Source organism: Nonomuraea sp. ATR24 (assembly GCF_041950485.1).
GTDB classification, from domain to species: Bacteria; Actinomycetota; Actinomycetes; order Streptosporangiales; family Streptosporangiaceae; genus Nonomuraea; species Nonomuraea ceibae.
In genome coordinates, this window is sequence record NZ_JBGNUU010000001.1 from 448,555 (window position 1) to 504,515 (window position 55,961).

54 protein-coding genes and 1 tRNA gene (2 of these 55 only partly in view) are annotated in these 55,961 nt (G+C 72.5%); 18 read left to right on the forward strand and 37 right to left on the reverse strand.

What is annotated here, in order from left to right:
* Positions 1-825, reverse strand: the 5' portion of a protein-coding gene (locus tag ACBI99_RS02155) for an extracellular solute-binding protein (RefSeq protein WP_357592823.1). It extends 417 nt beyond the left edge of the window; only the first 825 of its 1,242 coding nucleotides appear in the window; it begins with the start codon at positions 823-825; its stop codon lies beyond the left edge, outside the window.
* 119 nt (positions 826-944) lie between these two features.
* Here ACBI99_RS02155 and ACBI99_RS02160 point away from each other — a divergent pair, with 119 nt between their 5' ends.
* Positions 945-1,706, forward strand: coding sequence for an IclR family transcriptional regulator (locus tag ACBI99_RS02160; protein WP_357592821.1), 762 nt, complete (start codon positions 945-947; stop codon positions 1,704-1,706).
* A complete protein-coding gene (locus ACBI99_RS02165) occupies positions 1,703-2,656 on the forward strand; it encodes a sugar kinase (protein ID WP_219510544.1) in 954 nt (317 codons plus the stop codon). The genes ACBI99_RS02160 and ACBI99_RS02165 overlap by 4 nt, the downstream gene beginning before the upstream one ends.
* Before the next feature lie 3 nt (positions 2,657-2,659).
* Here the strand turns inward: ACBI99_RS02165 and ACBI99_RS02170 are convergent, their stop codons facing one another.
* The 5 genes from ACBI99_RS02170 to ACBI99_RS02190 are packed head-to-tail and all read right to left on the reverse strand — an operon-like array spanning position 2,660 to position 9,066.
* Entirely contained in the window at positions 2,660-3,568 is a 909-nt protein-coding gene (locus ACBI99_RS02170) for a dihydrodipicolinate synthase family protein (protein ID WP_219510545.1), read from the reverse strand.
* The gene (locus ACBI99_RS02175; RefSeq protein ID WP_357592819.1) at positions 3,565-4,554 is read right to left on the reverse strand and encodes an ABC transporter ATP-binding protein; all 990 of its coding nucleotides are present in this window, start codon (positions 4,552-4,554) and stop codon (positions 3,565-3,567) included. Before ACBI99_RS02175 ends, ACBI99_RS02170 begins: the two co-directional genes overlap by 4 nt.
* Positions 4,547-6,496 carry a dipeptide/oligopeptide/nickel ABC transporter permease/ATP-binding protein gene (locus ACBI99_RS02180; protein WP_375071559.1) on the reverse strand — a complete coding sequence of 650 codons (1,950 nt, stop codon included), beginning with the start codon at positions 6,494-6,496 and terminating at the stop codon, positions 4,547-4,549. The genes ACBI99_RS02175 and ACBI99_RS02180 overlap by 8 nt, the downstream gene beginning before the upstream one ends.
* The gene (locus ACBI99_RS02185; RefSeq protein WP_364176335.1) at positions 6,493-7,452 is read right to left on the reverse strand and encodes an ABC transporter permease; all 960 of its coding nucleotides are present in this window, start codon (positions 7,450-7,452) and stop codon (positions 6,493-6,495) included. The genes ACBI99_RS02180 and ACBI99_RS02185 overlap by 4 nt, the downstream gene beginning before the upstream one ends.
* A gap of 6 nt (positions 7,453-7,458) precedes the next feature.
* Entirely contained in the window at positions 7,459-9,066 is a 1,608-nt protein-coding gene (locus tag ACBI99_RS02190; protein WP_357592817.1) for an ABC transporter substrate-binding protein, read from the reverse strand.
* Positions 9,067-9,216: 150 nt separating this feature from the next.
* Between ACBI99_RS02190 and ACBI99_RS02195 the strand changes: the two genes are divergently transcribed.
* On the forward strand, positions 9,217-9,927 hold the full coding sequence (locus ACBI99_RS02195) for a FadR/GntR family transcriptional regulator (RefSeq protein ID WP_219510550.1): 711 nt from the start codon (positions 9,217-9,219) through the stop codon (positions 9,925-9,927).
* Between the two features lie 38 nt (positions 9,928-9,965).
* Here the strand turns inward: ACBI99_RS02195 and ACBI99_RS02200 are convergent, their stop codons facing one another.
* The 8 genes from ACBI99_RS02200 to ACBI99_RS02235 are packed head-to-tail and all read right to left on the reverse strand — an operon-like array spanning position 9,966 to position 18,436.
* Positions 9,966-10,979, reverse strand: a complete 1,014-nt coding sequence (locus ACBI99_RS02200) for a DUF2804 domain-containing protein (protein WP_246646195.1) — start codon at positions 10,977-10,979, stop codon at positions 9,966-9,968.
* A gap of 11 nt (positions 10,980-10,990) precedes the next feature.
* Complete coding sequence (locus ACBI99_RS02205; protein WP_375071560.1) at positions 10,991-12,394, reverse strand: NAD-dependent succinate-semialdehyde dehydrogenase; 1,404 nt, start codon at positions 12,392-12,394, stop codon at positions 10,991-10,993.
* The gene (locus ACBI99_RS02210; protein ID WP_219510553.1) at positions 12,387-13,052 is read right to left on the reverse strand and encodes a GntR family transcriptional regulator; all 666 of its coding nucleotides are present in this window, start codon (positions 13,050-13,052) and stop codon (positions 12,387-12,389) included. Before ACBI99_RS02210 ends, ACBI99_RS02205 begins: the two co-directional genes overlap by 8 nt.
* A gap of 13 nt (positions 13,053-13,065) precedes the next feature.
* Positions 13,066-14,226: a mandelate racemase/muconate lactonizing enzyme family protein gene (locus tag ACBI99_RS02215; protein ID WP_375071561.1), complete on the reverse strand. Its 1,161-nt coding sequence runs from the start codon at positions 14,224-14,226 to the stop codon at positions 13,066-13,068.
* Positions 14,227-14,233: 7 nt separating this feature from the next.
* Positions 14,234-15,052, reverse strand: coding sequence for a carbohydrate ABC transporter permease (locus ACBI99_RS02220; protein ID WP_219510556.1), 819 nt, complete (start codon positions 15,050-15,052; stop codon positions 14,234-14,236).
* Positions 15,046-15,921, reverse strand: coding sequence for a sugar ABC transporter permease (locus ACBI99_RS02225; protein WP_308126029.1), 876 nt, complete (start codon positions 15,919-15,921; stop codon positions 15,046-15,048). The genes ACBI99_RS02220 and ACBI99_RS02225 overlap by 7 nt, the downstream gene beginning before the upstream one ends.
* A gap of 5 nt (positions 15,922-15,926) precedes the next feature.
* A complete protein-coding gene (locus ACBI99_RS02230) occupies positions 15,927-17,285 on the reverse strand; it encodes a sugar ABC transporter substrate-binding protein (protein ID WP_357592811.1) in 1,359 nt (452 codons plus the stop codon).
* A 26-nt stretch (positions 17,286-17,311) separates the two neighbouring features.
* Positions 17,312-18,436: a zinc-binding dehydrogenase gene (locus ACBI99_RS02235; protein WP_375071562.1), complete on the reverse strand. Its 1,125-nt coding sequence runs from the start codon at positions 18,434-18,436 to the stop codon at positions 17,312-17,314.
* A 112-nt stretch (positions 18,437-18,548) separates the two neighbouring features.
* On the opposite strand from ACBI99_RS02235, the gene ACBI99_RS02240 reads away from it, so the two are divergent.
* Positions 18,549-19,397 carry a DUF4429 domain-containing protein gene (locus ACBI99_RS02240; protein ID WP_375071563.1) on the forward strand — a complete coding sequence of 283 codons (849 nt, stop codon included), beginning with the start codon at positions 18,549-18,551 and terminating at the stop codon, positions 19,395-19,397.
* On the opposite strand, the gene ACBI99_RS02245 is transcribed toward ACBI99_RS02240, so the two are convergent.
* Complete coding sequence (locus ACBI99_RS02245) at positions 19,366-21,018, reverse strand: catalase (RefSeq protein ID WP_219510561.1); 1,653 nt, start codon at positions 21,016-21,018, stop codon at positions 19,366-19,368. The two genes, ACBI99_RS02240 and ACBI99_RS02245, sit on opposite strands and share 32 nt — an antisense overlap.
* 86 nt (positions 21,019-21,104) lie before the next feature.
* Complete coding sequence (locus ACBI99_RS02250) at positions 21,105-22,415, reverse strand: FG-GAP repeat domain-containing protein (protein ID WP_375071564.1); 1,311 nt, start codon at positions 22,413-22,415, stop codon at positions 21,105-21,107.
* A gap of 104 nt (positions 22,416-22,519) precedes the next feature.
* Between ACBI99_RS02250 and ACBI99_RS02255 the strand changes: the two genes are divergently transcribed.
* Together ACBI99_RS02255 and ACBI99_RS02260 are read left to right on the forward strand one after the other, a co-directional pair.
* Complete coding sequence (locus ACBI99_RS02255) at positions 22,520-22,864, forward strand: hypothetical protein (RefSeq protein ID WP_375071565.1); 345 nt, start codon at positions 22,520-22,522, stop codon at positions 22,862-22,864.
* A 198-nt stretch (positions 22,865-23,062) separates the two neighbouring features.
* Positions 23,063-24,286, forward strand: coding sequence for a cytochrome P450 (locus ACBI99_RS02260; protein ID WP_375071566.1), 1,224 nt, complete (start codon positions 23,063-23,065; stop codon positions 24,284-24,286).
* 15 nt (positions 24,287-24,301) lie between these two features.
* Here the strand turns inward: ACBI99_RS02260 and ACBI99_RS02265 are convergent, their stop codons facing one another.
* The 6 genes from ACBI99_RS02265 to ACBI99_RS02290 all read right to left on the reverse strand — a co-directional run bounded on the left by ACBI99_RS02265 (position 24,302) and on the right by ACBI99_RS02290 (position 31,330).
* Positions 24,302-25,000 (reverse strand): ABC transporter ATP-binding protein, encoded by a 699-nt coding sequence (locus tag ACBI99_RS02265; protein WP_375071567.1) that lies wholly within the window; start codon positions 24,998-25,000, stop codon positions 24,302-24,304.
* Positions 25,000-25,752, reverse strand: coding sequence for an ABC transporter ATP-binding protein (locus tag ACBI99_RS02270; protein ID WP_375071568.1), 753 nt, complete (start codon positions 25,750-25,752; stop codon positions 25,000-25,002). The genes ACBI99_RS02265 and ACBI99_RS02270 overlap by 1 nt, the downstream gene beginning before the upstream one ends.
* Positions 25,749-27,296, reverse strand: coding sequence for a branched-chain amino acid ABC transporter permease (locus ACBI99_RS02275; RefSeq protein WP_357592797.1), 1,548 nt, complete (start codon positions 27,294-27,296; stop codon positions 25,749-25,751). Before ACBI99_RS02275 ends, ACBI99_RS02270 begins: the two co-directional genes overlap by 4 nt.
* Complete coding sequence (locus ACBI99_RS02280; protein ID WP_375071569.1) at positions 27,293-28,204, reverse strand: branched-chain amino acid ABC transporter permease; 912 nt, start codon at positions 28,202-28,204, stop codon at positions 27,293-27,295. Before ACBI99_RS02280 ends, ACBI99_RS02275 begins: the two co-directional genes overlap by 4 nt.
* A gap of 3 nt (positions 28,205-28,207) precedes the next feature.
* Complete coding sequence (locus ACBI99_RS02285; protein WP_375071570.1) at positions 28,208-29,449, reverse strand: branched-chain amino acid ABC transporter substrate-binding protein; 1,242 nt, start codon at positions 29,447-29,449, stop codon at positions 28,208-28,210.
* A 126-nt stretch (positions 29,450-29,575) separates the two neighbouring features.
* Complete coding sequence (locus tag ACBI99_RS02290; RefSeq protein ID WP_375071571.1) at positions 29,576-31,330, reverse strand: protein kinase; 1,755 nt, start codon at positions 31,328-31,330, stop codon at positions 29,576-29,578.
* 217 nt (positions 31,331-31,547) lie between these two features.
* On the opposite strand from ACBI99_RS02290, the gene ACBI99_RS02295 reads away from it, so the two are divergent.
* The 3 genes from ACBI99_RS02295 (at position 31,548) to ACBI99_RS02305 (ending at position 36,466) form a co-directional block, all read left to right on the forward strand.
* Positions 31,548-32,825 carry a sensor domain-containing protein gene (locus tag ACBI99_RS02295; protein WP_375071572.1) on the forward strand — a complete coding sequence of 426 codons (1,278 nt, stop codon included), beginning with the start codon at positions 31,548-31,550 and terminating at the stop codon, positions 32,823-32,825.
* A gap of 124 nt (positions 32,826-32,949) precedes the next feature.
* Positions 32,950-34,971 (forward strand): AAA family ATPase, encoded by a 2,022-nt coding sequence (locus ACBI99_RS02300; protein WP_375071573.1) that lies wholly within the window; start codon positions 32,950-32,952, stop codon positions 34,969-34,971.
* A 115-nt stretch (positions 34,972-35,086) separates the two neighbouring features.
* A complete protein-coding gene (locus ACBI99_RS02305) occupies positions 35,087-36,466 on the forward strand; it encodes a sensor histidine kinase (protein WP_375071574.1) in 1,380 nt (459 codons plus the stop codon).
* Here ACBI99_RS02305 and ACBI99_RS02310 read toward each other — a convergent pair.
* The 6 genes from ACBI99_RS02310 to ACBI99_RS02335 all read right to left on the reverse strand — a co-directional run bounded on the left by ACBI99_RS02310 (position 36,423) and on the right by ACBI99_RS02335 (position 42,782).
* Positions 36,423-39,551, reverse strand: coding sequence for a S8 family serine peptidase (locus tag ACBI99_RS02310; protein WP_375071575.1), 3,129 nt, complete (start codon positions 39,549-39,551; stop codon positions 36,423-36,425). The genes ACBI99_RS02305 and ACBI99_RS02310 overlap by 44 nt on opposite strands.
* A complete protein-coding gene (locus ACBI99_RS02315) occupies positions 39,548-40,423 on the reverse strand; it encodes a hypothetical protein (RefSeq protein WP_375071576.1) in 876 nt (291 codons plus the stop codon). Before ACBI99_RS02315 ends, ACBI99_RS02310 begins: the two co-directional genes overlap by 4 nt.
* A complete protein-coding gene (locus tag ACBI99_RS02320) occupies positions 40,420-40,986 on the reverse strand; it encodes an RNA polymerase sigma factor (RefSeq protein ID WP_308125824.1) in 567 nt (188 codons plus the stop codon). Before ACBI99_RS02320 ends, ACBI99_RS02315 begins: the two co-directional genes overlap by 4 nt.
* 97 nt (positions 40,987-41,083) lie before the next feature.
* Positions 41,084-41,157 (reverse strand) — tRNA-Lys (locus ACBI99_RS02325).
* Between the two features lie 50 nt (positions 41,158-41,207).
* Positions 41,208-42,131 (reverse strand): nucleoside hydrolase, encoded by a 924-nt coding sequence (locus tag ACBI99_RS02330; RefSeq protein ID WP_219506907.1) that lies wholly within the window; start codon positions 42,129-42,131, stop codon positions 41,208-41,210.
* 258 nt (positions 42,132-42,389) lie between these two features.
* On the reverse strand, positions 42,390-42,782 hold the full coding sequence (locus ACBI99_RS02335; protein ID WP_219506913.1) for an OsmC family protein: 393 nt from the start codon (positions 42,780-42,782) through the stop codon (positions 42,390-42,392).
* Between the two features lie 52 nt (positions 42,783-42,834).
* On the opposite strand from ACBI99_RS02335, the gene ACBI99_RS02340 reads away from it, so the two are divergent.
* Entirely contained in the window at positions 42,835-43,314 is a 480-nt protein-coding gene (locus ACBI99_RS02340; protein WP_219506915.1) for a hypothetical protein, read from the forward strand.
* 56 nt (positions 43,315-43,370) lie between these two features.
* On the forward strand, positions 43,371-44,147 hold the full coding sequence (locus ACBI99_RS02345) for an FAD:protein FMN transferase (protein WP_375071577.1): 777 nt from the start codon (positions 43,371-43,373) through the stop codon (positions 44,145-44,147).
* Here the strand turns inward: ACBI99_RS02345 and ACBI99_RS02350 are convergent.
* On the reverse strand, positions 44,144-44,419 hold the full coding sequence (locus ACBI99_RS02350; RefSeq protein WP_219506919.1) for a hypothetical protein: 276 nt from the start codon (positions 44,417-44,419) through the stop codon (positions 44,144-44,146). The genes ACBI99_RS02345 and ACBI99_RS02350 overlap by 4 nt on opposite strands.
* A gap of 70 nt (positions 44,420-44,489) precedes the next feature.
* Between ACBI99_RS02350 and ACBI99_RS02355 the strand changes: the two genes are divergently transcribed.
* A complete protein-coding gene (locus ACBI99_RS02355; RefSeq protein WP_219506921.1) occupies positions 44,490-44,870 on the forward strand; it encodes a phage holin family protein in 381 nt (126 codons plus the stop codon).
* On the opposite strand, the gene ACBI99_RS02360 is transcribed toward ACBI99_RS02355, so the two are convergent.
* From ACBI99_RS02360 to ACBI99_RS02375, 4 genes are read right to left on the reverse strand one after another with little or no spacing between them, the layout of a single operon-like run.
* The gene (locus ACBI99_RS02360; RefSeq protein WP_375071578.1) at positions 44,867-45,169 is read right to left on the reverse strand and encodes a hypothetical protein; all 303 of its coding nucleotides are present in this window, start codon (positions 45,167-45,169) and stop codon (positions 44,867-44,869) included. The genes ACBI99_RS02355 and ACBI99_RS02360 overlap by 4 nt on opposite strands.
* Positions 45,162-45,704 (reverse strand): RNA polymerase sigma factor, encoded by a 543-nt coding sequence (locus tag ACBI99_RS02365; RefSeq protein ID WP_219506924.1) that lies wholly within the window; start codon positions 45,702-45,704, stop codon positions 45,162-45,164. The genes ACBI99_RS02360 and ACBI99_RS02365 overlap by 8 nt, the downstream gene beginning before the upstream one ends.
* On the reverse strand, positions 45,697-45,819 hold the full coding sequence (locus ACBI99_RS02370) for a hypothetical protein (protein WP_281427050.1): 123 nt from the start codon (positions 45,817-45,819) through the stop codon (positions 45,697-45,699). The genes ACBI99_RS02365 and ACBI99_RS02370 overlap by 8 nt, the downstream gene beginning before the upstream one ends.
* Positions 45,820-45,845: 26 nt before the next feature.
* Positions 45,846-46,832: a LacI family DNA-binding transcriptional regulator gene (locus ACBI99_RS02375; RefSeq protein WP_219506926.1), complete on the reverse strand. Its 987-nt coding sequence runs from the start codon at positions 46,830-46,832 to the stop codon at positions 45,846-45,848.
* Positions 46,833-46,915: 83 nt separating this feature from the next.
* Between ACBI99_RS02375 and ACBI99_RS02380 the strand changes: the two genes are divergently transcribed.
* Together ACBI99_RS02380 and ACBI99_RS02385 are read left to right on the forward strand one after the other, a co-directional pair.
* On the forward strand, positions 46,916-47,776 hold the full coding sequence (locus tag ACBI99_RS02380) for an amidohydrolase (protein WP_375071579.1): 861 nt from the start codon (positions 46,916-46,918) through the stop codon (positions 47,774-47,776).
* A complete protein-coding gene (locus tag ACBI99_RS02385) occupies positions 47,773-48,291 on the forward strand; it encodes a cysteine dioxygenase family protein (protein ID WP_308125826.1) in 519 nt (172 codons plus the stop codon). The genes ACBI99_RS02380 and ACBI99_RS02385 overlap by 4 nt, the downstream gene beginning before the upstream one ends.
* Here ACBI99_RS02385 and ACBI99_RS02390 read toward each other — a convergent pair.
* The 3 genes from ACBI99_RS02390 to ACBI99_RS02400 are packed head-to-tail and all read right to left on the reverse strand — an operon-like array spanning position 48,275 to position 50,119.
* Positions 48,275-48,937: a hypothetical protein gene (locus ACBI99_RS02390; protein WP_375071580.1), complete on the reverse strand. Its 663-nt coding sequence runs from the start codon at positions 48,935-48,937 to the stop codon at positions 48,275-48,277. The genes ACBI99_RS02385 and ACBI99_RS02390 overlap by 17 nt on opposite strands.
* Positions 48,938-48,952: 15 nt before the next feature.
* Positions 48,953-49,504: a hypothetical protein gene (locus ACBI99_RS02395; RefSeq protein WP_375071581.1), complete on the reverse strand. Its 552-nt coding sequence runs from the start codon at positions 49,502-49,504 to the stop codon at positions 48,953-48,955.
* A gap of 3 nt (positions 49,505-49,507) precedes the next feature.
* Positions 49,508-50,119 (reverse strand): MFS transporter, encoded by a 612-nt coding sequence (locus ACBI99_RS02400; protein ID WP_375071582.1) that lies wholly within the window; start codon positions 50,117-50,119, stop codon positions 49,508-49,510.
* A gap of 68 nt (positions 50,120-50,187) precedes the next feature.
* On the opposite strand from ACBI99_RS02400, the gene ACBI99_RS02405 reads away from it, so the two are divergent.
* A complete protein-coding gene (locus ACBI99_RS02405) occupies positions 50,188-51,168 on the forward strand; it encodes a LacI family DNA-binding transcriptional regulator (RefSeq protein ID WP_375071583.1) in 981 nt (326 codons plus the stop codon).
* A 110-nt stretch (positions 51,169-51,278) separates the two neighbouring features.
* Here the strand turns inward: ACBI99_RS02405 and ACBI99_RS02410 are convergent, their stop codons facing one another.
* Entirely contained in the window at positions 51,279-52,661 is a 1,383-nt protein-coding gene (locus tag ACBI99_RS02410) for an MFS transporter (RefSeq protein ID WP_375071584.1), read from the reverse strand.
* A gap of 116 nt (positions 52,662-52,777) precedes the next feature.
* Between ACBI99_RS02410 and ACBI99_RS02415 the strand changes: the two genes are divergently transcribed.
* The 3 genes from ACBI99_RS02415 to ACBI99_RS02425 form a co-directional block, all read left to right on the forward strand.
* Entirely contained in the window at positions 52,778-53,755 is a 978-nt protein-coding gene (locus ACBI99_RS02415) for a helix-turn-helix domain-containing protein (RefSeq protein ID WP_219506936.1), read from the forward strand.
* Between the two features lie 80 nt (positions 53,756-53,835).
* Complete coding sequence (locus ACBI99_RS02420; protein WP_219506943.1) at positions 53,836-54,786, forward strand: sugar-binding transcriptional regulator; 951 nt, start codon at positions 53,836-53,838, stop codon at positions 54,784-54,786.
* Positions 54,787-54,982: 196 nt separating this feature from the next.
* Positions 54,983-55,961, forward strand: the 5' portion of a protein-coding gene (locus ACBI99_RS02425; RefSeq protein ID WP_219506945.1) for a sugar ABC transporter substrate-binding protein. The gene runs 104 nt beyond the window's last position; 979 of the gene's 1,083 nt are visible here — the first part of the coding sequence; the start codon lies at positions 54,983-54,985; the stop codon falls past the right edge of the window.

Consider the following 55,961-nt stretch of genomic DNA (forward strand, 5'->3'; position numbering starts at 1 on the left):
GCCGGCGGCGGCGCCCGCGTCGACGGCCGAGCGGTTGAAGTTGCCGAGGATGCCCATCGCGGCCTTGCCGCTGGCGAACAGCTCGACGGTCTTGCCGCCGGTGAGCGAGGCGCACGCCTGCGGCGGGCAGACGTCGTCGGACAGCAGGTCGGTGTACGCCTTGACGCCCTTGCGCGCTTCGGGGCCGTCGAGGCTGGTGATGTCGCCGCCCGCGGCCCACACGAACGGGAGGGCGCCGAAGGTGTACTCACCGCCGACCGCGATGCCGTACAGGTCGGGCTTCTTCTTGCGGATGGTGCGGGCGGCGGCCGTGAGCTCCTCGATGGAGGTGGGCGGCTGGAGGCCGAGCTCGCTGAAGACGTCGGTGCGGTAGTAGAGGGAGCGGATGCCGATGAACCACGGCAGCCCGTACTGCTTGCCGTCGACCGACGCCGACTGGAGCAGCTCGGCGGTCATGTCCTGGCCCTGCAGGTCGGCGGTCAGGTCGGTGAAGCCGCCGGCGGCCGCGTACTCGGCCAGGTCGGTGTTGCCGTACTCGGCCACGTCGGGCGCGCTGGCGGGGTCGTTGAAGGCGCCCTTGAACTTCTCGTGCCGGGCCGGCGTGGTGGGGATGTAGGTGATCTCGACCTGGACGCCGTCATGGGCGGCGGTGAACTCCTTGACCGCCTCCTGGACGACCTTGTCCTTGGGGGCGCGGTTCGGCTCGTCGAACAGCCACACGCGCAGGGTTCCGGTCTTCTCGTCGCCGCCGCCGGTCGCCGGCGCCGTGGACGGCGCGCAGGCCGTCAGCACCACGAGGGCGGCAGCACAGTAAAGAAACCTCACTATTACCTCCTCGCCGTGACAGTAGGAAGGCGGCGGGTAGCTGGGAAGTGACTGTCGGAGTTGTTCTGCATTGCACAACGCTGTGTTGCAAAACCGAAACCTGTCGTAGGCTGGCGCGTGTGCCCGAACGCAACCAGTCCGCCTCGCTCAGACGCGCCCTGGTGGTGCTGGAGCACGTGCGTGACCACAGCGGGCTCACGCTGACCCAGCTCGCCGAGGCCGTCGGCCTGCCCAAGAGCACCGTGCTGCGGCTGGCCGCGCCGCTCGTCGACGCCCGCCTGCTGGAGCGCGACAGGAAGACCGGCGCCTACCGGCTCGGCCACGGCTCACTCCGGCTCGGCCAGTCCTACCTGTCGTCGCTCGACCTGCGCGCCGTCGCCGCCGAGGAGTCCCACCGGCTCATGAGCGAGGTGCGCGAGACCGTCCACCTGGTCGTCTACGACCCGCCGCACGTCGTCTACATCGACAAGGTGGAGAACCAGGCCAACGTCCGCATGGCCTCCCGCATCGGCAGCCGCGGCCCGCTCCACTCCACCGCCGTCGGCAAGGCGATCCTGGCCTGGCAGCCCGAGGAGACCGTCGAGGAGGTCGTCGCCGCCGGCCTGCCCGGGGCCACCCCGCACACGATCACCGACCCGGCCCGGCTGCGCGCCGAGCTGGCGAACGTGCGCAGGCGCGGTTACTCCGTCGACGATCGGGAGAACGAACCAGAGGTGCGCTGCGTCGGCGCGCCGATCTTCAACCACCACGACGCCGTCACCGCCGCCATCTCCGTCTCCGGCCTCACCTCGCGGATCACCGCCGCGCGGGTGCGCGAGCTGGGGCCGCTGGTGGCGGGGGCGGCGGCGCGCATCTCGAGAAAGCTGGGCTCCACGCGATGACCGGACTGGTGACCTTCGGCGAGACCATGGCGCTGTTCGCGGCCCGCCGCACGGGGCCGCTGCGCTTCGCCCGGGACTTCGACCTGGGACTGGGCGGGGCCGAGTCCAACGTGGCGATCGGCGTGGCGCGGCTGGGCCATCCCGCCTGCTGGATCGGGCGCGTCGGCGCCGACGAGTTCGGCGACCTGATCCGCTCGACGCTGGCCGGCGAGGGCGTCGACGTGCGCGCCGTCCCCGATCCCGGCGCGCCGACCGGCCTCATGATCAAGGGCAGGCGCACCGCCGACCACATCGACGTCAGCTACTACCGGACCGGGAGCGCCGGGTCCCGCCTCTCCCCCGACGACCTCGACCCGTCGCTCGTCCGGGCCGCCCGGGTGCTGCACGTCTCCGCGATCACCCCCGCCCTGTCCGCGACCGCCCGCGAGGCCGTACGCCATGCCGTCAAGCTGGCGCGGGACGCCGGGGTGACGGTGTCGCTGGACGTCAACTACCGCCGCGCGCTGTGGACCCCGCAGGAGGCAGGCGCCTGGCTGCGCGAGACCGTCGGCGACGTGGACGTGCTGTTCGCCACCGAGGCCGAGGGCCGCCTCGTCACCGGCCCCGACACGGCGGGCGGCCCCGAGGAGCTCGCCTGGGCGCTGGCCGCGCTCGGCCCCGCGCACGTGCTCGTCAAGCTCGGCGCGCGCGGGGCGCTGGAGCTGTCCGGCGGCGTGCTGCGCCGGGCCGAGCCGTACCGGGTCACCGAGGTCGACCCGGTCGGCGCCGGCGACGGGTTCGCCGCCGGATGGCTGGCGGGACTGCTCGACGACGCCCCGCCGGATCGGCGGCTCGACATGGCGTGCGCCGCCGGCGCGTTCGCCGTCACCTCGCAGGGCGACTGGGAGAGCCTGCCCCGCCGCGACGACCTGCGCCTGCTGACCGGGCAGGGCGACGGCGTCAGCAGATAGCCCCTACAGCAGACCGGCCGCCGCCAGGTGCTTGCCGATCCGGCCGGTCTCGTCCTCGTTCAGCGGCACCTGCGGGACCGCCGTGGCCGGGTGGTCGATGATGCCGCGCAGGTGCAGGGCCGCCTTGAACGCGCCCAGCCCCGCCGAGCTGCCGCCCATCCGCGAGCCGCCCACCTGGACGATCTCGAACAGCCTGACCAGGCGCTCCTGCTCCCGCCTGGCCGCCTCCCAGTCGCCCTGCCCGGCCGCGCGGACCAGGTTCACGTAGCCGTGCGGGTCCACGTTGCCCAGGCCCGGCACCACGCCGTCGGCGCCCATCCACAGCGCGCTGTCCACGGTCAGCTCCGACCCGGTGAGCACGCTGAACGGCGGCCGCCTGCCGAGGATCAGCCGCCGCAGCCCGCCGTCGTCGCCGCTGGAGTCCTTCACCCCGGCCAGCGACCCGTCGGCGGCCAGCTCCAGCAGCAGCTCGGCGCTCAGCTTGGTGTGCACCGACACGGGCAGGTCGTAGGCGTACACCGGCAGCCCGCCGCGTGCCGCGAGCGTGCGGAAGTGCGTGGCGATCTCCACCGGATGGGTGCGCGTGTAGAACGGCGCCGTCGCCACCAGCCCGGACGCCCCGGCCGCCGCCGCGACGGCGGCGTGCTCCAGCACCCGGGGCGTGGTCATGTCGATCACCCCGGCCAGCACCGGCACCTGGCCGCCCACGTGCCCGATCACCGTGTCGAGCACCACCCGGCGCTGCGCGTCGGTCAGGTAGGCCACCTCGGAGGACGACCCCAGCACGAACAGCGCGTCCACGCCGCCCTCCAGCAGATGGTCCACCAGCCGCGTCAGCGACCGGGCGTCCACCTCACCCCCAGGGGTCAACGGTGTGCAAACCGGGGGAATCACTCCGGTGAGGGGGGTCATACACGCTCCTGAATCAGTTCGAGGTCGGTGGCGCCGGCCGCCACCGGGTGGTGGCAGTGGTAGAGGTGGTCGGCGTCGGTGACGGCGGGCGGCCAGGCGGCCGCGCACGCGTCGTCGGCCCGCCAGCAGCGGGTCCGGAACGGGCAGCCGCTCGGCGGCCTGGTCGCCGACGGCACCGCGCCGACCAGCGGGATCGGGTTGATCGGTGAGATCAGGCCCGGCGTGGCCGAGAACAGGGCCCGGGTGTACGGGTGCCGCGCGCCGAGCGGGAGCGCCTCGGCGGGCGTCTGCTCGACGATGCGGCCCAGGTACATGGTGACGACGCGGTCGCTCATCCGGCGGACCGTCTGGATGTCGTGCGAGACGAACACCAGGGCCAGCCCCAGCCGCTCCTTCAGGTCGAGCAGCAGGTTGAGGATCTGCGCCCGCACCGACACGTCGAGCGCGCTGGTCGGCTCGTCGGCGACGATCAGCTCCGGCTCCAGGGCGAGCGCGCGGGCGACGGCCACCCGCTGCCGCTGCCCGCCGGAGAGCTGGCTGGGCAGCGCGTCGGCGGCGCCGGAGGGCAGCCCGACGAGCTGCAGCAGCTCGCGCACGCGGGCGTCACGCTGGGCCGGGGTGCCGCGCCGGTGCACGTTGAGCGGGTCGCGCAGCACCTGGCGGACCGGCAGCCGCCGGTTCAGCGCGGTGGACGGGTCCTGGAAGACCATGCCGACGCCGGTGCCGATGAGCGAGCGGCGTTCGGACTCCTTCAGCCCCCACAGGTCGCGGCCCCGGAACGACACCGTCCCGGAGGTCGGCCGTTGCAGCCCGACCAGGACCTTGGCCAGCGTGGACTTGCCGCAGCCGGACTCGCCCACGACGCCGACGGTCTCGCCCGCGCCGACCACGAGGTCCGCGCCGGTGAGGGCGTGGACCCGGTCGCGCGAGAACAGGCCGCCCGAGCGCGCCTTGTGCACGACGTGCACGTCCTTCAGCTCAAGCATGCTGCTCGCTCCCCTGCTGGCTTCCGGTGAGGACCACGGCCGGGTGATGGCAGGCCACCGTGTGCCTGCGGTCGTCGCCCGTCAGCACGGGCGCGTCCGTACGGCACACCTCGGAGGCCATCGGGCACCGGTCGGCGAACCGGCAGCCCGCCGGGAAGTCGGCGGGCGAGGGCACCACGCCGCGGATCTGCGTGAGCCGTTCGGCCCCCGACTCCAGCGACAGCACCGAGCCGAGGAGTCCGCGGGCGTAGTGGTGGGCCGGCGCTCCGACGAGTTCGGCGGTGACGCCGGTCTCCACGATCTGGCCGCCGTACATGACGACCACCCGGTCGGTGACGTCGGCGACCAGCGCCAGGTCGTGGGAGACGAGGATGAGCGCGAACCCGAGCTCCTCGCGCAGCTTCAGCAGCAGCTCGATGACCTGCGCCTGGACGGTCACGTCGAGCGCGGTGGTGGGCTCGTCGGCGACGATCAGCTTGGGCTCGCGTGACAGCGCCATCGCGATCAGCACCCGCTGCCGCTGCCCGCCGGACAGCTCGTGCGGGTAGGACGTCAGCGTGCGGCGCGCGTCCAGGCCGACGAGTTCCAGCAGCTCGGCGGGGGTGCGCCGGCCGCCGCGCCGGCAGACCTGCTTGAGCTGGGCCTTGATGGTCATGGCCGGGTTCAGCGAGGAGAGCGCGTCCTGGTAGATCATCGCCATGTCGTGGCCGAGCAGCTTCCTGCGTGCCTTGCGCGGCATCGTCAGCAGGTGCTGCCCGTCGAAGACGATCTCGCCGCCGACGCGGGCGTTCGCCGGTTGCAGGCCCATGACAGTCAGCGCCGTCAGCGACTTGCCGCAGCCCGACTCGCCGACCAGGCCCAGGACCTCGCCGGGCCGTACGTCGAAGGAGATGCCGTCGACGATGTCCACCCCGGCGTCGAAGCCGATGCGCAGGTCGGTGACCGACAGGATCGGCGGGCCGGCCGGCAGCGGGCGGGCCCGTTCGGCGAGCCGGCGCGCGGCCTCGGCCAGGCCGGGCAGTTCGACGATCTCGCCGGAGCCGGGCCGGGCCTGCTCGAAGGCGTCGTCGTCCTTGCGGACGGCGCTCTTGCGGGCGGCCGGGGCGGCCCAGGCGTCGGAGATGCCTTCGGACAGGATGTTCAGCGCCAGCACGGTGATCAGGATGAGCAGGCCGGGGAAGACCGTGGCCCACCAGCCGCCGAGCAGCACCAGGTTCTTGCCGTCGGCGATGACGCTGCCCCACGACGGGTCGGGCGGGCGCACGCCGGCGCCGATGAACGACAGCGACGCCTCGAACACGATCGCGTCGGCCACCATCACCGTGCAGAAGACCAGCACCGGGGCGGCGCAGTTGATCGCGACGTGCTTGATGATGATGTGCGGGGTGCGCGCGCCGATGATGCGTTCGGCGGCGACGTAGTCCTCGCCGTACTGGGCCAGCACGTTGGCGCGCACGACCCGGGCCACGGACGGCATGTAGAGGAACGCCATGGCCATGACCAGCACCGGGATGCTGCCGCCGAACACCGCCACCAGCACCGCGGCCAGCGCGATGCCGGGGAAGGCCATGATGACGTCGAGCAGCCGCATGATGGTCTCGTCGACGGCCCGGCGGGAGGTGGCCGCGACCGCGCCGATCACGGCTCCGGCGACCAGCGCCAGGCCGGTCGCGCCCAGGCCGATGATCAGCGACCAGCGGGCCCCGTACAGCAGTCTGGACAGGATGTCGCGGTTGGCGCTGTCGAGCCCCATCCAGTGCTCGGCCGACGGGCCGCCGCCGGTGGTGGCCTGGAAGTACGGCGAGTACGGGGCGAGGAGCGGCGCGAACAGCGCCGCCAGCACGACGACGACCACGATGCCGACGGCCAGCCACGACAGCGGCGGCAGTCTCCTGAATCCCACGCCCGGCCTCGACAGGCGTTCCGCCAGTCCTCGTCTCATGCGGCACTCCTGAGCCGGGGGTTGACCAGCAGGTAGAGGACGTCGACCACCAGGTTGACGACCATGAAGCCGACCGCGATCGTCAGCACCACGCCCTGCACCACGGCGGGGTCGCCGTCACGCACCGCGTTGATCATGAGCTGGCCCATGCCGGGCAGCCCGTAGATCGTCTCGATGACGACGGTGCCGCCGATCAGGTAGCCGATGCGCAGGCCGAGCACGGTCAGCGGGTTGATGAGCGCGTTGCGCAGCACGTTGCGGCCGACGACGACGATCGGCGGCAGGCCGCTGCCGATCGCGGTGCGGACGTAGTCGCGGTCCAGCTCCTCCACCATCGAGGTGCGGATGATGCGGATGAGCTGGGCGGCGATCGGCAGCGACAGTGACAGGGCGGGCAGCGTCATCGAGCGCAGCCAGCCGCCGAAGGAGTCGGCCGGGTTGATGTAGCCGCCTGTCGGGAACAGGCCCTCGCCCACCGCCAGCCACTGGATCATGAGCAGCGCCAGCCAGAACGACGGGGCCGCCACGCCGACCAGCGACACCATGCGGATCACCTGGTCCGGCCAGCGGTCGCGGAACAGCGCCCCGGCGACGCCGAACACCAGCGACAGCACGATCCCGACCGCCAGGCCCAGGAACGTGAGCTGGAGCGTCAGCGGCAGCGCCGTGGCGATCGACTCGATCACCGGCTTCTTGGTGAGCACGCTGGTGCCCATGTCCCCTTGCAGCAGGTCGCCGACGAATCGGACGTATCGCAGCGGCAGCGGGTCCAGCAGGCCGTTCTCCAGCTGGAACTGGCGGATCTGCTCGGCGGTCGGGTTCGCGCCCTGGAAGTAGGCGTACTCCGGCTTGCTGTTGGAGAAGCGCATCACGATGAACACGAACGCGACGACGCCGAGCACCAGCGGGATCAGGATCAGCACCCGCCGCGCGAGCATTCTGGCGATCAGGATCATGGCGGCTCAGGTGCGCTTGGCCTGGAGCAGGTTGATGCCGGGGTATGCCTGCGCCCGGACGCCGGAGACCTTCTTGGGGTCCCAGGCGGTCATCAGCTCGGTGTGGACGACGGGGTAGAGGACGGCCTGCTCGGCGATGACGTCCAGATATTTCTGGACCTTGGCGGCCTTGGCTGCCTTGTCCGGCTCCTTGGTGGCCTCGTCCATCATCGCGAACAGGGCCTTGGCGTCCTTGCTGCCGTCGAAGTGGGCGTACTTCATCCAGAGCCCGCCCTCGACGAAGTTGTAACGCAGGATCAGGTCGGCGTCCATGCCGAACTGGTTGGGGTTCGAGGCCGCCGCGACCACCTGGTAGTCCTGGAACTGGTCCATCTTGGTGAACAGCGCCGCCGTGTCCTGCGGCTCCAGCGTCGTCTTGACGCCGATCGCCTCCCACGAGGCGGCGATGGTCGGCAGGCAGTCGGCGATCCAGCTCACGTTGACGGCCATGAGGTTGACCGTCAGGTTGCTGACCCCGGCCTCCTTCAGCAGCGCCTTGGCCTTGTCCGGGTCGTAGTCGTAGACGACCGCGGCCCGCTTGTGGTCGGGGTGGCCCTCGTTGAGGAAGGAGCTGGAGGCGGTGCCGTGGCCCTTGAGCGCCACGTCGATCATCTTCTTCTTGTCGATCGCGTAGTGCAGCGCCTGCCGTACGCGCACGTCGTCGAACGGCTTGGTGCCCGTGTTGAACATCAGGAACATGTGGTTCATGCCCGCGCCGCCCTCGACCGTCAGCCCCTGCTGCTTGAGCTGGTCGACGTTGGCGTACGGGATGTTGTCGGCGATCTGCGCCTCCGCCGAGCCGCCAGAGATCTTCGCGACCCGGGCGGCCGCGTCGACGATCGTCAGCCAGTTCATCTGCTTGACCGTCGCGGGCCGGGGCCCGTTGTAGCCGTCGAACGCCTCGAACGAGGTGTTGGACTTGGGGTTGTGCGCGGTCATCTTGTACGGACCCGAGCCGACGGCCTTGCCGCTCTTGGCCTGGTCCCACGCTCCCGGCTGGGAGAAGACGTGCTTCGGCATGATCTTGGCGATGGTGAGCCGGGGCGCCGCGTCCGGGAAGGCGAACTTGAAGACGAGCTCCACCGTGCGGTCGTCGACCTTCTTGACCTCCTCCAGCCAGGAGCGGAAGAAGTTGCCGACGAGCACGTTGGCCTCGGGGTCGAGCACCCGCTCGAACGTGAAGACCACGTCGTCGGCGGTGACCGGCTGCCCGTCGTGCCACTTGGCGCCCTCGCGCAGCGTGAACTTCCACGTGGTGGCGTTCAGGTCGTCGGGCAGGGCCGTGGCCAGCGCCGGGTACGGCTCGCGGGTGATGGGGTCGGTGTCGAGCAGGCCCTCGTAGATGTGGGTGATGCCGGCCATGGCGAAGGCCGAGGCGGTCTGCGTCGGGTCCCAGCTCTGGTCGTTGCCGTAGCCGATGACGGCGGTGATCAGGTCTTTGTTGGATCCCGCGCCGACCGAGCCGGTCGAAGCCGGGCCTCCGCTGCAGGCGGCCAGAGTGGACGCGATGATCGCGGCCGCCCCTGTCGCTCCGCTGTAACGCAAGAAGTCGCGGCGGCTGAACTCAGGGCTCACGGATGCCTCCCGGGGGGTAGCCCAACGTAGAACGTGGGACATCCCATGTCCTATCTTTTGCGTAAGGTGGACGCTAGATGCGAGGCCTGGTTGCGGTCAACAGGAGGTTTCCGGAATGTTACGCACCAGTCCGCAGAGAAGGGATCTTTCATGACCACTGCCCCGCGCTCACGGCTCAGCCGTGCCGTCGAGGCCCAGGAGGGCGTCAAGGAGCTCATCCTCAAGCGCGGGCTCAAGGCGGGCGACCCCCTGCCCACCGAATCCGAGCTGATGGAAGAACTGCGCATCAGCCGCAACTCGGTCAGGGAAGCGCTGAAGGCCCTGCAAGCCGTCGGCATCGTCGACATCCGCCACGGCTTCGGCATGTTCGTCGGCCGCATGTCGCTCGCCGGGTTAGTCGACGAGCTGACCTTCCACAGCCGCATCACGCTCCAGAACGGCCGCAACGCCCTGGCCAACCTCATCGAGATCCGCGAGATCCTCGAAGTCGGCCTGGTCCAGCGGCTCATCGACCTGGGCGACGCCGCCGACCTCACCGCCGTCGCCGACGTCATGGCCCGCATGGAGGCCGAGGCGCTGGTGGACGACATCTCCCCCGAGACCGACCGGCTCTTCCACGACCTGCTCTACCGGCCGCTCGGCAACCCCGTCGTCAGCCAGCTCCTCGGCGCGTTCTGGGACGTCTACCACCAGTTGCGCGACCATCTCGGCGCCCCGGACGAGTCCCCCGCCGACGTCGCCCGCCGCCACCGCGACATCTACGTGGCGGTCCAGGCGGCCGACAAGCCGGCGGCGGTCACGGCCGTCATCGCCCACTTCGACGGCGTCCGCAACCGCCTGGCCCGCCTCACCCTCACCTGACCCCCCCGCCCACGGCCTCCCCTCGGCCGGGGGTGTCGTCACCAGCGGCGGTAGACCTCTTCGGCCCATCCGTACAGGCCGGAGATCTCCACGACCTCGCCGTCGTCGGCCACCACCGTGCCCCGGTAGTGGCCGAACGCCTGGGCCTCCCGGGTGCGCATGTAGAGGGCGCGCTTGATGTCGGCCTCGCGGACGTGCTCGGGGACGAACTCCAGGTCCACCCGGTCACCGGTGATGCGCCACGGCGCGTTCCAGTCGGTGGTGTCGTAGCGCCAGACCAGCTCCTCGCTGATCTTGTGCACCCGGCCGTCGAGGATGAGCGCGTTCTCGACGCTGCCGGTGCCGTCGGTCCACTTGCCGCCGAGCTGCACGGCCACGTCCCGGCCGCCGGGGCGGCCCGAGGCGGCGCCCCAGTTCCACAGGATCTCGCCGGGCCAGCGGCCCCGGCCGAGATCGAGCGTGGCCAGCGCGTCGCCGGCGGCGAACGCGTACGTCCTGCCGTTGACGCGCACGGTGCCCTCGGCGGGGCGGCCCACGTCCTTGACCGTGTACTGGAAGCGGCGGGTGCTCCACGGCACCACCAGCGACAGGCTCTCGCGGCCCGGCACCCGGTGCACGAGCAGGTCGGCCTCCATCTCGGCGGACTTCAGCCGCAGCCGGGTGCCGTCGGCGGTCTCGTCCACGCTGATCCGCACCGGACCCGCGCCGATGCGGACGCTGCCCTCGCCGCTGCGCGCGGAGAACGACACGCCCCGGGCCGGGACGAGCAGGCCCTTGCTGGTCACCTGCTCGCCGGTGCGGCGGTCCAGGAAGAACGCCGACTCGCCCGCCAGGTAGTCGAGGCTGCTGGCGCTGAACGCGAACACCTGGCCGGGACTGGTCACGCACCAGTAGTCCCAGCGCATGGTGCGGCCCCAGCCTCGGATGTTGGCGCGGTGCAGCGGGGTGCGGCTCCAGCCGACGGCGGCGGGGTTGAGCCGCCCGTCGGGCAGGCACAGGTCGACCCGGCTGGTGATCTCGCGCTCGGCGACCGCGCGCGGGCTCGTGTTCATCGTGCTCTCCGTCATCGCCCCAGCCCGATGCTGAGGTACTTGTACTCCAGGTAGTCGGCCACCCCGTGGTGCCCGCCCTCGCGGCCGTAGCCGCTGCTCTTCACGCCGCCGAACGGCGCCTGCGGCGGCGCGAGCGGCCCGCCGTTGACGGTGACCATGCCGAACTGCAGCTCCTCGGCCACCCGGACGGTCCTGCTCAGGTCGTTGGTCCACACATAGGCGGTCAGCCCGTACGGGGTCGCGTTGGCGCGTTCGACGACCGTGTCGCAGTCGTCGAACTCCAGCACCGGGGCGACCGGCCCGAACGTCTCCTCGCGGCAGACGAGCATGTCCTCGGTGACGCCGCCGAGCACGGTCGCCGGATAGAACGTTCCAGCGCCGCCGGGGCGGACCCCGCCGGTCAGCGCCTTCGCGCCGTGGGCCAGTGCGTCCTCGACGTGCCTGGCGACCTTGGCGACGGCCCGTTCGTCGATGAGCGGGCCCAGCTCGGCGGCCTCGGCCTGCCGGACGAGCTCGGCGGTGAAGGCGGCGCTCAGCGAGGAGTGCACGAAGATCCGGTTGGGCGAGGTGCACGCCTGGCCGGCGTTGAGGAACTTGCTGCGGGCCACGGCCCGCGCGGCGGCGACCGGGTCGGCGTCGGGGAAGACGAGCACGGGCGCGTGCCCGCCGAGCTCGACGCTGAGCCGTTTGACGTCGTGGGCGCTCTGCCTGATCAGCTCCCTGCCGACCTCGGTGGAGCCGGTGAACGACACCTTGCGCACGCGCGGGTCGGCCATCACGGCGGCCCCGAACGCGGCCGGGCGCGACGTGGTGACCAGGTTGAACACGCCAGGCGGCAGCCCGGCGGCGACGAACGCCTCGGCGACGGCGACGGCCGACAGCGGGGTCAGCTCGGCGGGCTTGAGCACGACCGTGCAGCCCGCGGCGAGCGCCGGGCCGAGCTTGCGGGTGATCATCGAGACGGGGAAGTTCCACGGCGTGATGCCGGCGACCACGCCCACGGGCTCGGGCAGCAGCCAGATCCGGTTGTCGGCGTGCGCGCCCGGCACGGTCTCGCCGTAGAGGCGGCGGGTCTCCTCGGCGGCCCACAGCAGGTGGTCGGCGCCGGACAGCACCTCGCCGGTCGCCTCGGCGAGCGGTTTGCCCTGTTCGGCCGTCATGATCGCGCCGATCGCGCCGGCGCGGGCCGCCAGCTCCCGGGCGGCGGCGCGCATGAGGTCGGCCCGCTCGTGCGCGGGCATGGCCCGCCAGCCCGGCAGCGCGGCGCAGGCGGCGTCGATCGCCTGCCCGGTCAGCTCCGGGCCGCAGTCGGCGACCTCGGCCAGCGGCTCGCCGGTGGCGGGCGCGTACACGGTGAACGTGCCGCCGGCCTCCCGCCAGTCGGCCCCGATGAGCGCCCGTCGTGTGTCAGCCATGTGTCTCCTGGATTCCTTCGATCAGCGCCTTCATGGCGGCCATCTCGTGCGCGTGCTGCAGCTCGCTGGCCAGCGAGATGTCGCCGGCCACCAGGGCGTTCCTTATGGCGACGTGCTCGGCGTGCGATTCGGGCAGCCGCCACGGGACCAGGCGGAAGCCGCGCTGGGCGGTCTCCGTCCTGGCCCACAGGCCCTGCAGCATGCGGTGGGTGAGCTTGCTGTTCTCGGTGTCGCACAGCAGCGAGTGGAAGCGCCGGTTGAGCCGGGCGAACGCGGCCACGTCACCGGCGCCGACGGCGATCTCGCACTCGGCGAGCACCGCGTCGACCTCGGCCAGCCGCTCGCCCGCCAGCGGGCGGCCGTCCAGCTCCAGCGCGAGCGCGGTCAGCGCGGCCCGCACGCTGTAGAGCTCGCGCACGTTCTCGACGGTGAACGCGGCGACGACGGCGCCCACGTGCGGGCGTTCGACCAGCCACTCCTCCGAGCAGAGCTGCTTGATGGCCTCGCGCACGGGCGTCTCGCTGATGCCGACCGCCTCGGCCACCACCCGGGTGGTGATCTTCGTGCCGGGAGGCGCCTCACCGGTCATGATCAGGTGCTTGATGTGCTCGGCGGCCAGATCCGCCTTGGTGCGGAACGGGGAACGCGATTCGGCCATGGTGGGGAGCCCTTCAGACCCGCTGGACGGTGAGCGGCTCGATCGCCGCATGATCAAGCTCTACACCGAGTCCGGGTCCTTCCGGAACGGCTACGAGACCGGAGGAATCGGGCAGCAGCGGTTCGGTCAGCATGGCGTGGAACACCTCCGGGACGATCACCGGCGGATCGTAGGGGTACTCCAGCCAGTCGCAGTTCGGCAGCGAGGCGCAGAGCTGCAGGTTGCCGGCCACGCCGAGGCCGGTGGCCCAGGCGTGCGGGATCACCTTGCGCTGCCGGGCGGCGGCCATCGCGCCGAAGTCGCGCAGCGCGCCGATCTCCTCGCTCTCGTTCGCGTCCGGCTGGAAGATGTCGAAGCAGCCGTCCTCCAGCATGCGCACGAGCTGGCCGATGCCGCGGTTGTGCTCGCAGCCCGCGATCGGGATCGGCGAGGCGGCGGTCAGCTCGCACAGCGTGCGGTAGTCGTGCCGGGGCAGCGGCTCCTCCAGCCAGGCGACGCCGAGACCGGCCAGCTCCCTGGCCGTGGTGAGCGCCCGGTCGTAGTCCCAGATCAGCCGGGTGCCGTCGGGGGCGTAACGCCAGCGGGCGGCGGCCTGGTTGGCGTCCACCATGAGGGCCACGCCGGGGCCGACGGCCTCGCGCACGGCGGCGACCTGGGCCACGTCCTCGGCGATGGTCTTGGCGTGGACGCGCAGCTTGATGCCCTGGAACCCTTCGGCGACGGCCTTGAGGCTGTCCTCCACCCGCTGCTCGGGGGTGCGGACCTCGCCGAAGCTCGCGTAGGCGCGGACGGCTCCCGCGTGCCCGCCCCACAGCTTGTACAGCGGCTGCCCGCACGCCTTGCCGACGGCGTCCCACACGGCGACGCCGACGACCCACGGCCTCGGGAAGACGTACTCGGCCACGTACCGCAGCCGGTTGGCGACGTGCGTGGTGGCGAAGGCGTCCAGGCCGACGAGCTGCGGCCGGATCCAGCCGCGGATCGCCTCCAGCAGCATCGGCCCGGTGCCGTGGCCCATGTCGCCGCCGGACACGCCGACGATGCCCTCGTCGGTCTCGACCTCGACGATGACGGCCGACATGGCCCGGTGCGCGCCCTCCGGCGCCCACGACGGCACGAACGGCCGGGGGTAGGGCAGCTCGATCACGCGAGCGCGCACGTCTGTGATCCTCATCGGCCCATCACCCCTTGGTCGCGCCGTCCGCGAGACCCTTGATCAGGTACTTCTGCACGAGCAGCGCGAACACCACGACGGGCAGCACGGTCAGCACGCCGACCGCGGCCAGCGGCCCCCACATCCCGCCCTTCTCGGTGTCGGCCGCGATGCCGGCGATCGCCACCGGGATGGTGACCGCCCTGTCGTTGGTGAGGATGAGCGCGAACAGCAGCTCCTCCCAGGCCAGGATGATGCAGAAGATCAGCGTCGAGACCAGCCCAGTGATGCTCGTCGGCACGATGACGCGGAAGAACGCGCCGAACCGGGAGCACCCGTCGATCATCGCGGCCTCCTCCAGCTCCTTGGGCAGGCCGCGGAAGAACGCCCGCATCAGCCACACCACGTACGGCACGAGGAAGGTCACGTACGCGAGGATGACGGTGATGTACTGGTCGGTGAGCCCGAGCTTCCTGGCGACCAGGAACAGCGGCACGACCAGCGCGATCGGCGGCACCGCGCGGGAGGCGAGGATGAGCCCGCCGACGACGCCGGCGCCGCGCATCCTCATCCGCGACAGCGCGTAGCCGGCCATCGAGCCGGCGATCATGGAGATGGCCGAGGCGCCCACCGCGATGATGATCGTGTTGACGATCCGGGGCAGGATGCGCGCCTGGTGGAAGTAGCTGACGTAGTTGTCGAGCGTGAACTCGCCGAGCCACCGGGGCGGCACCGTGAAGATGTCCTTGGGCAGCTTGAACGAGATGCTCACCATGTAGAGGACGGGGAACAGGAAGGCCAGCGTCACCAGGATGGCCCCGGCGATGGCCGCGTACCTTCTCACCATCGGTTCTCCAGACGCCGGCTCACGCGGAACAGGACAAAGGTGATGAGCATCGTGACGACGAGCACGATCGTGGCCATCGAGGACGCCGAGCCGAACTCCAGGCTCCTGAACCCCTTCTCGTAGATGTAGAGGTTGACCACGTTCGTCGCGTTCCCTGGCCCGCCCTTGGTGGCGGCCAGCGCGATGTCGAACATCTTGACCGCGCCCAGCCAGCGCACCACGAACGCCGCCGCCATCACCGGCACGAGCAGCGGCAGCGTCACGTGCCGCAGCGTGGCCCACCGGCCGGCGCCGTCGGACTTGGCCGCCTCGTACACGTCGCCGGGCAGCGCCATGATCCCGGCGGAGGCGATCAGCACCACGAACGGCGTCCACCGCCACGTGTCGATGATGATCACGCTGGCCATCGCGAGCACCGGGTCGCCGATCCACTCGACGGGCCCGATGCCGACCAGCCCGAGCGTGTAGTTGACCACGCCCCAGAGCGGGTCGAGCAGCATCCGCCAGACGCCGCCCGCGACGACCGGCGCCACCACCATCGGGATGAGGAACAGCGCCCGCAGCACCCCGCGCCCCCGCCAGGGCACGTTCAGCAGGAACGCGATCGCGAACCCGAGCACCATCTGCAGCGGCAGCGCGATCACCAGGTAGACGGCCGTGACCCGCAGCGACTCCAGGAAGCCGGGGTCGTTCAGCACCGCCTCGTAGTTGCGCCAGCCGACCCAGCCCGTCGGCTGGAAGGTGGCCAGGTCGAAGTCGGACATGCTCACCCAGAGCGTGTAGAAGATCGGGTAGAGCAGCATGCCCGCCAGCAGGACCAGGGCCGGGGTGAGGAAGAGCCAGGCGGTGCCCGGCTCTCCCAGCCTCACGCGTCTCACTGGCCGTAGCCCTTGGTCTTCAGCAGCTCGGTGATCTCCTTCGCGGCCTGGTCGATCGCCTGCTGGGAGGTCGCCTGGCCGGACATGGCCCGGCTGGTCTGCAGCGCCAGGATCTGCTGGACGGCGTCGGACTCGGGCAGCCTGGGCCGCCACATCTGGCCCTTGCTCGCGACCTCGTAGCCGTCCTTGAGCGCCTGGTAGACCGGCCCGGCCCAGTCGGCGGGCGGGGTGCCGTCGAGGGTGGAGTTACGCGCCGGGAAGGTGCCGAACTCCTTGCCGACGAACTGCTCGCCCTGCTTGGAGGTCACCCACTGCAGCCACGTCCAGGCGGCGGCCGGGTGCTCGGACTTCTTGGAGATGCCCGCCGACCAGATGCCGCGGTGCGCGCCGGGCCCGGCGGTGCCCGCGGGCATGGTGGTGATGCCGACCTCCTCGGGGGTCAGCGTGGTGGTCTCCTTGTCGACGGCCGTGCCCTTGAAGACGCTGCCCCACATGAACATGGTGGCCGTCTTGCCCTGCCGGAACGCCTCCAGCGGCTCGTTGAACTGGTAGGTGGAGGCCCCGGGAGGCGCGTACTTGAGCAGGTCGACCTGCGTCTGCAGCGCCTTGACCCCGGCCTCGCCGGCGAAGGCGACCTGCATCTTGTCGTCGAGCAGCTTGCCGCCGTCGGAGTTGAGCACGGTCTGCCACACGGTGGGGGTCAGCGGGTCCTTGGTGAAGTACGTGCCCACGGCCCACGAGTCGGTCTTGCCGTCGCCGTCGGTGTCCTGGACGAGCTTCTGGGCGTCCGCGAAGTACTGCTCCCAGGTGGTCTCGGCGGTCGGCTCGGCGACCCCGGCCTTCTTGTAGAGCGACTTGTTGTAGAACATCAGCAGCAGGTTGGAGCGGACGGGCACCGCGTACTGCTTGCCCTCCCACTCCCCCGCGGCGAGCGGCGTCGCGTGGAAGTCGGCCCAGTCGTACTCGGGGTCGTTCCACTTGGCCAGCTCCTGGCCCTTGAGGTCGTAGAGGGCGCCGGTCTTGGCGAGCTGCGGGATCCACGGGTCGTCGGCGAGCACCGCGTCGTAGGTGGCGGTGGTGCCGGTCAGCTCCAGCATGGTCTTGGCGAGCTGGTCGTTGTACGGGATGCCGTCGATGGTGACCTTGATGTTCGGATACTTCTTGTTGAACTCCGGCACGAGCTTGTCCTGCCACTGCTTGGCGAACGCGTCGTTGGCGATCACGCGGATCGACACGGGCTGCTGCGCGGTGCCGAGCCCGCCGCCGTCTGCCGGGACCTCCTCGGCCGACGAGCCGCAGGCCGCGACGGCCAGACCGAGCACGGCTACGGCCGCGACCAGGCGGGTGCTTTTCAAGACTTCTCCTCCGGGGAAATGGGGGTTTACGCGGTGGGGTCGATCGCGAGCTTGACGACATCCCTGCCGTCGAGGGCGTAGCCGCCGCCGAGGGCTTCGAGCGCCTCGCGGACCCTGCCGAGCGGCAGGCGGTGGCTCACCACCTGCTCGTACGGCCTGCCGCCGCGTTCGAGGATGGTCAGCGCCTCGTGGTAGCGGCGCTGCATGTCGGGGCCGGCGCCGTACACGCCGGCGATCGTGATGTCCCGCTTCAGCAGGTCGCTGTACGGGTTGAAGGGGATGGCGCCGCGGTCGGTGAAGTTGCCGAGTTCGGCGAGCACGCCGCCGTCGGCGACCAGGCCGAGCGCTTCGCGGAACGCCTCGGGCGAGCCCGCGGTGCCGATGACGGCGTCGGCGCCGTCGCGGCCCAGCGCGTCGAAGATCTCCTGGCGGCGCTTCTCGGGGCCGTCGCCGAGCCCGACCACGGCGTCGGCGCCGAGGCGGGCGGCCAGTTCGAGCCGGGCGCCCGGCGCGCCGACGGCGACGATCCGGGCGGCCCCGGCGGTGCGGGCGGCGGCCACGGCCATCAGGCCGATCGCGCCGGCGCCCTGGACGACGACGGTGGAGCCGATCCGGATCGCGGAACGTTCCACGCCGTGCAGCGCCACGGACAGGGGCTCCTGCAGCACGGCAACCTCGGGGGGCAGGCCGGTCCGGTAGAACACGGTGCCCGCGTTGGAGGCGTACAGGTGGGTGGCGAAGCCGCCGGTGAGGTGCGGCGGGCGGTCGGCGGGCGAGGCGAAGCCGTAGGAGGGGCGGCGGTCGGGGCAGTTGCCGGGCCGGCGCCGCACCTGGCAGTCGTAGCACCGGCCGCAGCTCAGGGACGGGAAGACGCCGACGCGGTCGCCGACCGCCACGGGCCGGCCGGCGTGGTCGGTGGTGACGCCCGCGCCGAGGGCGGCGAGGGTGCCGACGATCTCGTGGCCGAGCAGCGCGGGGAAGCGGACGCTGGCCAGCCGGCCCCGGTAGATGTGCGCGTCGGTGCCGCACATGCCGCAGAGCTCGACCTTGAGGACGAACTCCCCGGGGCCGGGGCGGGGCAGCGGGTAGTCGCGTACGTCCACCGGTCCCGCGACGTCGGTGACGATCGCCGCGCGTGCCGTCGCGTCCATCCACCGCCTCCACATTCTGCTTTCTATAGAATGCAGCAGACGTTAGTTTGTGGTGTTTTGGCCGGTCAAGGCTTGTTATCGGAATGTTTTCTGGCCTACTACGCTGGAGGACATGGCGGAGATGGCAGTCCCCGACGGGGCGTGGACGTTCGACGGAGAGACGGTCCGGATCATCCCGGGCAGCGGCCGCGAGGTCCACGAGCTGCGCAAGGCGCTCGGCGAGCTCGTCGTCCCGCTGGAGGCCATCGCCGGGGCGACGTTCGAGCCGTCACGCAAGGGCGGCCACCTGCGGCTGCGGCTGCGCCGGGGCGCCGACCCGCTGACCGACGTGGTCGCCGGCTCGCTGACCGCCCCCGCCGACCCCTACCGCCTGGCCGTTCCCAAGGGCCGCACCGGCGCCGCCGAATACTACGCCGACGAGATCCGCGACGCGCTCGCCGCGTGGCAGACGCCCAGCGGGCCGACGGACGACTACCTGCTGCCCGGGCCCGACGTGCCGATCAGCGCGTCCGCCGGTGACGGCACCGTCGCCTTCGACGGCGAGCGCGTACGCATCGAGTGGACCGCCTTCGCCAGCACCGCCAAGGACGAGGCCGGCCCGCAGGAGTTCCCGCTGACCGACCTGGTGGCCGTGGAGTGGAAGCCGCAGTCCGGCCTCGGCTACGGCACCCTTCGCTTCCGCGCCAAGGGCGACGGGCCCGACAAGCAGCCGCAGAAGGACCCGCGCTGCATCTCGTGGGGCGTGCAGCGCTTCGGCGGCACGACCGCGCTGGTCGCCGCCGCCGTGCACGCCCGCATCCCGCGCGGCGTCGCCGAGCTGCCCCCCGCCCCGGCCCCGGCGGGCGAGGTGGACGTGGTCCTGCGCCACCTCGCCGAGCTCGGCGAGCTGCACCGCTCCGGCGTGCTCACCGACGAGGAGTTCGCCTCGGCTAAGCAGGCCCTGCTGCGCCGCCTGGAGTGAACCGCTCGTCCGGCACGCAGTGCGTCATCTTCAGCCCGGTCACGTCACGCGGCCCGTTCCTGCCCAGCTTGGCCAGCCGGTCCCGGTCCTCGTCGGTCAGCTCCTGCTTGGGCAGCGGCTCCAGCCCGGCCACGTCGTCCGGCGTGATGCCCAGGCCCTCGCCCACGCGCAGCCCCAGGTCGTCCTCCACCAGCAGGAAGTGCCACACCATGCGCTCCTGGATGCGCCGGTCGCACTGCTTGAGCTGGGTGACGAAGTTGTGCACCAGGTCGTCGCGCTCCCACTCCTCCATCAGCAGATAACGCTGCCCGGCCTGCACGTAGTCGTTCGTGCGCGGGATGCGCCTGCGGGTGAGACGGCCGGTGATGACCGGGCCCTCGATGTCCTCCGTCGGGTACTCGGCCTCGCGCAGCCCGCCCACCAGCGACGGCTCGTAGTTGATGTGCGGCGACTCGCCGCCGGTGTCGACGAAGTACGTCATCTGCCCGTCACGCTGGTTGGTGCGGATGCTCGCGTTCTTCGCCTGGTTGACCGGGAGCTGCAGGTAGTTGGGGCCCACCCGGTAGCGCTGGGTGTCGCTGTAGGAGAACGTCCGCCCGACCAGCATCTTGTCGTCGGAGAAGTCCAGCCCGTCGACCAGCACGCCGGTGCCGAACGAGATCTGCTCGTTCTCGGCGAAGTTGTTGTCCACGTTGCGGTTGAGCACCATCCGGCCCACCGGCCGTGCCGGGAACTCGTTCTCCGGCCACACCTTGGTGTCGTCCAGCGGGTCGAAGTCCAGCTCGGGGTGCTCGTCGTCGCTCATCACCTGCACGAGCAGCTCCCACTCCGGGTGGTCGCCGCGCTCGATCGCCTCGTGCAGGTCCTTGGTCGCGTGCCCCAGCTCGGTCGCCTGGATGATCGCCGCATCGGCGGCCGTCATGCTGCGCACGCCCTGCTTGGGCATCCAGTGATACTTGACCAGGAACGACTCGCCCTGCTTGTTGGTCCATTTGTACGTGTTCACGCCGAAGCCCTGCATGTGCCGGTAGTCGGCCGGGATGCCGCGCGGGCTGAACAGGTTGACCAGCATGTGCATGCACTCGGGCGTCTGCGACATGAAGTCGAAGATCCGGTTCGGCTCCTGGCGGAACGTCACCGGGTCCGGCTTGAGCGCGTGGATCACATCGGGAAACTTGATCGCGTCCCGGATGAAGAACACCGCCAGGTTGTTGCCCACCAGGTCCCAGTTGCCGTCCTCGGTGTAGAACTTGACGGCGAACCCGCGCGGGTCGCGGGCCGTCTCCGCCGAGTCACGGCCGCCGATCACCGTGGAGAAGCGCACCGCGAGATCCGTGCGCTTGCCCGGCTCCTGGAACAGCTTGGCCCTGGTGTAGCGGCTGACCGGCTCGTCGCCGATCTTCCCGTACGCCTCGAAGAACCCGTAGGCGGTGGTCCCCCGCGCGTGCACCACCCGCTCCGGGATGCGCTCGCGGTCGAAGTGGCTGATCTTCTCCAGGAACTGGTAGTTCTCCAGCGTTGCGGGCCCTCGCGCGCCCACCGTCCGCTGGTTCTGGTTGTCGTAGACAGGATGCCCCTGCCGGTTCGTCAGCACTTCGCGACGGTCACCAACGTCACTCATGTCACCGTTTCCTCTCCTCGGATGACCCCTTTCCCGCCCTGCCCTCAAGCCGCCGTGCGACACCGGCAAAGACTTCGCCCCTCCGGTCAGCCGCCCTTGCCCGCCAGGTCGAACACCTGCAGCGTCGCCCCCGCGCCGTCGACGCGCCAGAAGCGGGCGCGGCCCGGGCCGCCCTGCCAGACGCGGATCACCTCGGCCCGGCCGTCGCCGTCGTGGTCGCCCACCGACCACGTCCTGATCGAGCCGCGCTCCCAGTCCTTGAGCCGCTTGCCCGCCGGGCCGCGCTCGGGGCCCCGATGGCTGAACGACAGGCCGGGGCGGCGCACGCCCGCCGGGGAGCCGGTGAGGATCTCGGCCCCGCCGACGACCCTCGCGTGCATGCCGATGACCTCGCCGGAGACCAGGTCGTCGGCGCCGTCGCCGGTCAGGTCGCCGGCGTGCAGGCTGCCCCGGACGCCGTCGAGCACCTGCGGCTCGCGGTCCGCGCCGCCGTAGAAGACGCGGGTGATGCCCTCGACCGACGGGTCCTCCGTCTCCATGCCGGGCTCGTTGTTGCGTGCTCCGCTGTCGCCGATCGCCACGTCGCGGCGGCCGTCGCCGTCGAAGTCGCCGAACACCGCCGAGCTGCCCGTGGCCACCTCGCGGAAGTCCTCGCCGGTCAGCAGCCAGGCGTGGGCCTGCTCGCCGTCGTCGGGCCCGTACACGACCAGGTCCGGCCCGTACGGATCGGTGACCATCCTGCCGGGCCACTCGCCCTCGGGGAGCGGACGGCCGCTCCGGCGGGCGGGCTCGCCGGACCTGGTGAACGGGCCGTGCAGGCGGACGAGCCTGCCGCCGGTGCCGTCGGGACGCGACGTGGTCGCCAGCAGGTCGGCGGCGGCGTCGCCGTCGAGGTCGGCCACGCCGGAGTGACTCCCGTACGGCAGGACGGCGGCCGGGCCCCGGCCGCCCCAGAAGATCATCAGGGACCGGTCGGGGATGACGACGTCCGCGCAGCCGTCGCCGTCGAGGTCGGCGAACTGCGGGGGCACCTCGCCGGACATGGCGCCGTCACCGGCGACGTACGCGGTGGCCGGGTCGAGCCCGCGCGCCGACCCGTGCACCACCACGAGCTGGGCCCGCTCCCGCCAGTCAGCGCCCGTCCGGACGAACGCCAGATCGGCGTAGCCGTCACCGTTCACGTCACCGGGCTCGGCCTTGCCGGAGCACCGGGGCCGCGACGGCGGCGCGGCGGCCGGGGTCACCGAGACCGGCACGGACTCCGGTGCGGACTCCGGTGCGGACTCCGGCGTGGACTCCGGCGCTGGCGGGGGTGTCGGCGCGGCGGGGCCCGGCCCTGCGGCGGCGCACCCGGCGAGCATCGACGACACGAGTAAGACTCCGAGCTTTCTCGCCATGGCCGCCCACTATGCCGCATCCGGCCGAGCAGCGCCCTGACACGAATTGTAAGTGTACGATTACTCTCTGTGTCCGATGTTGTTACTCCGTGAAGGGGAGAACCATGCGTTCGCACTCCGCTCTGGCCACCGCCGCCGGCGCCCTCATGCTGGTCCTGGCGGTTCCCGGCTCCGCCTGGGCCGCCACGGGCCAGTTCCGCTACTCGTACCAGACCGCCGACGGGTACGACGCCGTCGGCTTCATCAACAACCCGCCGAGCCGGACGTGCATCGACATCCAGGGCGCCGGCTCCGACGGCACGTCGGCCGCCTACGCGCCCAAGAACCTGACCGACGCGACGGCCACCGTCTTCCTGGAGCGCGGCTGCGCGGGCGACGTCTACTACAGCCTGCGCCCCGGCGCGGGCGCCTCGGACCGCCTCCTGGTGCGCTCCGTCGTCTTCTCCTGACCCCGGCGCGAGAACCCCGGCACGAAAGAACCCCGGCTCGGCGACCCGAGCCGGGGTTCCGCGCGTCTCCGGCCGACAGGCTGCGCTACCGGTGGAGGTAGCGCAGGCGGGATGGATCATGCCGCGCTCGCGCTGACAGGCTCGATCCGGTCGGCGGGCTCGGCGGAGCCCGCTCGCGATGGAGATCAGGGGGATCAGATGCGCGACCTCACCCGGGACATCGACAGTTTGCCTTTCCTCGACGTGTACTCCGCTGACTACGTCTCGGACCCACTGGGCATGATCGAGGCGCTCGGGCCGGGCGTTCCCGTCGCCCGGAGCCCGCGCGGGGTGGAGTTCCTCAGCTACGACCTGGCGCGGGCGTTGCTGCGTGACGAGCGGTTCACGGTGGGCTTCGCCGAGCTGCTCACCGCCTGCGGGCTGAATCCGGGCGACGTCGCCTACCGCTACAGCGTCGCGAACACGGCGGCGCTCGAGGGCGAGGCGCACCGGCGCCAGCGCCGGCTGCTGGGGCCGCTGCTCGGCCCGGTGGTGATCGAGCGGTCCCGGGGCGTGGCGCGCCTGATCGCGGCCGGGCTGCTCGACAGCCTGGCGGGCGACGAGTTCGACTTCGCCAAGGCCGTCGCGCCCCACGTGCCGGCCGCGTACTTCTGCCATCTCATCGGCGCGCCCGCCGAGGACCACGAGCTGGTCGCGGCCTGCTCGGACATGCTGCTCAAGGCGTTCCGCGCCGATCCCCGCCATCGTGACGAGATCGAACGCGGCGCCCGCACGCTGGTCGGCTACGCCCGCGCCCACATCGAACGCCGGCGCGCCGAGCCGGGCGACGACGTGCTCTCCCAGCTCCTCGTGGCGGAGCGGCGGGGCGAGACGACCACGGAGGAGATCCTCGAAATCCTCTTCACGCTGCTGACAGCCAGCACCGACAACACGAGCGCGGCCCTCTCGCACACCGTCATGGCGCTCGCCGCGCATCCGGACCAGTGGCGCCTGCTGCGCGAGGACCCCACACTCATCCCGAGCGCGGTCCAGGAGAGCCTGCGGGCGCGTCCGAACGTCTGGTCGGACCCGAGGCTCGGGAGCGCGGACCAGGAGTTCGCGGGGCTGGCGATCCCCTCCGGCACGTGGCTGTTCGCCTCGGTGATCGCCGCCAACCACGATCCGTCGGTCTTCACCGACCCGAAGCGGTTCCGGATCAGCCGTACGCATCCGAGACCCGTGCTGAACTTCGGCTCCGGGCGTCACGCGTGCCTGGGACGCCTGATCGCGCTCGTCGAGATCGAGGAGACCGTGCGGCTGCTCGTCGAGCGGTTCGCGAAGATCGAGGTCACCGGGCCGGTCGTCCGGGACGGGCAGCCGCACGGCGACTTCGTCCGCGCCCTGCCCGTCCGCCTCACACCGGCCCGCCCCGGCACGCGCTAGAGACGGCCGCCGCGGTCAGCCGAGGTAGGCGGCGCGGACGCGCGGGTCGGCCAGCAGGTCCGTGCCCGGCCCGGACATGGTGGTCCGGCCGAGGTCGATGACGTAGCCGTGGTCGGCCAGCATGAGAGCGGCCAGGGCGTTCTGCTCGACCATGAGGATCGTCGTCCCCTGGTTCCGGAGCAGGGCGATGGTGTCGAGGATGCGCCGGATCATGATGGGCGACAATCCCATGGTGGGCTCGTCGAACATGAGCAGCGCCGGCCGGGCCATCAGGGCGCGGCCGATGGCCAGCATCTGCTGCTCGCCTCCGGAGAAGAGCCCCGCCCGTTGCGTACGGCGTTCCCCCAGGACGGGGAAGAGGTCGTAGACGCGGGCCATGTCCTTCGCGACGTGGCGGTCCCGGCGCAGGTGGCCGCCCAGGCGCAGGTTCTCCTCGACGGTCATGCCGGCGAACAGGCGACGTCCCTCGGGGCAGTGCGCGACGCCGGCGGCGAGGACGGCGTGCGCCGGCAGGTGGTGGATGGGGCGGCCCCGGAGGCGGATCTCGCCGCGGTGCGGGCGGAGCAGGCCCGACACGGCCTTGAGCACGGTGCTCTTGCCCGCGCCGTTGGTGCCGACGAGGCAGACGATCTGCCCCTCCTGGACGGTGAAGCCGACGTCCTTGACGGCCTCGATCGCGCCGTACGCGACCGCGAGTCCGTTCACTTCGAGCATCAGGCCGCTCCTAGGTAGGCGTCGATGACGCGCGGGTCGGCGCGTACGGTCTCCGGCGGCCCGCTGGTCAGCAGGCGGCCGCGCACGAGCACGTGGACGTGGTCGCAGAGGGAGAAGATGAACCTGGTGTCGTGCTCGATCACGACCACGGAGATCCCGCGCCGGCGGATGGCGTCGATCAGGCGGCTGACGGCGGCCGTCTCGGTGGCGTTCATGCCGGCGGTCGGCTCGTCGAGCATGAGCACCGACGGGTCGCCCGCCAGCGCCCTGGCGATCTCCAGACGCCGCTGGTCCCCGTACGCCAGGCTGCGGGCGGGGGCCCGGCCGGCCGGGTCGAGCCCGACGAAGGCCAGTTCGGCGCGGGCGCGTTCGACGGCCTCTCTCTCGCTCCTGCGGAACCCGGGGCCGTGCAGGAGCGCGTTCAGCAGGCTCTGCCTGATCCGGGTGTGCCGGCCGACAAGCACGTTGTCGAGGATGGACATCTCGGAGAACAGGCGGATGTTCTGGAAGGTGCGCGCGATGCCGCCGCGGGCCGCCTCGGCGGCGTCGGCCACGAGCGGCCGCCCGTTCAGCACCACCTGCCCGGACGTGGGTGCGTACAGGCCCGTCAGGCAGTTGAAGAGGGTGGTCTTGCCGGCGCCGTTGGGGCCGATCAGCCCGACCACGCCGCCGTCGGGCACGGTGAGCGAGACGCCGTCCAGCGCGAGGAGGCCGCCGAAGGACATGAACAGGCGCTCTGCGACGAGAGTCATGAGGACACCAACCCCTTGGGCCGGAAACGCATGATGAGGATGAGGGCGAGCCCGAAGAGCATCAGCCGGTAGTCGCTGAACTCGCGCAGCTTCTCCGGCAGCACGAACAGCAGCGAGGCGCCCACGAGCGCGCCGGGCACCGTGCCCATGCCGCCGAGGATCACCGCGGCCAGCAAGGTGACCGATTCGCTGAAGTCGAAGCTCTCGTAGCCGACCGTGCCGAGCTTGTGCGCGAAGACCGCGCCCGCCAGGCCCGCCAGCGTGGCGCCCACCAGGAAGGCCAGGATCTTGGCCCGGCCGGTGCGCACGCCCATCGCCCTGGCGACGTCCTCGTCCTCTCTGATCGCCAGCCAGGCCCGGCCGGTGCGGCTGTGCTTGAGGTTGGCCAGGACCGCCATCGTGCCGGCGACCAGGAGCACGGTCAGCGCGTAGTAGAGGAAGCCGGCGGGCAGTCCGCCGACCGGCTGGTCGAAGCCCTGCCCGAAGAGGGTGATCGGCGGGATCCCCGGGATGGAGTTGGCGCCGCCGGTCAGCCCGCCGATGTCGTTCTGCGCGGCCCGGAAGAAGATCTCGCCGAACGCGAGCGTCACGATCGCCAGGTAGTCGCCCCGCACGCGCAGGGTGGGCGCGCCCACCACGACGCCGAGCAGGCCCGCCACCACCGCGCCCGCGAGCGCCGCGACCGGGAAGGAGACCACGTGGGCCAGGTTCGCGGCGGTGAAGGCGCCGATGCCGAGGAAGGCCACGTAGCCGAGGTCGAGCAGCCCTGCCAGGCCCACGACGATGTTGAGCCCGATCGCGGTGGCCGCGTAGATGCCGATGGTGGAGGCCACCGTCATCCAGTAGCCGGTTCCGGCCTCGGTGAGCGGCAGGAGCATGGCGCAGGCCAGCAGGACGGTGAGGCTGAAGGCCCGGTGCCGTTCGGCCAGGGCCGAGAGCCAGGAGAGCACCCCGTACGCGGACAGGATGCCGAACAGGCCGACGGCGAATCCGAGGAACGACAGGAACTCGGCCCCTCCGTGCGGGTTGGTCGCCCGGCTCTGCCCGCCCGCCGTCAGCATCGCCGACACCGCCCACAGCAGGGCGGCGAAGGCCGCCACCAGGATCGGCCAGGCCAGCGCGCGGGACGGAAGCTTCCACGTGGGGGCGGGTTCCCTCCGGCCCAGCCAGATCAGCAGGGCGCCGCCGGCCAGCGTCACCGGACCGCCGAACGACAGGACGCCGAGCGCGGCCAGGAACGCGGTGTGGACGAGCGCGATGACGGCCGCGCCCGCGCCCGCGGCCCGGCTCGCGCGGGGCAGCATCGCGGCCAGCCCCAGGAGCAGCAGGTGCAGGCGGAAGCCGGTGACCAGGTACGGGGCGTCGAAGAACTGCAGCGTGGCCAGGCCGGGATAGGCGCCGCCGGGGATGACGGCCGACGCCCACGGCGACAGCGCCCCGAGCAGCACCAGCGCGGCGCCCGGCGCGGAACGCCAGGCGGAGCGCGGCTCGCGCCGGGACGGCGCTTCGGTGACCGGGCGGTCCCGGACGAAGGAGGACGTCATGCCCGCACCCTCTCCGGCCGGCCGAGGAAGCCCTGCGGGCGGAACATCAGGACCAGGATCAGCAGTGCGAAGACCCACACGTAGTCGTACTGGGCGCCGCCCCAGGCGTACTGGCCGGCCAGTGACTTCACCAGGCCGATGGAGAGCGCGCCGAGCATGGCCCCGCGGATGCTGCCGATGCCGCCGAGCACGGCCGCGGTGAAGGCGAAGATGCCGTTCTGGAAGCCGATGGCGGTGTCGATCTGCGTGTAGTGGATGCCGTACAGGACGGCGCCCACCCCCGCGAGCGCCGCGCCGAGGACGAACGTCGCCAGGATCACCCGGTCCGGGTCGATCCCCATGAGCCGGGCGGTCTCGGGGTCCTGGGCCGTGGCGCGCATGGCGCGTCCCAGGCGGGAGCGCTCCACGTACAGGTGCAGCGCGGCGGCCAGAGGGGGGGCGACGGCGAGGGCCAGCACGCCGGTCCACAGGACCGTCACCGGCCCGAGCACCAGGTGCCCGTCGGGGAAGGCGCGCGGGAAGGCCAGCGGCGCCGTGGCGCCGGGGTAGAAGACCCGCACCACCTCCTGCAGCAGGATGGACACCCCGAGCGCGGTGATCAGCGGCGCCAGCTTGTGCGCGCCGCGCAGCGGCCGGTACGCCAGCCTCTCCACCGCGACCGCGACCGCCACGGAGACGGCCACCGCCGTCACGCACATGACCGGCAACGCCGTGTACCAGGGCGTGTCCGCGGGCAGCAGACGCAGGGAGACGAAGTGCGCGCCGAACGCGCCCACCATGAACACCTCGCCGTGAGCGAAGTTGATCAACTGGACGATGCCGTAGACCATCGTGTAGCCGAGCGCGATCAAGCCGATCAGCGCACCCAGCACCAGACCGTTGACCATCTGCTGCGCCAGAGTGGACACGGCTTACTTCGCCTCGAACTGGTCACTCAGCACGTCCTTCCACGCACCGGACGTGACCTTGTACACGGTGAACATCTTGTTGACGCTGTCGCCGTACTGGTCGAATCCGATCGTGCCGTTGGCGCCCGAGTCGGTCCGGTACTCCTGGACCTGCTTGATCAGCTCGGCGCGCTGTTCGAGCCCGCCGCTCCAGCCGCCGCTCGCGGTCACCTTGCCGGCCGAGGCGACGATGACGTTGGCCGCGTCGAAGGCGAAGGCCCCGAAACCGCCGTACCCGTCGGAGAAGCCCTTCTTCTTGTACGCGTCCACGAACGCCTTGCCGCTGTCCAGCTTGTCGATCGGCGCGCCGACAGAGGTGGCGACGTCGCCGTCCTTGCCGCCGAGCGCGATGAACTGGGGGTCGAACAGGCCGTCGGTGCCCGACACGGGCACGTTCAGCCCCAGGTCCCTGGCCTGCTTGCTGAGCGGGCCGGCCACGTGATACTCCGAACCGACGAAGATCGCCTCCGGGTTCAGCGTCTTGACCTTGGTCAGCACGCTGGAGAAGTCGCTGTCGTTCTCGTTGACCTTCTCGCGGATGACGATCTGCGCGCCGAGGCGTTCGGCCTCCTTGGCGAACTCCGTCGCGCTGCTCTCACCCACGGCCTTGCCGTCGGTGATGATCGCCAGCTTCTTCTTCCCCTCCTTCTGCACCATGTAGCGGGCGTTGAAGGGGCCCTGGAGGTCGTCGGTGCCGACGACGCGGAAGTAGTTGCCGTACTGCCGTTTCGGCGCGGTGGCGAAGTCGGCTCCCCTGGACAGCACCGGGTCGGTGTTGCCCGGCGAGATGAGCAGCAGCTTGGCGGCGGCGATCTTCGGCTGGATCGCCCGCGCCACGCCCGAGTTGTACGAGCCGACGACTCCCACGACGTTGGGGTCGTCGGCGAAACGCTGGGCCGCCGCGGCGCCCTTGTCCGGGTTTGCCTCGTCGTCCTGCGCATCCATCGCGAGCTGGTATCCCTTGACCGCGCACGCCGCGTTGGCCTGGTCGACGGCGAGCTGGACCGAGTTGCGGATGCCGAGCCCGATCGCCGACAGCTTGCCCGACATCGGCGCGATCACGCCCACGACGAGCGTGCCCTTGCTCGTGTCGCACCCCCCGGCGCTCCCGGCCGTCTCGGTCTTGCCCGCCGCGCACGCGCTGGTTCCCGTGGCCGTGACGACGGCCAGCAGCGCGGACAGCACGCCGGTGGTCTTGCTCTTCAACGCAGACTCCCTCGTTCCCCTGCATCCCGACACCCCGTCGGACCGGAGGGACGCTAGAGTCCTCGGCTGTCCACGCGACAGACCCATTCACTGCCCGAAAACTGTCCGGTGAGGGACGGCCCCGGCTCAGCCGAGAGCGGACCAGTCGCGGATGGGCCTCGGCCCTGTCAGCACCGAGTCCTCGTAGGCGACGTCGGTGACGCGGATCTTCATGTACCGGGTGCCCGAGAACACCCAGTAGTCGTTCGCCTCGCCCGGCACCGGCAGCATCTCGTCGATGCCCTGCCTGAACGCCGGGACCTTGTGGAACGTGCCGGGCCAGCCGTCGAGCCGCGCCGGGCCGCGGGTGATCTGGCCGCCGGGGCCCTCGCCGTCCAGCCTGGTCCGGACGTACCTGTCTCCGGAGAACACCCAGTACTGCTCCGGGTCGTCCGGGGTGCGCACCACCGCGTCGATGCCGTCGTCGGCGAGGTCGCCGAACACGTCCGCCCAGTCGCTGAGGGGTCGCGGCCCCGCCACCAGCGTGTCGTCGTACGCCTGGTCGGGGCCCGCCAGGCGGATGCGGACGTACTCGCGGCCGGAGAAGACCCAGTATTCGTCGGAGGAGCCCGGGACCCGCAGCGTCGCGTCGATCCGGTCCCGGAACGCGGGCAGGTCCTCGAAGGTGTCGTCCCAGGTCCGGAGCGGCGTGGCGGCTCGCAGGATCTCGCCTATCGGGTAACCCCGGGTGGAGAGGCGGGCCCGGACGTAGCGGTCGCCGGAGAACAGCCAATAGCCGCTCGGGGCGTTCAGCTCGGGGTCGTCGGGGACGGGCATCACCGCGTGGACGCGCCGCAGGGGCTCGGCGGCCGTGGCGCTGGGGGTGGCGGGCTGAGTGGCTGGCTGACTGGCCGGCGGGGTGGCGGGGCTCGTCGTCGCCGCCGCGGCGGCGGGGGTGTCGTCCGGGGCGCGGTTCGTGAGCGCGACCGCGGCCACGGCGGCCGTGAGCACGACGGCGGCCGTGATCGCCACCAGGCCGGGCAGCCGGCGACGCGGCACGGCGCGGGATCGTCGTCGCGGATGGGTCGGCAGGTCGGGCACGGTCGGCGTCGTCGAGGCGAAGGGCCGCAGCATCGCGCTCGCCTCCGCGATGGACGGGCGGTGGGCCGGGTCCTTGCGGAGCAGGGCTTCGAGCAGCGGGGTCAGCGGCCCGGCGGCGGGCGGGAGGTCCGCCGCCTCCTGGGCGATGGCGTGCAGCACCCCGGCGGGCTCCGGCCGGGCGAACGGGGACCGTCCCGACACCAGCACGCACAGGGTGACGCCGAGCGAGAACAGGTCGCTGGGCGGCCCTCCGGGCTGTCCGCGGAGCCGCTCGGGGGCGATGTACTCGAGCGTCCCCACCACCGCGTCGGTCTCGGTGAGCGAGTCGGTCCCGGTCAGCGCCGCGATGCCGAAGTCGCACAGAACCACCCTGCCGTCGCGGCGCAGCAGGACGTTGGCCGGTTTGACGTCCCGGTGCAGCGCGCCGGCGGCGTGCACGGTCTCTAGCGCGGACAGCAGCTGCAGGCCGATCGTCGCGGCGTCGGCCGGGGTCATCGGGCCGGCGGCGGCGAGGTGGTCCTTCAGCGAGGGGCCGTCCACGTACTCCATCACCAGCCACAACCGCTCGTCGTGGATCAGGAGGTCGTGCACGCCGAGGACGTTCGGGTGCGAGATCCGGGCGATGACCTGGGCTTCCCGGTGGGCCCTGGTGAGCTGGGCGGCGCGCGTCTGGCCGGTCGTCCGGAGGTGCATCTCCTTCACCGCCACCGTACGGCCGAGGAGTTGATCGGTCGCCCGCCACACGGTGCCCGTGCCGCCGCTGCCGAGCTGGTCCAGCAGTACGTACCGTTCAGAAAGCACGCGTGGTCCCCCGAGGTCGAAGATCGCCGTATGCCCCCATCTTCGGCCATTCCCGGGCGTCAGGCGGCTCGGATTGCCCGGGTGAATGGCTGCTGACTGCCACAATTCATGATGAATTCCTGCTGAGGCAACTAGTCCGGATATAGCCTGCTATACCGTTGCATGCCCGCCTGCTCCACCTCCGCGGAGCGTCCGGTCCTCAGTCGTGGGAGTGTGGATGACGGTCGACGATCGCGGGGATCGTCGGCGTCCGGGCGGACGCTGGGACGTGCAGGCCCGTGGCCGTGCCACGGTCGACGCGCTCGAACGCCTCGTCGGCGGCATGGGCACGGGGATCGTCGCCATGATCGCGCTGCTGCTGCTGACCGCCACCGCGCTGCTGTGCCTGGTCGGCGTGGGGCTGCTGCTGGTGCCCGCCGCACTGCGCGAGCTGCGGGAGGTCGCCGACCGCGAACGACGGCGGCTCTCGCGCTGGGGCCCAGAACTCACCGGCCCGAGCACGACCCCCTCCCGGCTGCGCGACGCGGCCACCGACCGCACAGTCCGCCGCGAGCTGGGCTGGCTGGTGATCCACGCCGGGTTCGGGGGGCTCCTGGGACTGCTCGCCCTCACGCTGCCGCTCCAGGCCCTCAAGGTCGCCGCCCTCTCGCTGTGGTGGTTGCTGCTGTCTCCGGAGCAGCCCGCGGTCGAATCCTGGGGATGGTGGACCATCAGGGACGTGCCCAGCGCTCTCGGCGTCGCCCTGCTGATCCCGGTGTGGATCGTCCTCACCATGATCGCCGCGCCCGGCCTGGCACGCTTGCAGGCATGGCCCGGGCGGCGGCTGCTGCGCCACGCCCCGGGTTCCGCCACGGATCTGACCTCGCGGGTGGCGGAGCTGACCGCGACGCGCGCCGCGGCCCTCGACGCGCACGCCACCGAGCTGCGCCGGATCGAGCGGTCGCTGCACGACGGGACGCAGAATCGGCTCGTCGCCGTCAACGTGCTGCTCGGGGCGGCCCGTCGCGCGCTGGAACGTGATCCGTCCACGGCCGGAGAGCCCCTCGTGCGGGCCCAGGACGCCGTCAGGCAGTCGCTCGACGAGCTCCGGGGGGTCGTGCGGAGCATCCTGCCGCCCGTCCTGATCGACCAGAGCCTCGCCGACGCGCTGACCGGCCTGGCCGCGACCAGCCCCGTGCCGTGCACCGTGGCCGTGGACCTCCCGGCCAAGGCCGCCGCCTCCGTCGAGGCCACCGTGTACTTCCTGGTCGCCGAGGCGCTCACCAACACCGCCAAGCACGGCCGTGCGCGGCACGTCGCCGTCGAGGCCCGCCGCGTGGGCGACCGGCTCCAGGTCCGGATCACCGACGACGGCCGAGGCGGGGCGGACGAGCGGCACGGTTCCGGGCTTCGCGGCATCCGCGGCCGGGTCGAGGCGCACGACGGGACGTTCACCCTGGACAGCCCGCCCGGCGGGCCCACCGTGCTGGCCGTGACCCTGCCCTGCGGGCCGTGATCCCCGCCGCTCCGGAGCCGGTACGGCCTGCTGTACCCGCAGGAGGCAGTGCGCGGGATCGCCCGCGCGCACCGGCGGCCCGTACCTTCGGTCCGTAGCGGTTGATCGAGGGGGAGCAAGGCGTATGCGCCTGGCGAGCGATTATGAACCGGAGCAACTGGGGCGACAGGTACACCTCGCGCGGGAGCAGGCCTTCGTCGGCCGGGGCGCGGAGCTGGCGGCCTTCCACGCGGCCCTGCACGGCAGCCACAGTGTCCTGTACGTGCACGGTCCCGGCGGCATCGGAAAGTCCGCGCTGCTGCGGCGGTTCGTCCAGGACGCCGCCGCCGCGAACCGCCCGGTGGTGCACATCGACGGCCGTGGGCTCGTGGCGTCGCCCGAGGCGTTCGAGGCCGAGGCCGCGCCGGTGCTGCGCGACCCGCGCGCGGTCCTGCTGGTCGACGCCTTCGAGCAGCTTCAGGAGCTGGAGGAGTGGCTGCGGGAGGAGTTCCTGTCGCGGGTGCGGATGGGGGCGCTGGTCGTGCTGGCCGGCCGGCACGCCCCGGACGTGCGCTGGCACGCCGACCCCGGGTGGGCCCGGGCCTTGCGGGTCATGCCGCTGCGTGACCTGCCGCCCGCCGAGGCGCGGGCGCTGCTCGACTCCTGCGGGGTGCCCGAGGAGTCGCGCGAGCGGGTGCTGGCCTTCGCGGGCGGCCATCCGCTGGCGCTGCTGCTGACCGCGGCGTCGGGGGGCGCGGAACCGGAGCACGAGCTCGTGACCGCGCTGCTGGACCAGCTCGTGGGCGAGGTGCCCTCGGCCGCGCACCGGCAGGCGCTGGAGGTCAGCGCGCACGCGTACGTGACGACCGAGGATCTGCTGCGCGCGGTGCTGACGCACGACGCCGAGGAGCTGTTCCGGTGGTTGCGCCGGTTGCCGTTCATGGAGTCGAGCGCCTCCGGGCTGTACCCGCACGCCCTGGTGCGCGAGATCCTGGAGGCCGACTTCCGCTGGCGGGACCGGCAGGGACACGCCGCCATGCACGAACGCGTCCGGGCCCACCTGGCCGGAAAGGTCCGGACGGCGGCCGATCCCGACGTGCCCGGCGCCGTGGCGGCCCTGCTCCACCTCCACCGCGGCGACCAGCCGGCGAGCGTACGCGACGCGCACTCGACGGCCGGGTTCCGCGAGGAGCCTCTGAACCCGGCGGACGTCGAGGCCCTGGTCGAGATGGCGGCCGAGACGGAAGGGGAGGAGGCCGCGGGCTGCGCCGCCTTCTGGGCCGGGCGCCGCCCGGAGGCGTTCCGCGTCTACCGCCGGGCCGCGACGGGCGAGCCCGTCGCCTGGTTCGCCTGGCTGCGGCTGCCGGGACCGGACCAGGAGGAACTCGCGGCCGACCCGGTCGTGGCCGCGGCGTGGGCGCACGCGCGGGCCACGGCGCCCCTGCGCGCGGGCGAGCACCTGGCCGTCGCCAGGATGTGGCTGCCACGGGGACGGCCGGGCGGCAGGGCGTTGACGGCGATGATGCGCTGGCGGGCCGTCGGGGAGTGCCTGCGGTCGGAGCAGATGGCCTGGTCCTACTGGGCGCTGCCGGAGCACGAGGCGCACGAACACCTGTGGCGCTGCGGCATCGGCAGGATCGACGTCCGGCCTCGCGTCGGGGACGCGGCCTATGACCTGTTCGCCCACGACTGGCGGGCGGTGCCGCCCCAGGCGTGGCTGGAGCGCTTCGGCCGGACGACGGCCCCGGAGGCGGGCGGCGGGGCGGGGCGGCTGGCGGTGCTGTCACGGGCCGAGTTCGGCGAGGCCGTCCGGCAGGCGTTACGCCACTTCTCGCGGCCCGGCGCGCTGGCCGCCTCGCCGCTGACGCGTACCCGGCTGGTCACCGAGCGGGCCGGGCGGGCCGGGCGTGATCCGGCGACGGCCCTGCACGACCTGCTCCGCGAGGCGATCGACGCCCTGCGCGACGACCCGCGCTCGGTCAAGCTGCACCGGGCGCTCGCCGTCACGTACGTGAGCGGCCCGCCCACCCAGCAGCTCGCCGCCACCCGGCTGGGCCTGCTCTTCACCACCTACCGCCGCCATCTGACGGCCGGCGTGGAGCGGATCGGCTCCGACCTCTGGCACGCCGAGCTGTACGGCGTCGCCGGTCCCCGTCACCGGCTGTGAGCCTGACCCTCTCTTATGACAAAAGCCCTGACATGGTGACATGTCGGCTATAACCTGCGTACCTCCGGTGCTGATCAGCGAACGGCCCTGTGCGTGGCCGAGGAGGTACGTTCCCATGACGGTCGCTGAGGGCTGCCGGGCCGCGCGGCTGCCGCGGGCGCGATGGCGGACGCGATGGGCCTGGCGCTGGGACGTGTTCGGCCGGGGCCGTGCCACCCTGGACGCGCTCGAACACCTCGTCGGCGGCATAGGCACGGGAGTCCTGGCGCTGGCCGCGCTCCTCACGGTGATCGTCACCGCCCTGGCCTGCCTGGCCGGCGTCGGGCTGCCGCTGATGCCGGCCGCGCTGCGCGGGTTGCGCGCGGTCGCCGACCGGGAGCGGGCCCGGCTCTCGCGCTGGCACCCGGACGAGATCATCGCCCCGCCCCCGCCCCCGGCCGGGCTGCGCGCCGCCCTCGCCGACCCGCCCGTGCGGCGCGAGCTGGCCTGGGCGGTCGTGCACGCGTCCACCGGCATCCTCGTGGGCGTGCTCGCCCTCACCTTCCCGGTCCACGCGGTCCAGGACGCGACCTTCGCGCTGTGGTGGTGGGTGCTGCCTGCGGGGGACGCCACGGCCGCGACCTACGGGATGTGGGAGGTCAGCGACCTGCCCAGCGCCCTCGCCGTCGCCGTGCTGGCCCCGATCGAGATCGCGCTCACCATGCTCCTAGCGCCCCGCATGTCCCGGCTGCAGGCCTGGTCCGGCCTGCGTCTCCTGCGGCCCGGCCCCGGCGTCGACCTGAGCCTGCGCGTGGCGCAGCTCACCGCGACCCGCGCCGCCGTCCTCGACGCGCACCTCGCCGAACTGCGCCGGATCGAGCGGTCGCTGCACGACGGGACGCAGAGCCGCCTCGTCGCCGTCGACGCGCTGATCGCGGACGCGCTGCGGGCGCTGGAGAGCGACGCGGCCGGCGACACAGCCACCGCCATGACCTCGATCGAACGGGCACAGACCACCGCCGAGCAGGCGCTCGCCGAGCTCCGGGGCGTTGTGCGGAGCATCCTGCCGCCCGTCCTGACCGACAAGAGCCTCGCCGACGCGCTCACCGGGCTGGCGGCGGCCTGCCCGGTGCCCTGCGTCGTCGACGCCGGCCCGCCGGTCAGGGCCGCCGCCTCCGTCGAGGCCACCGCCTACTTCGTGGTGGCCGAGGCGCTCGCCAACGTCGCCAGGCACAGCCGGGCCCGGTACGCCGTCGTCAGCGTCCGCCACCGGGACGACCGGCTGTGCCTGCGGGTGGTGGACGACGGACGCGGCGGGGCGGACGAGAGCGGCCCCGGGCTCACCGGCATCCGCCGCCGGGTCGAGGCGCACGACGGGTCGTTCCTGCTGAACAGCCCGGACGGCGGGCCCACCATCCTCAACGTGACCCTGCCAGGACCGCTTCAGCGTTCGTCGCGCGAGCTCGACGCGGCTATGGCGGGCCCACCGCGTACGCCCGGACGACGGTCTGGGTGAGGGCGGCGCCGCCGGCCGCCTCGACCCGGACGCGCAGCGACACGTAGCCCGGTGTGCCCGGGTTGCGGACGGCGGCCTGCCAGGACGGACCCGCGCCGGAGGCGCGCACGGGCCGCCAGGTCGCGCCGTCGTCGGCGGACGTCTCCAGGCGGACGCTCACCGGCCGGACCCCGCCCTCCAGCCGCATCGGCAGCCGGGTCAGCGATCCGGCGGGGGCGCGGTTGACCGCGTCGAGCCCGGCCGGGCCGAAGCGCATCGCCATCACCGGCAGCGGCCGTTCTTCCCCGGTGCGCGCGGAGGGCACCGTCCAGACGGCGTCCACGGCGGTGGACAGCGTCGCGGCCGGCCGGCGCGCAGACGCGCTGATCGTGTACGTGGCGGCTCCGGCCGGCAGCTTCGCCCGCATCTCGCAGGACTCCGGGGAGTCGATCCAGCAGCCGGCCAGGTCGGCGGTGGCGAGCACCTGCCCGTCCCTGGTGACGGTCGCCGTGCCCGTGGCCGCCTCGTCGCTCCCGGCCCGTCCGGCGGCGCCGTCGGCGAACAGGGCCGCCGGGCGGAACACCAGTTTGTCGCCGGTGCGCCGGGCGTGGATCCCGGCGAGCGACGGGCCCGTCACCGCGGCGTTCCACAGCTCTCTGGTGGAGCCTCGGCGTGCGATCCGCTCCTCGCCCGTGATCAGCGCGGTGCCGATCAGGAGCGCGCCGCTCCAGGAGAGGCCAGGTGTCCGGTACTGGGTCAGCGTGCCGGGCAGGTCCACGTCCTTGGGGGGCGCCAGGGGCATGCCGCTTGCGCTGCCGAGACGCACCGTCGTCAGCGGAGTCGCCGTGCCCGCCGTGCCCGCCGTGCCCGAGGCCCGGTAGGTCGAGGTCACCTTCGCCAGCTCCCGCCGTTCGGCCGCGTAGCCGGGATCGTCCGGGAGCCCGCCGACGTGACGCCGGGCGAGGTCGTAGAGGGAGCCGGTGGCCTCGTTCACCCACTGGTTCCTGATCAGGAACTTCAGGCCGGGCTCGCGGGCCGGGACGACGAACAGCCGGTCCGGGTACCTCGTGAACGAGAGCCAGGCCGTGGCCCATTTCCCGGACTCCAGCTGGAAGTCGAAGCCGTTGTCCTGGACCGCGCCCGGGTCGTCGATCGAGAACAGGAACTGCTTGCCGGCCCGCGCGTCCAGCGTCACCTCCTGGTCGGTCTCGCCCACGGTGACGACGGTGTGGGCGATGGTGGTGCCCTCGCGCTCGGAGGTGTCCGACAGCAGGCTCCACCGCCCCTTGGGCAGCCTGATCCCGGCGCGGCCGTCGGCGAAGGACAGCTCGTGCTGTACGCCGGTCTCCGGGTCGAAGGCGTGGACCAGCGGGTCGACGGGCGTGCCGGACCTGCCCAGGGCCGTGACGGTCACCAGGTGGGTCTCCGGTTCCACGTACGCGCCGACCGGCGTCCGGATCACCTGGTCGCCCGACCGGGCGGTGACGACGCCCGGGTGGTCGCCGGTCGGCCTGCCGCTCGCGTCGATCGTCAGCGTGACCGTCGCCTGCCCGTGCGCGGGCACCTCGGCGCGGTCCGCGGAGAGGCGGAGCAGCTCGCCCTCGGCGGTCAGGCCGAGCGTGACCGGGGTGTCGCCGGTGTTGGTGTAGGTGATGGTCCTGGTCGCCCCCCGCTCGGCCGTGCCGAAGGGGAAGAGCGCGTGCAGGCTGCCCGGTTCGGCCACCACGGGCTGGGCGAGCGCGCGGGCCACGTCGACCAGGCCGGCGCCCTGCCGGTACGGCGTCTCGTCCGCCGCGGGCGCCGCGCTGCCCATGAGGGCCGCCTTCAGCCGGGGGCCGGTCCAGCCGGGGTGGCGCTGGGCGAGGATCGCGGCGGCCCCGGCCACGTGCGGCGCGGCCATCGAGGTGCCGTCCATCGCGACGTGGGCGCCGCCCGCCTGCGCCGCCACGATCCCGACGCCCGGCGCCGTGACGTCCGGCTTGATCGCGTGGTCGCCGAGGCGGGGCCCGGCGCTGGAGAAGGGGGCCAGGCGGCCGTCCCGGTCCACGGCGCCGACCGTCAGGGCGGCGTCGGCGCTGCCGGGGCTGCTCACCGGGTTGCGGCCGGAGTTGCCCGCGGCGACCACGAACAGCGCGCCGGTCCGCTCCGACAGCACGTTCACGGCCTGTTCCACGGGGTCCAGCCCGGGTGTGTCGGAACCGCCCAGGCTCATGTTGACGACCTTGGCCCCGACCTCGACGGCGGCCCATTCCATGGCGGCCAGCAGAGCCGATTCGGTGAACGTGCGGCTGCCCAGCTTGGCCACGGCGATCTCCGCGTCCGGGGCCACGCCCCGGTACTTCTCCCCCGCCCCCGCGATGGTCGACGTCACATGGGTGCCGTGGCCAATGTTGTCGCGGATGTCGGGTTCGTCGCTGAAGTTGCGTGACTGCTTGACCGCGTTCTTCAGGTCGGGGTGATCGGGGTCGTACCCGGAGTCGAGCACGGCGACCTTGACGCCCTTGCCGGTGAAGCCCTGGCTCCACGCGGTGGGCGCGCCGATCTGCTCGGCGCTGCGGTCGAGGGTGAAGGCACGGCGGCCGTCCAGCCACAGCTTGGCCGTCCCGGCGGCCAGTGACGGACCGCCCCCGCCCGCGAGGTCCCGCCAGGTCCGGGCGGCGCTCGCCTTGGGCAGTCGCGTCGTGGTCAGGCCGGCGGCCGCGAGGCGCCGGGCCGGCCCGGCGTCCCGCAGCCGGCCTGCCGCCTCGCTCGCCGACTGGACGATGAGCGGGATGTCCTTCCTGGTGGCGTCGCCGTAGCCCCACTGGAGTAACTGGGTGACGTCGAACAGCCGCCGGTCGAGCACGCCCTTGGCGATCAGCGGGCGGGCGTCGGACGGGATCACGTGCAGGTGGCCCCCACGCACCTGCCCGGAGAAGCTGACCTCGCGGTCGTCCGCGGGCGTCACCCGGTATCCCCGGCCTGTCACCGTGACGCGGTCGCCGGTGATGAGCGTGACCTCGTCCGCGGCGGGAGCCGGGGGCTCGGCGCTCGCCCGCGCGGGCGGCGACGGCGTCACGACCGTGGCCGCCACCAGCAGCAGCAGCGTAACCGCCGGCGCCTTCACGAGCCGCTTCCGTCGCCGTCGGAGCAGCCGTGCTTGCGGTCGATCGTCCGCTTGAGCTCCTCGTCCATCGGCTCCTCGCCGACGACGAGGAACGCCTTGCCGTACTCGGACAGCCCGCCGCCGGTCACGTACAGGGAGTCGGGCGCCGTCGTCGTGACCTCCGCGTCCTCGCCGTCCGAGCCGGGCTTCGTGATCGCGAACTCGGTGATCGTCACGCCGAGCGAGGCCAGGGTCCTGCGCACCTCGCCCACGCGGAGGTTGACGAACGGCTTGCAGTGCAGGAGCTCGCCCCGGCTGCCCAGCGAGGTGACGACCTGGTACTCCTCCCCGGGACGGCCTTCGCGGCCCAGCTTGAGCTCGGCGGCGCCGGTGAAGTCCTTGGCGATGGTGAGCCCGATCGGGCAGCTCAGCGTGGGGGCGCATCCCTTCGGGCGGTCGATCGTCCTGATCTTGTCCGCGTGCGGGAACGGGCCCTTGCTCCACCCCGGGGTGTCGAGGTGGATCTCGCCCACGTAGGAAGGGGGGACGGGCACGACCTTGAGCGAGACGTTCAGGCCCGCCTCCTTGAGCTGGGCGGTGTAGACCTCGGGCCGGGCGTACAGGTCCTTGACCTCGATCAGGTAGTGGTCGCCGGCGTCCTTGATGTTCAGCGCGGAGGCGGGGGCGGCGCCCAGCACGGCCGTGAGCGACCAGCCCGCGGCGACCGCCGCCGCGAGCGGCAGCGCCAGGATCGGCCGCCGCCACAGCGGGCGCCGGGTGCGCGGTGCGGGTTCGGCGGTGTCCATGATCCGGGTCAGCATCTCCACGGCCGCCGGGGTGAGCCCGGGACCGGGGTCGGGGGCCAGGCTTTTGACGACCTCGTCGGGGGTCATGCGCTCTCCTTGGCAAGGCGTACGGCGCGCGTGCCGTACGCGCTCAGGTCGATGTCGTGGGCGGCCAGCTCGGCGGCCAGGCGCTTGCGCGCGCGGTGCAGGCGCTGGCGGACGGCCACGCGCGAGCAGCTCAGCACCTTGGCGATCTCGCCGGTGTCCAGCCCTTCCCAGCCCACCAGCGACAGCAGCTCCCTGTCGTCCTCCGACAGGCGGGCGAACGCCGCCCCGGCTCCTGCCGGGATCCGGTCGGCCGCGGCGGCGCCGGCGGCGAGCTCTTCGCGAAGGCGCACTGTCAGGGCCGTGTGGCGCAGGGCGCCGCGCCGATGGTTGGCCAGGACGCGCCGCGCGGTGCCGTACAGCCACAGCCTGGCCTCGTCACCGGCCGGCACGTCCGCCAGCCGTCGCCAGGCCGTGGTGAACGTCTCGGCGATCACGTCGGCGCAGTCGTCCGGATGGTCGGTGCGACGGCGGACGTAACCGGAGACGGCCGCGTAGTGCTCCGTGTAGAGCTCTTCGAAGCGCTGCCGGGGCGCCACGGCTTCCTTCTGGTTCAGGAATGTCACATGAGAGTGAATGTCCGGCAATGTACCGGTGTGACAGGGCGGGCTTCGGACAGCAAGAAGCCCCAGCTCAGCGAACTGAACTGGGGCTCTGTCGGGGTGCGCCGCCAGGGACTCGAACCCCGGACCCGCTGATTAAGAGTCAGCTGCTCTGACCAACTGAGCTAGCGGCGCTTGCGACAGGTGTAACTGTACCAGCCGCCGCAGGCTGCCCGCACATCAGATCATCCGAGCCGGTCAGCCAGCTCCCGGTAGGTCCCCAGCACCAGCTCCCAGAACCGCGTCACGTCCAGCCCGGTCGCCACCAGCGCGTTCGGCTGCCGGTCGCGCAGGCGGAAGTCGACGACCGTCATCCCCCGGGTGAACTCGCCGATGGTCTCCACGTTCACCATTGCCGGGGTCTGCGTGACCAGGGACGGGTCCATCACGTACGCGACCGCGCAGGCGTCGTGGATGGCCGGGCCGCCGTCGGCGGTCACCTCGCCGTAGAACTGGGCGGCGGGGACCAGGAGTTCGGCGAGCCTGCCCAGCGGCCGCATGCGTTCCAGCACGTCGGAGGTGACGGTGGCGGTGAGCGTCACGTCCAGGCCGAGCATCTTGACCGTCCAGCCGGCCCCGAACACGATCTGGGCGGCCTCGGGGTCGGCGAGGATGTTGAACTCGGCCGCCGGGTTGTGGTTGCCGCGGGTGAACGAGCCGCCCATGATGACCAGGTCACGCGCCCATTCGACCACCCGGGGCTCGCGCAGCACGGCGAGCGCGATGTTGGTGAGCGGGCCGATGGCGACCAGGGTGATCTCGCCGGGGGCGGCGCGCAGGGTGTCGATGATGCGGTCGGCCGCGTGCCCGTCGGCGACGGTGAGGCTGGGGGCGGGCAGGACGACGCCGCCGAGGCCGCTCTCGCCGTGCACGGCGGCGGCCCGTACGGTGCGGCGCAGCAGCGCGCCGGAGCTGCCGGCGGTGACGGGCACGTCGCCGAGGCCGAGGAACTCGCGCAGGGCGAGGGCGTTGGCGGTGGTGAGGGAGAGGTCGACGTTGCCGCCGACGGTGGTGATGGCGACGATCTCCAGGCCGGGGGCGCCGGCGGCGAGGGCGAGCGCCATGGCGTCGTCGATGCCGGGATCACAGTCAATGAGGACTTTGGTCACGAAACCGTACGATACGCAAGAATCGGGGCCGGGCAGCTTCCCCCAAAGACTGCCCGGCCCCGATCCGAAGGCGGTCCAGGCCGGCGCCTTCCCCCAAAGGCGCCGGCGGTCCCGCACTGGCAGACCGCGGTCCCCCTCCGCGTCCGCTCCGGTGTAGGTCCTCTCAGGCCGGTCGCACTGCTTCCGACCTGCTTCGACACTACCGAGCCCTATGCAACGGACGCGTCATAACGCAGTTTAATATCCGCCTAATCAGGGCTACGGGATGTCCAAACGGACCTCGGTACCCTCCGAGAGCGAGGTGCCGACCGTGCAGTACTTCTCGTGCACCCGCGCCGCGACCGCCCTGAAGACCTCGTCGGCCTCCTCCGAGGGCAGTTCGACGTCGTAGGTGATGGTGACCGGGCCCAGGCGGTTGGGCTCGACCTTGTCCGCGGCGACGGTCATCGCCAGCCGCACCAGCCGGTGCCCGCGCTTGGCGGTGAGCGGCTCGACGGTCACGATGTTGCACCCGCCGACGGCCGCGAGCAGCAGCTCGACCGGGGTGAACACGCCCTCGTCGGTGCCGCCGCCCATGCGCACCTCGGCGCCGCGGGCGTTCGTCGCCCTGAACCCACCATCATCAGTCCGCTCAACACGCACGTTAGCCATGTTTTAGACCTTACTCAGATGGTTCTCATGTTCGGCACCCACAGTCGTGGACATGGCTCCTCTGCTGCTCTGCTCCGGCGTCGCGGCCGTCCTGCTCGGCACGTCGCGGCCCCTGGCCCTGCTCGTGTACGGCGTCGCGGCGCTGATGACCCTGCGCGGGCACCGGGGGCCCGCCCGCACCCGGGGCACCGTGCTCATCGCCACCGGCCTGGAGCCCGGCGCGCTGCGCTCCCTGCTGGCGAGCCGGGACGACGCCACCGTGGCCGTCTACCGCACCGACCGGGTGACCGAAGAGCTGCGCGACCTCCAGGACAGGTACGGCCTGGTGCTGGTCGTCGGCCAGGAACACGACCCCCGGGCCAAGGAACGGGTCAGCGCCTCCGGCCTGAGCCGGCAGGTGCCCGACATCGCCGAGCGCGAGGTGGTGCTGGCCGGGCCGCGCCACTTCCAGCGGTACGTGCGCGGCGCCCTGGCGCGGCTGGCCGTGCCGGAGACCCAGGTCAGAAGCACGACCGTCAAGTCCCGGCAATAGGCTTAACACGACATTACGCGCCATATGGGACTGTAGCTGGGGACAAGGAGGCAAAGGTGACGACTTTCCCCGGAAGCGCTCGGGTCGAGACGGTCATGGGCACGCAGGTCAGCGTCGACATCCGCACCGCCCTGCCGCAACGCGAGCTCACCCCTCTGCTGGACGATGCCTTCGCCTGGCTGCGCTGGGTGCAGGAGACGTTCGGCGCCACCAGCCCGGACAGCCAGATCACCCGGCTGAACCGCGGCCAGACCATCAGGCAGATCCCCGAGCTCATCGAGGTGCTGCACCGCTGCGACGAGCTGAGCGAGGCGACCGACGGCTGGTTCGAGGCCCGCAGGGACGGCGTCGTCGACCCGTCCGGCTACATCAAGGGGTGGGCACTGGAACGCCTCTCCCGCGCGCTGGCCAACGCCGGCGCCGTCGACCACCGCATCAACGCCGGCGGCGACATCCGGGTGCGCGGCTCGGCCGCGCCGGGCAAGCGCTGGCGGGTCGGCGTCCGCGACCCGCACACGGGGCTGGTGCGCCGGGTGCTGTTCGCCAACGACCTCGGCATCGCCACCTCGGGCGGCTCCGGGATCGTCAACCCGCGCACCGGGGAGCCGGAGACCACGCTCGGCTCGGTCACCGTGCTCGGCCCCGACCTGGGCGTCGCCGACGGCTACGCCACCGCCATGTACGCGATGGGACCCGTCCTGGCCCGGCGCTTCGCGCTGGAACAGGCGGCGGAGGGACCGTACGAGACATTGATCGTCAGCCGGGACGGACAGGAGTTCGGCACGCCCGGCCTGGCCGGCTACGGCGGGACGGAGACCCGCCTGGCCGGCTAGGCGTCGGGGTGCTCGCGCAGGTAGGCCAGGTAGACAGGACGCAGCGCCTCGCCCAGCTCGCCCTCACCCGCCGCGAGGGCGTCGCTGAGCAGCGCCGAAACGCGGCTCAGGTCGGCCGTGGTCTCCTTCTCGTGGCCGGACGCCGCCTCGGCGGCGGGGATCACCTTCAGCAGGTTCCACAGGAATCCCAGATCCCCGTGGCGCACGGCGTAGCGCACCGCGCGGTCGTGCAGCTCGGCGGCCGGCAGCGACTCCAGATCAGTGGCTTCCATCTCACTCCCTCCCCCATGGCACGCACCTTTCCCTCGTCCGGGGGCCGATAACGTGGGAGGATCAATCAGCGTGAGATTCATCATCCGAACCCTGGCGGCAGCGGCCGCCCTCTGGGTGGCCCTCCAGCTCCTCGACGGCATCCGGATCACCGCCCCTGAGAACTCGCTCTCCTACTGGGGCACGCTGCTGATCGTGGCGCTGATCTTCGGCCTGATCAACGCCATCGTCAAGCCCATCGTCAAGGCCCTGGGGTGCGCGCTCATCGTGCTCACGCTGGGCCTGTTCCTGCTGGTCATCAACGGCGCCATGCTGATGCTGACGAGCTGGATCTCCGGCCAGCTCGACATCCCCTTCCACGTGGACGACTTCTGGCCGTCGGCGATCGTGGGCGCGCTCATCATCAGCGTCGTGAGCTGGATCCTCGGCCTGATCATCCCCGGCGACGACTAGCCTGTCGCGGGTCCACGCGGAGAGCTGACCGGGCCGCGTGGGCCGGCGTAGGTCAGCTCGCACTTCCCGTCGGCGCACGAGCGCCGCAACCGGCCCATCGAGACCGTCTGGGCCAGCCCGATCGCCCAGCACGCCGGGCAGCCGCGCAGCGCCAGCAGCCCGACGGGGGCCAGCAGCAGGCTGACCGGCCCGAGCAGCGGCAGCAGCGCCACCACCCCGGCCAGCGCCCCGAACCCGGCCGCCCCGCGCAACAGGTGGCGGGGCAGCGACGCGCTCGCGAAACTCCTGCCGTCAGACATCTCCGGTTCCCCTCTCCAGTGTGTGGTGGACGGCCGCCCTGGCCCGGTGCAGCCGTGACTTCATCGCCGGGACGCTGAGACCGAGCGCGTCGGCGACCATCCGGCCGCTGATCCCCTGCACGTCCCGCATGATCAGCACGCGCCGCTGGTCGGCGGGCAGCGCGGCGATCGCCGCCGCCACCCGCCCGGCCTCCAGGCGGTCCAGCACCTCCTCCTCCGCCGACCTCGCGGCGGTCTCCGGGGGCGGCGCGGGCGGCCGCCCCAGCATGCGGGCACGGCGCAGGCACTCGTTGCGGACGATGCGGAACATCCACGACGCCAGCGCCCCGGACGCCCGCAACGTCCCGATCTTCCGGTAGAGGATGATGAGCGCTTCCTGCGCGGCGTCCTCGGCGTCCTCCGGGGTCGCGCACAGCGAGCGGGCGAAGCGCCGCACGTGCGGGTGCGAGCCCGACACCAGCGCCGCGATCGACTCGGCGTCGCCCTCCTGCGCGCCCGCGATCAGCCTGGCGCCGGGCCAGGACTGCTCAGCCACGCGACCTGCTCCTGCGGCGCAGGACGAGCACGCACGTGCAGACGAGCACGGCCCCGGCGATGACGGCGGCGGCGACGATCATGACGACCTCCCTGGTCGATGGCTTCTCGGTCATAAGAGGCAGGGAGGCGGTCAAAGGATTCAGCGGGCGGCGACGGAGCCGCGCTCGCGGAGGGTGGGCTGCTGGACGACGCGGCGGCGCCGGGCCCCGCCGTCGGCCGCCTCCGCCATCAGGCGGACCGCGGCCGAGACGATCCCGTCGATGTTCCAGTCGACGGTCGTCAGCCCCGGCGTGAGCAGCCCGGACATCGGATGGTCGTCGTAACCCAGGACCGACACGTCGCCGGGGATGGACAGGCCCAGCTCCGCCGCCGCCGCGTAGACCCCGTACGCGATCGAGTCGGCGAAGCAGAAGACGGCGCTCGGGCGGGCGCCGGAGAGCAGGGCGCGGGCGGCGGCGGTGGCGGCGGCCAGGTCGTGCGGGGCGGTGGCGACCTCGATGTCGAGGCCCAGCCGGTCGCCCTCGGCGGTGACGTGCACGTCGGCGGGGCGGTCGGGGGTGCTGGGCCGGGTCGGGGTGAGCACGCCGACGCGGCGGTGGCCGAGGGCGCGCAGGTGCTCCAGGGCGAGCGTGACGCCGCGCCGGTTGTCGAAGACGACCTCGCCGGCCGTGCCCGCCAGCGAGTCGCCGATCGCCACGACGGGCAGCGACTCGCACAGCTCGGGCCAGAACTCCGCCGCCGGGTCGAGCGGCTGCACGATCATGCCGTCGACGCGCTGGTCGCGGAGCTGCTGGGCGAGGGCGCGCTCGCGGCCCGGGTCGCCGACGGCGTCGAGGATGAGCGCGTAGCGGTCCTTCTCGCGCAGGCCGCGGCTGATGCCGACGGCCAGCGACTGCTGCCACAGGTCCTCCAGCGAGGCGCAGAGCAGCCCGATCATGCCGGTGCGGCCGCTGGCCAGGGCCCTGGCGATGGGGTCGGCCTCGTAGCCGAGCCGGTCGGCGGCGGCGCGCACGCGCTGCATGGTCTCCTCGGAGACCTGGAGGCCGCGCAGTGCGTAGGAGACCGCGGCGGGCGACAGACCGGTCGCCTGGGCCACTTCCCGGAGCGTCGCTCGCTTGCGGGGCATCCTGACACCCTAAACGGTGCCGGTGACAGAAGCTCCCTAGTTTCATGTATTGTCAGTCGGAAATACAGGAAGGAGCCGTTCCGGTGAGCATCGACGTGCACCAGCATGTCTGGACGCCCGCGTTCGTCCGCGCGCTGCGCGCCCGCGCGACCCCGCCGCGCCTCGACGGCTGGACGCTGCTCCTGGACGGCGAGCCGCCCTACGAGGTGGACCCGGCGGCCCACGAGCACCGCGACACCACCGGCCTGGAGCTGGCGCTGGTCTCGCTGTCGAGCCCGCTCGGCATCGAGTCGCTGCCGCCCGGCGAGGCGTGGCCGCTGCTCGACGCCTACCACGCGGGCGCGCTGGCGCTGCCGCCGCCGTTCGGCGCCTGGGCCGCCACCTGCCACAGCGCCCCCGACCCCGACCGGCTGGCCGCCGACCTCGACCGCGGCTTCGCCGGCCTGCAGATCCCGGCCACCGCCGGGTTCGACGACGCCCTGCTGGAAGTCCTCACCGACCGCGACCTGCCGCTGTTCGTGCACCCGGGCCCCGCCCGCGGCCCGGCGGACGGGCCCGGCTGGTGGCCCGCGGTCGTCCCGTACGTGCAGCAGATGCACGCCGCCTGGCACCGCTTCCACGCCGAGGTACGGCCCCGGCACCCGCGCCTGCGAGTGTGCTTCGCGCTGCTCGCCGGACTCGCCCCGCTGCACACCGAACGGCTCATCGCCCGGGGCGGCGGCGGCCGGGGCCTGGTCGACCCCGACAGCTACGTGGAGACCTCCTCCTACGGGCCGCGCGCCATCGACGCCGTGGTCCGCGAACTCGGCGTCGACGTCGTCGTCAACGGCTCAGACGCCCCCTACGGCACCGCGCCCGACCTCGGGCTGGGCGCGGCGGCCGCACATGCCGTCCATGTCACCAACCCGCGCCGCCTGCTCGGCGGAAAGGAGTCATCAACGTGAGCGAGCACCTCGGCACCCCGATCCCCGAACGCACCCTGGACCGGCGGGAGCTGCGCGACCTGGTCGACCGGCTGGCCGCCGACCCCGCCGGCTGGCAGGACCAGGTCGACTTCCCGGCCGACGGCCGCAGGCACTACGCCTCGCTCTACCGGGACGCGTACGTGGACGTGTGGCTGCTGTGCTGGCGGCCGGAGGACGACACGGGCTGGCACGACCACGACGTGTCCTCCGGCGCGGTGCACGTGGTGGAGGGCGCGCTGCTGGAGTGCAACCCGCGCATCGGCGGCGAGCACCTGGAGACCGTGGTGCCCGAGGGGCGCTCGTTCTCCTTCGGCCCCGACCACATCCACCGGCTCACCGGCGCGACCGAGCGCAGCGTCTCGATCCACGCCTACTCGCCGCCGCTGTGGCGGCTGGGCCAGTACTCGATCGACGACAGCGGCGTCATGCGGCGCGTCTCGGTCAGCTACGCCGACGAGCTGCGGCCCCTCGACGGCGTCAGCGCTGTGGCCTGAGCACGCAGCAGCTTCCGCAGGCCTCCACGTCCGGCAGCGTGATCCACAGGCAGCACGTCCGGCGGAAGTAGCCGTCACCGGCGGGCTCGACGAGCCCGTCGACCGGCTTGCCGATCTCCTTGAGCAGCCCCATGTAGTCGGCCCGCTCGATCTGCGTCAGCGGGTGCGCGATCGCCTCGGCGGTCGAGCCCCACAGCGTCCGCTCGCCCACCTTGGCCATCGCGCTGAGCGCCCGGACGAGCGGGCGCTGCGACTCGGCGAGCGCGCCGCCGATCGCGGCGGGCGCGGAGTCACCCGAGGCCCAGGTCACGCCGGTGGCGGCGATCGTCACCCCGGCGTCGGACACCTTGAAGTACGTGTCGGCCAGCCGCATGATCGGCACCCGCCCGTCCAGCGCCCAGCCGAGCGCCATAGGCAGCGTGTGCCAGTAGCCGTAGGTCTTCCAGAACAGCGCCGCGCCGACGTGCCGTGGCGCGTTCCAGCGGGCCGCCGTCTGGTCGACCAGCTCGCCCAGCAGCGTGTGGGGCTCGCGGGCCAGCTCGGCGGCGGGGGTCCAGCTATCGTCGGGATCGATGACCAGGCCCGGCTCGACACCGATCACGCCGCCGCGCGCGTCGGCCATCCGGGTGAGCACCTCGGTCAGCACGTTCGACCCCTTCGCCTATAGGTAAGCCTTGCCTAAGGTAGCAGGGCGTCCGGCGAACCAGCCAGCGACCAGTTGCAGCCCCACCATCGCCAGCCCGAACACCAGCGGCGCCGTCCACCCGCCCGACTCCTGCCGCAGCAGCCCGAACACCAGCGGCCCCACCGCCGCCAGCAGGTAGCCCGCCGACTGGGCCACGGCCGACAGCGCCGTCACCTCGGCCGGATCGGCCGGCCGCATCGCGATGATCAGCAGCGCCAGCGCGAACGACGCGCCCTGCCCCACCCCCAGCACGATCATCGACAGCCACGGCAACGTCGCCGGCGCCACCAGCACCGCCACGTAACCCGCCGCCGTCAGCAGCGTCGCCGCCATCACGTACGGCACCTGCGACGGCCGCCGCCCGGCCAGCACCGGCACCGCCAGCGTCGCGCCCACCTGCACCAGCGTCGTCAGGCTGAGCAGATAGCCCGCCTGGTCCGCGGGCAGCCCGGCGTCCAGGAAGATCTTCGGCAGCCAGGCCAGCATCACGTAGAAGGTGAGCGACTGCAGGCCCATCCAGGCGGTCACGTATCAGGTCACCCGGCTGCGCACCACGGCGCGGAACGGGCGCGGGCCCTGCCTCGGCGCCGCCCGCCCGCCGAACGCCTGCGGCAGCCACAGCAGCGCCGCCACCAGCGCGGGCACCGCCACCAGCGCCGACACGCCGCGCCAGCCGTAGCCGGTGACCTGCTCCAGCGGCACCACCAGCGCCGACGACGCGGCGGCCCCGCCCACGATGCCGGCGCTGTAGACGCCCGTCAGCAGGTTGACCCGGCCCGGGAAGTGCTGCTTGACGAGGCCCGGCATGGCGACGTTCATCACCGCGATGGCCGTGGCCGCGACGGCGGCGCCCGCGTACAGCACGAGCGGGCCGTCGAGGCCGCGCACCGCCACGCCGCCCGCCAGCACCAGCAGGCCCGCCAGCAGCGTACGGTCCAGCCCGATCCGCCCGGCCAGCATCGGCGCCACCGGCCCGAACACGCCCAGGCACACCACCATGACCGTCGTGATGCCCCCGCCGCCCGCGGGCGTCAGGCCGGTGTCGGTCATGATCTCGTCGAGGAGGGGGGAGATGCCGGCGATGGCCGGGCGCAGGTTCAACGCGGCCAGCACGAGCCCGGCCACGAGGAGAGCAGCTCTCATAGCGGATCTACCTTCCCATATCCGTTGACAACGTTGTCTGCGCCGGATCGGTGCGGCAGTATCCAGTCGTGAGACCGACGATGAAGGACGTCGCCTCGGCGGCCGGCGTGGCCCTCAAGACCGTGTCCCGCGTGGTCAACGGCGAACCCGGCGTCCACCCCGCCACCGCCGACCGCGTGCGCGCCGCCATCGACACGCTCGGCTACAGCCGCAACGAGAGCGCCCGCGTCCTGCGCCGGGGCCGCACCGCCACGATCGGGCTCGTCATCGAGGACGTCGCCGACCCGTTCTACTCCTCACTCGGCCGCGCCGTCGAAGACGTCTCCGCCTCACACGGCTGCCTCCTGCTCAGCGGCTCCTCCAGCGAGGAACCCGCCAGAGAACGCGAGCTCGTGCGCACCTTCTGCGCCCGCCGCGTCGACGGGCTCATCATCGTCCCCGCCGGCGCCGACCACACCTACCTGCGGCCCGAACTCGACGCCGGCACCCCCGCCGTCTTCGCCGACCGGCCCCCCGGGCCCGGCGTGGACGCCGACACCGTGCTCAGCGACAACAGCGGCGGCGCCGCCCTCGCCACCCGCCACCTGCTGGCCCACGGCCACACCCGGATCGCCTTCCTCGGCGACGACCCCGCCATCTTCACCGCCGACCGGCGGCTGCACGGCTACCGCGCCGCCCTCGGCGACCGCTACGACGAACGGCTCGTCGCCATGCGCGCCCCCGACCTCGATTCCGTACGGGCCGACCTGCGCCGCATGCTGGCCCTCGACCAGCCCCCCACAGCGGTGTTCACCGGCAACGGCCGCCTCACCGTCACCGCCCTGCGCGCCCTCGCCGGGCAGCCGATGGCGCTCGTCGGGTTCGACGACTTCGAACTGGCCGACCTGCTCGTCCCCGGCGTGACCGTCGTCGCCCAGGACCCCGCCGGCATGGGCCGCACCGCGGCCGACCTGCTGTTCCGCCGCATGGCCGGCGACACCGGGCCCTCCGAGCACCCGCTGCTGCCCGTCCGCCTCATCCCCCGCGGCTCCGGCGAGCTGGTGCTGTGACCAGAAGGGTTCACGCGCCTGGCCGTCCCCCACCTCCACGTGGTGCTCCGCCTCCTCCAGAGCGATGACGGCCTCCCGTTCGCTCAGCTGGGGAACCAGAACCAGGTCGCTCACCCGACCGGCGTCGCCACCCGGCGCGGCGGGCGCAGCGAACCCGCCAGGGCGAACGCCACGGCCACACCCGCGGCGCCCGCGGCCACGATCGCCACCTGCGGCGAGAACACCTCGCCCAGCACCCCCACCAGGGCCGCGCCCGCCGCCTGGCCCGTCATCAGACCCGCCGACAGCAGGCCGAACGCCTGACCGCGCACCTCCTCCGGGACCGCCTCCAGGAAGCGGCGCTGCAGGCCCAGCTGGTACGACAGGCCCGCCGCCGCCACCGCCGCCAGCACCGCCGCCCAGCCGGCACCCGGACCCGCCACGAACCCCAGCCACGGCACCCCGAGCAGCACCGCGAGCGGCAACGACAACCGCTCCCGCAGCAACGGCGCCGCGAACCTGCCCACGGCGAACTCCCCCACCGCCATGCCACCGGCCGCCGCCGCCAGCACCACGCCCGCCTCCCCCTGGCCGCCCAGATACGGCACGATCATCGCCTCCGCCCCGGCCAGCCACAACGTCGGCGCCCACGACGCCAGCAACAACCCCCGCACCCGGGGATCGGCCACGAGCATCCGATTCACCCGCAACGTCTCCCGCACCGCCCCCGCCGAACCCCCACCGAAGCCGACCCGCCTTGCGGAGGCGCCCCGCCCACCGGCGACGACCCGCTCCCCGGGGACGGCGGCCGGCCCCTCGGGCTCGGGATGGGCGGGGGAAGCGGTGTGGTCGGCCGACGCGGCCTCGGAGAGGGTGGCGGGCTTCGGGAGGGGGGTGCGGCGGGGGGTGTGGTGGGGGGTGTGGTGGGGGAGGCCGAGGCGGAGGATGAGGGCGGCGACGGCGGAGAGGCCGGCCGTGGCGGCGAGGGCCGTGTGGGGCCCGGCGGCGGCGAGGAAGGCGCCGCCGACGGCGAGGCCGGCGATCTGGGCCGAGGCGGAGGTGACGCCGAAGAGGGAGCGCCCGAGGACGAAGGCGTCGCCGGGCAGCACCTCGGGCAGCAGGGCGCTGCGCGCGGCGCCGAAGACGGGCGAGAACAGCCCGGTGACGAGGACGAGCGCGAGCATCGCCCAGACGGGCAGTCCGGCGTAGGCGAGCAGCAGGCAGACGACGACGCGGACGAGCTCGCCGGCGATCATGAGGCCGCGGGCGGGGAGCCGGTCGGCGAGGGAGAGCAGGAAGAGCCCGCCGAAGATGTAGGGCAGCCAGCCGGCCATGTAGGCGGCGGCGGACAGCCCGGGTGACCCGGTCTGGGCGAAGACGAGCACGGACAGGGCGAGCATCTTGATGGAGTCGCCGGCCACGAGCAGCGCGAAGCTGCCGAACAGGACCCGGAACTCGCCTACCGCGAACACCTCTCGGAAGGTGGCACCGCGTTCGGTGGACTCGGTGGACACGTACGGCTCCTTCACAGGCTGGGGGCGGCCCCGAGGGAGGGTGGGGCCGCCGGGTTCGATGGTGGCGGCCGCCGGCGTACGGAGGCGATGCTTTCGGATATAACCGAAAGGTGGGTGTGAGCATTGAGGTGACCCCGCAGGACGTGGCGGCGAGCAGGTTCGCGATCTCGCCGCTGATCGAGACGATGCACGCGCAGTGGGTGCTGAGCGGCCGGATCGGTCCGGGGCCGCATCGGCGCTGGCTGGAGCGGTGGCGGGGGGCGTACGAGGAGTTGGAACGCCGGCATCCGGTGCTGGAGGCGATCCTGTACGTGGCGGCGAACAAGGGGCAGGCGAACGTGGACTTCGTGGCGCCGCCGCCGGCCGGGTTGAAGGTGCCGTTCGAGGCGGAGCTGGCGGCGGTGCGGGTGACGCCGGTGGAGCAGGCGCACGCGGAGATCGCCCGGGTGCTGGCGGCGCGGGCGCCGGTGCCCGCGCCGGCGCGGGAGCTGCTGCTGGGCGGCGACGTGGTGCGGCTGGTGGCGGACGCGTTCGAGGAGTTGTGGAGCAGGATCGTCCGTCACAGCTGGCCGTTCTTCCACGCGATCCTGGAGCGCGACGTGGTGCAGCGGGCCGGGCGGCTGGCGACGTACGGCTGGGCGGCGGCGTTGGAGGACCTGAGCGCGCAGGTGCGCTGGCACGACGACGGGCACATCACGGTGCGCGTGTCGGGGCGGGAGCGGCATCGGCTGGGCGGCCGGGGGCTGCTGTTCGTGCCGTCGGTGTTCACCACGGGGGTGGGCGCGTATCTGGCGGAGGCGTGGCCGTACGCGCTGGTCTATCCGGCGCGCGGCACGGGCGTGGTGCCGCCGGCGGCGGACGGCGCGGGGCTGGTGGCGCTGATCGGCCGGACGCGGGCGCGGATCCTGGCGGAGCTGGCCACGCCGGCGACGACGACGCACCTGGCCGCGCTGCTCGGGCAGAGCGTGGGCGGGACGGGCGGGCACGTGGCGGCGTTGCGCGGCAGCGGCCTGATCACCGGCACCCGGACGGGGCGCAGTGTCCTGTATGCGCGGACCGCGCTGGGGGACGCCTTGATCGCGGGTTCCCTCTAACCTTTCCTCTGGAGAGCACGAAGGTATAGTCAAAGCGCATCCGTTCAGCAACAACGTTCACGATCCAGGGGGCGCGCGCCATGAACGACGACGCCGTACAGGAAGCCCGCTTCCCGCACGAGCTGATGTACGCGGCGGCGTCGCAGTACTACCTCCAGGACGCCACGCAGGCCGACATCGCCAAGCGGCTCGGGGTGAGCCGGGCGACGGTGAGCCGACTGCTCACGGAGGCGCGCAAGCAGGGCATCGTCGAGATCCGCGTGCACCGGCCGGCCACGCTGGCCGAGGGCCCGCTGGCCGGTGAGGTGGCCGACGCGCTGCGGCTGCGGCGCGTCTACCTGGTGCCCCGGGTGAGCGGCCCGGCGCTGGGCCCGTGGCTGGCTCCGGGCCTGGCCAGGGCGCTGGCGGGGGCGGAGCTGAAGTCGGGCGACGTGGTGCTGGTGTCGTCGGGCAGCACGGTGTACGAGTGCGCCCGCGAGTCGCTGGGCCGCTATCCGGGCGTGACGATCGCGCCGGCGGTGGGCGGCCAGCAGGATCCGCAGCCGTGGTTCCAGACGAACGAGACGACCAGGCTGCTGGCCGAGCGGGTGGGCGGCGTGCCGAGCTACCTGTACGCGCCCGCGCTGCCGGGTCCCGAGCTGTTCTACTCGCTGCGGCACGAGCCGTCGGTGCGCCGGGTGATGGACCAGTGGGCGCACGCGAAGTGCGCGATCGTGGGCGTGGGGTCGCCGCCGCTGATGCGGCAGGTGGTGCCCGCGTTCGTGCCGCGTGACGCGCCGAGCCTGCGTGAGGCGGTCGGCGACGTGTGCTCGCGCTTCTACGACCGTGACGGCGAGCCGGTGGGCTATCCGGGCAGCGAGCGCCTGGTCGCGGCCGGTCTGGAGGAGCTGCGGCGCATCCCTCACTCGATCGCGGTCGCGGTGGGCGCGGAGAAGGTGCTGTCGATCGTCGCCGGAGCCAGGGGCGGCTACTTCAACCAGCTCGTCACCGACGCGCTCACGGCCGAGAGCCTGCTCGCCGCCACTCGCTGACCCTTCCCCCGGGTGAACCCCAGGTCACAGCCATGCCAATTCCGTGAACAGAATTGCTGGACAAATATTCTGAGCCGGGCTAGCGTGAGGCGCACCACAGGACGTGACCCTGCGTGAGGGGGCGTCCCTGGTCGCACTCGGGGGACGCGACGCAACGAAACCGTCCGTGAGGACGTAGCGAGTGAGGAATGATCCCGTGAACACAACCAAGATCCGGATCGCGGCCGTGGCGGTCCTCGCGACTTCCGCGCTCGCCGCGTGCGGCTCCGGCTCCACCGGCGGCGACGCGGGCAGCGGCGGCACCGGCGGCGGCGTCGAGAACGCCAAGGTGGCCTTCCTCATGCCGGACCTCGCCTCCACCCGGTACGAGCTGCAGGACCGGCCGCTGTTCGAGGCCAAGGTCAAGGCCCTCTGCCCGACGTGCAGCGTCATCTACCAGAACGCCGACTCCGACGCGGCCAAGCAGCAGCAGCAGGCCAACTCCGCGCTCGCCCAGGGCGTCAAGGCGATCGTGATCGACCCGGTCGACTCCGCCGCCGCGGCCACCATCGTGAAGTCCGCGCAGTCGCAGGGCGTGCCGATCATCGCCTACGACCGGCCGATCCCGGCCACCCCCGCCGACTACTACATCTCCTTCGACAACGAGAAGATCGGCGCCATGATCGGCCAGTCGCTGGTCGACCACCTCAAGGCGGAGAAGGCCGAGGGCGGCCTGCTGCAGGTCAACGGCTCCCCCACGGACGCCGCCGCCGGCCTGATCAAGAAGGGCATCCACTCGGCCATCGACAACAGCGGCTTCAAGCTGCTGGCCGAGTACGACACCCCCGACTGGCAGCCGGAGAAGGCGCAGACCTGGGTCAGCGGCCAGATCACCCAGTTCGGCGACGACATCGCCGGCGTGGTCGCGGCCAACGACGGCACCGGCGGCGGCACGATCGCCGCGTTCAAGGCCGCGGGCAAGGACGTGCCGCCGGTGACGGGCAACGACGCCGAGGTGGCCGCCGCCCAGCGCATCATCAAGGGCGACCAGTACAACACGATCTCCAAGCCGATCAAGATCGTGGCGGAGGCCGCGGCGGACGTCGCGTTCAAGTTCATGAAGGGCGAGAAGCCGGCCGGTGAGGCGACGCTGTTCAACACGCCGTCGCAACTGTTCACGCCGACCGTGGTGACGC

Coding starts and splice junctions, on each gene's coding strand:
- ACBI99_RS02165 (WP_219510544.1), top strand. CDS start 1,703: ATGACCGGACTGGTGACCTTCGGCGAGACCATGGCGCTGTTCGCGGCC.
- ACBI99_RS02170 (WP_219510545.1), bottom strand. CDS start 3,568: ATGACCCCCCTCACCGGAGTGATTCCCCCGGTTTGCACACCGTTGACC.
- ACBI99_RS02175 (WP_357592819.1), bottom strand. CDS start 4,554: ATGCTTGAGCTGAAGGACGTGCACGTCGTGCACAAGGCGCGCTCGGGC.
- ACBI99_RS02180 (WP_375071559.1), bottom strand. CDS start 6,496: ATGAGACGAGGACTGGCGGAACGCCTGTCGAGGCCGGGCGTGGGATTC.
- ACBI99_RS02185 (WP_364176335.1), bottom strand. CDS start 7,452: ATGATCCTGATCGCCAGAATGCTCGCGCGGCGGGTGCTGATCCTGATC.
- ACBI99_RS02195 (WP_219510550.1), top strand. CDS start 9,217: ATGACCACTGCCCCGCGCTCACGGCTCAGCCGTGCCGTCGAGGCCCAG.
- ACBI99_RS02200 (WP_246646195.1), bottom strand. CDS start 10,979: ATGAACACGAGCCCGCGCGCGGTCGCCGAGCGCGAGATCACCAGCCGG.
- ACBI99_RS02205 (WP_375071560.1), bottom strand. CDS start 12,394: ATGGCTGACACACGACGGGCGCTCATCGGGGCCGACTGGCGGGAGGCC.
- ACBI99_RS02210 (WP_219510553.1), bottom strand. CDS start 13,052: ATGGCCGAATCGCGTTCCCCGTTCCGCACCAAGGCGGATCTGGCCGCC.
- ACBI99_RS02215 (WP_375071561.1), bottom strand. CDS start 14,226: ATGAGGATCACAGACGTGCGCGCTCGCGTGATCGAGCTGCCCTACCCC.
- ACBI99_RS02220 (WP_219510556.1), bottom strand. CDS start 15,052: ATGGTGAGAAGGTACGCGGCCATCGCCGGGGCCATCCTGGTGACGCTG.
- ACBI99_RS02235 (WP_375071562.1), bottom strand. CDS start 18,436: ATGGACGCGACGGCACGCGCGGCGATCGTCACCGACGTCGCGGGACCG.
- ACBI99_RS02240 (WP_375071563.1), top strand. CDS start 18,549: ATGGCGGAGATGGCAGTCCCCGACGGGGCGTGGACGTTCGACGGAGAG.
- ACBI99_RS02245 (WP_219510561.1), bottom strand. CDS start 21,018: ATGAGTGACGTTGGTGACCGTCGCGAAGTGCTGACGAACCGGCAGGGG.
- ACBI99_RS02250 (WP_375071564.1), bottom strand. CDS start 22,415: ATGGCGAGAAAGCTCGGAGTCTTACTCGTGTCGTCGATGCTCGCCGGG.
- ACBI99_RS02255 (WP_375071565.1), top strand. CDS start 22,520: ATGCGTTCGCACTCCGCTCTGGCCACCGCCGCCGGCGCCCTCATGCTG.
- ACBI99_RS02260 (WP_375071566.1), top strand. CDS start 23,063: ATGCGCGACCTCACCCGGGACATCGACAGTTTGCCTTTCCTCGACGTG.
- ACBI99_RS02265 (WP_375071567.1), bottom strand. CDS start 25,000: ATGCTCGAAGTGAACGGACTCGCGGTCGCGTACGGCGCGATCGAGGCC.
- ACBI99_RS02270 (WP_375071568.1), bottom strand. CDS start 25,752: ATGACTCTCGTCGCAGAGCGCCTGTTCATGTCCTTCGGCGGCCTCCTC.
- ACBI99_RS02275 (WP_357592797.1), bottom strand. CDS start 27,296: ATGACGTCCTCCTTCGTCCGGGACCGCCCGGTCACCGAAGCGCCGTCC.
- ACBI99_RS02295 (WP_375071572.1), top strand. CDS start 31,548: ATGACGGTCGACGATCGCGGGGATCGTCGGCGTCCGGGCGGACGCTGG.
- ACBI99_RS02300 (WP_375071573.1), top strand. CDS start 32,950: ATGCGCCTGGCGAGCGATTATGAACCGGAGCAACTGGGGCGACAGGTA.
- ACBI99_RS02305 (WP_375071574.1), top strand. CDS start 35,087: ATGACGGTCGCTGAGGGCTGCCGGGCCGCGCGGCTGCCGCGGGCGCGA.
- ACBI99_RS02315 (WP_375071576.1), bottom strand. CDS start 40,423: ATGACCCCCGACGAGGTCGTCAAAAGCCTGGCCCCCGACCCCGGTCCC.
- ACBI99_RS02335 (WP_219506913.1), bottom strand. CDS start 42,782: ATGGCTAACGTGCGTGTTGAGCGGACTGATGATGGTGGGTTCAGGGCG.
- ACBI99_RS02340 (WP_219506915.1), top strand. CDS start 42,835: ATGGCTCCTCTGCTGCTCTGCTCCGGCGTCGCGGCCGTCCTGCTCGGC.
- ACBI99_RS02350 (WP_219506919.1), bottom strand. CDS start 44,419: ATGGAAGCCACTGATCTGGAGTCGCTGCCGGCCGCCGAGCTGCACGAC.
- ACBI99_RS02360 (WP_375071578.1), bottom strand. CDS start 45,169: ATGTCTGACGGCAGGAGTTTCGCGAGCGCGTCGCTGCCCCGCCACCTG.
- ACBI99_RS02370 (WP_281427050.1), bottom strand. CDS start 45,819: ATGACCGAGAAGCCATCGACCAGGGAGGTCGTCATGATCGTCGCCGCC.
- ACBI99_RS02375 (WP_219506926.1), bottom strand. CDS start 46,832: ATGCCCCGCAAGCGAGCGACGCTCCGGGAAGTGGCCCAGGCGACCGGT.
- ACBI99_RS02400 (WP_375071582.1), bottom strand. CDS start 50,119: ATGAGAGCTGCTCTCCTCGTGGCCGGGCTCGTGCTGGCCGCGTTGAAC.
- ACBI99_RS02420 (WP_219506943.1), top strand. CDS start 53,836: ATGAACGACGACGCCGTACAGGAAGCCCGCTTCCCGCACGAGCTGATG.